The sequence below is a fragment of the Klebsiella sp. CN_Kp091 genome, from assembly GCF_040065095.1.
GTDB lineage: Bacteria > Pseudomonadota > Gammaproteobacteria > Enterobacterales > Enterobacteriaceae > Klebsiella > Klebsiella aerogenes.
Window position 1 is genome coordinate 1 of sequence record NZ_JBEAIO010000043.1, and the last position, 57671, is coordinate 57671.

Annotated in this window: 51 protein-coding genes and 1 riboswitch (1 of these 52 running past the window's edge); of the genes, 31 read left to right on the forward strand and 20 right to left on the reverse strand. The window is 55.6% G+C overall.

Translation table 11 applies throughout. The annotated features are described in order from the left end of the window. Positions 1-362: 362 nt before the first annotated feature. The 4 genes from metA (at position 363) to aceK (ending at position 6375) form a co-directional block, all read left to right on the forward strand. Positions 363-1292 carry a homoserine O-succinyltransferase gene (gene metA / locus ABLV17_RS17655; protein WP_015368802.1) on the forward strand — a complete coding sequence of 310 codons (930 nt, stop codon included), beginning with the start codon at positions 363-365 and terminating at the stop codon, positions 1290-1292. Positions 1293-1552: 260 nt separating this feature from the next. Beyond that, positions 1553-3154, forward strand: a complete 1602-nt coding sequence (aceB, locus tag ABLV17_RS17660) for a malate synthase A (protein ID WP_087859663.1) — start codon at positions 1553-1555, stop codon at positions 3152-3154. Between the two features lie 31 nt (positions 3155-3185). After that, positions 3186-4490, forward strand: coding sequence for an isocitrate lyase (aceA, locus tag ABLV17_RS17665; protein ID WP_015368800.1), 1305 nt, complete (start codon positions 3186-3188; stop codon positions 4488-4490). Between the two features lie 100 nt (positions 4491-4590). Then, positions 4591-6375, forward strand: a complete 1785-nt coding sequence (gene aceK / locus ABLV17_RS17670) for a bifunctional isocitrate dehydrogenase kinase/phosphatase (RefSeq protein ID WP_308958239.1) — start codon at positions 4591-4593, stop codon at positions 6373-6375. Between the two features lie 51 nt (positions 6376-6426). Here the strand turns inward: aceK and iclR are convergent, their stop codons facing one another. Further along, entirely contained in the window at positions 6427-7257 is an 831-nt protein-coding gene (iclR, locus tag ABLV17_RS17675) for a glyoxylate bypass operon transcriptional repressor IclR (RefSeq protein WP_020079887.1), read from the reverse strand. A 195-nt stretch (positions 7258-7452) separates the two neighbouring features. Between iclR and metH the strand changes: the two genes are divergently transcribed. Next, a complete protein-coding gene (gene metH / locus ABLV17_RS17680; RefSeq protein WP_348854522.1) occupies positions 7453-11136 on the forward strand; it encodes a methionine synthase in 3684 nt (1227 codons plus the stop codon). A gap of 294 nt (positions 11137-11430) precedes the next feature. Further along, a complete protein-coding gene (locus tag ABLV17_RS17685; RefSeq protein ID WP_308958241.1) occupies positions 11431-13062 on the forward strand; it encodes a Na/Pi cotransporter family protein in 1632 nt (543 codons plus the stop codon). Between the two features lie 69 nt (positions 13063-13131). Here the strand turns inward: ABLV17_RS17685 and pepE are convergent, their stop codons facing one another. Continuing rightward, on the reverse strand, positions 13132-13821 hold the full coding sequence (gene pepE / locus ABLV17_RS17690; RefSeq protein ID WP_308958242.1) for a dipeptidase PepE: 690 nt from the start codon (positions 13819-13821) through the stop codon (positions 13132-13134). A gap of 145 nt (positions 13822-13966) precedes the next feature. Here pepE and ABLV17_RS17695 point away from each other — a divergent pair, with 145 nt between their 5' ends. Together ABLV17_RS17695 and rluF are read left to right on the forward strand one after the other, a co-directional pair. Beyond that, positions 13967-14212, forward strand: coding sequence for a YmjA family protein (locus ABLV17_RS17695; protein ID WP_020079884.1), 246 nt, complete (start codon positions 13967-13969; stop codon positions 14210-14212). Between the two features lie 61 nt (positions 14213-14273). After that, positions 14274-15149, forward strand: coding sequence for a 23S rRNA pseudouridine(2604) synthase RluF (gene rluF / locus ABLV17_RS17700; RefSeq protein WP_213317898.1), 876 nt, complete (start codon positions 14274-14276; stop codon positions 15147-15149). Here rluF and ABLV17_RS17705 read toward each other — a convergent pair. The 3 genes from ABLV17_RS17705 to rtcR form a co-directional block, all read right to left on the reverse strand. Next, positions 15146-15418, reverse strand: coding sequence for a DUF3811 domain-containing protein (locus ABLV17_RS17705; RefSeq protein WP_045379134.1), 273 nt, complete (start codon positions 15416-15418; stop codon positions 15146-15148). The two genes, rluF and ABLV17_RS17705, sit on opposite strands and share 4 nt — an antisense overlap. A 126-nt stretch (positions 15419-15544) precedes the next feature. Then, the gene (panS, locus tag ABLV17_RS17710; protein ID WP_048229785.1) at positions 15545-16474 is read right to left on the reverse strand and encodes a ketopantoate/pantoate/pantothenate transporter PanS; all 930 of its coding nucleotides are present in this window, start codon (positions 16472-16474) and stop codon (positions 15545-15547) included. A 125-nt stretch (positions 16475-16599) separates the two neighbouring features. Continuing rightward, positions 16600-18171, reverse strand: coding sequence for an RNA repair transcriptional activator RtcR (rtcR, locus tag ABLV17_RS17715; protein ID WP_213317899.1), 1572 nt, complete (start codon positions 18169-18171; stop codon positions 16600-16602). Positions 18172-18589: 418 nt separating this feature from the next. Here rtcR and ABLV17_RS17720 point away from each other — a divergent pair, with 418 nt between their 5' ends. Genes ABLV17_RS17720 through ABLV17_RS17730 form a run of 3 tightly spaced genes read left to right on the forward strand, consistent with a single transcriptional unit; the run spans position 18590 to position 21743 of the window. Then, positions 18590-19732, forward strand: a complete 1143-nt coding sequence (locus ABLV17_RS17720) for a slipin family protein (protein ID WP_213317900.1) — start codon at positions 18590-18592, stop codon at positions 19730-19732. Further along, positions 19722-20948, forward strand: coding sequence for an RtcB family protein (locus ABLV17_RS17725; protein WP_213317901.1), 1227 nt, complete (start codon positions 19722-19724; stop codon positions 20946-20948). The genes ABLV17_RS17720 and ABLV17_RS17725 overlap by 11 nt, the downstream gene beginning before the upstream one ends. 6 nt (positions 20949-20954) lie before the next feature. After that, positions 20955-21743: a nucleotidyltransferase domain-containing protein gene (locus ABLV17_RS17730; protein ID WP_308958244.1), complete on the forward strand. Its 789-nt coding sequence runs from the start codon at positions 20955-20957 to the stop codon at positions 21741-21743. A gap of 57 nt (positions 21744-21800) precedes the next feature. Here the strand turns inward: ABLV17_RS17730 and lysC are convergent, their stop codons facing one another. Next, positions 21801-23150, reverse strand: coding sequence for a lysine-sensitive aspartokinase 3 (lysC, locus tag ABLV17_RS17735; protein ID WP_087858850.1), 1350 nt, complete (start codon positions 23148-23150; stop codon positions 21801-21803). A gap of 183 nt (positions 23151-23333) precedes the next feature. Beyond that, a riboswitch (Lysine riboswitch) is annotated at positions 23334-23567 on the reverse strand. Positions 23568-23907: 340 nt separating this feature from the next. On the opposite strand from lysC, the gene pgi reads away from it, so the two are divergent. Continuing rightward, entirely contained in the window at positions 23908-25557 is a 1650-nt protein-coding gene (gene pgi / locus ABLV17_RS17740; RefSeq protein WP_020079879.1) for a glucose-6-phosphate isomerase, read from the forward strand. Positions 25558-25606: 49 nt separating this feature from the next. Here the strand turns inward: pgi and ABLV17_RS17745 are convergent, their stop codons facing one another. The 5 genes from ABLV17_RS17745 to ABLV17_RS17765 form a co-directional block, all read right to left on the reverse strand. Then, positions 25607-26086 (reverse strand): acyltransferase, encoded by a 480-nt coding sequence (locus ABLV17_RS17745; protein WP_087858849.1) that lies wholly within the window; start codon positions 26084-26086, stop codon positions 25607-25609. Between the two features lie 108 nt (positions 26087-26194). Then, on the reverse strand, positions 26195-26575 hold the full coding sequence (locus ABLV17_RS17750; RefSeq protein WP_271032797.1) for a RidA family protein: 381 nt from the start codon (positions 26573-26575) through the stop codon (positions 26195-26197). Positions 26576-26595: 20 nt separating this feature from the next. Then, entirely contained in the window at positions 26596-26916 is a 321-nt protein-coding gene (locus ABLV17_RS17755) for an AzlD domain-containing protein (RefSeq protein ID WP_015368778.1), read from the reverse strand. Continuing rightward, positions 26909-27649: an AzlC family ABC transporter permease gene (locus ABLV17_RS17760; protein ID WP_308958245.1), complete on the reverse strand. Its 741-nt coding sequence runs from the start codon at positions 27647-27649 to the stop codon at positions 26909-26911. The genes ABLV17_RS17755 and ABLV17_RS17760 overlap by 8 nt, the downstream gene beginning before the upstream one ends. Positions 27650-27732: 83 nt before the next feature. Then, positions 27733-29010, reverse strand: a complete 1278-nt coding sequence (locus tag ABLV17_RS17765) for an L-serine ammonia-lyase, iron-sulfur-dependent, subunit alpha (RefSeq protein ID WP_213794919.1) — start codon at positions 29008-29010, stop codon at positions 27733-27735. A 364-nt stretch (positions 29011-29374) separates the two neighbouring features. Between ABLV17_RS17765 and psiE the strand changes: the two genes are divergently transcribed. Next, positions 29375-29785, forward strand: a complete 411-nt coding sequence (gene psiE, locus ABLV17_RS17770) for a phosphate-starvation-inducible protein PsiE (protein WP_015368775.1) — start codon at positions 29375-29377, stop codon at positions 29783-29785. Positions 29786-29978: 193 nt separating this feature from the next. Here psiE and malG read toward each other — a convergent pair whose 3' ends face one another. From malG to malE, 3 genes are all read right to left on the reverse strand, one after another. Further along, positions 29979-30869 (reverse strand): maltose ABC transporter permease MalG, encoded by an 891-nt coding sequence (gene malG / locus ABLV17_RS17775; protein WP_015368774.1) that lies wholly within the window; start codon positions 30867-30869, stop codon positions 29979-29981. A 14-nt stretch (positions 30870-30883) separates the two neighbouring features. Continuing rightward, entirely contained in the window at positions 30884-32428 is a 1545-nt protein-coding gene (gene malF / locus ABLV17_RS17780) for a maltose ABC transporter permease MalF (protein WP_113374990.1), read from the reverse strand. A gap of 129 nt (positions 32429-32557) precedes the next feature. Continuing rightward, a complete protein-coding gene (malE, locus tag ABLV17_RS17785; protein ID WP_087858845.1) occupies positions 32558-33748 on the reverse strand; it encodes a maltose/maltodextrin ABC transporter substrate-binding protein MalE in 1191 nt (396 codons plus the stop codon). 370 nt (positions 33749-34118) lie between these two features. Between malE and malK the strand changes: the two genes are divergently transcribed. From malK to ubiA, 5 genes are all read left to right on the forward strand, one after another. After that, the gene (gene malK, locus ABLV17_RS17790; RefSeq protein ID WP_047046460.1) at positions 34119-35228 is read left to right on the forward strand and encodes a maltose/maltodextrin ABC transporter ATP-binding protein MalK; all 1110 of its coding nucleotides are present in this window, start codon (positions 34119-34121) and stop codon (positions 35226-35228) included. Between the two features lie 99 nt (positions 35229-35327). After that, complete coding sequence (locus ABLV17_RS17795) at positions 35328-36626, forward strand: maltoporin (protein ID WP_015368769.1); 1299 nt, start codon at positions 35328-35330, stop codon at positions 36624-36626. Between the two features lie 106 nt (positions 36627-36732). Beyond that, entirely contained in the window at positions 36733-37680 is a 948-nt protein-coding gene (gene malM / locus ABLV17_RS17800; protein WP_047066997.1) for a maltose operon protein MalM, read from the forward strand. A gap of 188 nt (positions 37681-37868) precedes the next feature. Then, positions 37869-38366 (forward strand): chorismate lyase, encoded by a 498-nt coding sequence (gene ubiC, locus ABLV17_RS17805; protein WP_087858843.1) that lies wholly within the window; start codon positions 37869-37871, stop codon positions 38364-38366. A 12-nt stretch (positions 38367-38378) separates the two neighbouring features. Further along, the gene (gene ubiA, locus ABLV17_RS17810; RefSeq protein WP_045396790.1) at positions 38379-39248 is read left to right on the forward strand and encodes a 4-hydroxybenzoate octaprenyltransferase; all 870 of its coding nucleotides are present in this window, start codon (positions 38379-38381) and stop codon (positions 39246-39248) included. A gap of 51 nt (positions 39249-39299) precedes the next feature. Here ubiA and plsB read toward each other — a convergent pair whose 3' ends face one another. After that, positions 39300-41723, reverse strand: a complete 2424-nt coding sequence (gene plsB / locus ABLV17_RS17815; protein WP_308958246.1) for a glycerol-3-phosphate 1-O-acyltransferase PlsB — start codon at positions 41721-41723, stop codon at positions 39300-39302. Positions 41724-41853: 130 nt separating this feature from the next. On the opposite strand from plsB, the gene ABLV17_RS17820 reads away from it, so the two are divergent. From ABLV17_RS17820 to ABLV17_RS17835, 4 genes are all read left to right on the forward strand, one after another. Further along, the gene (locus tag ABLV17_RS17820; RefSeq protein WP_113374994.1) at positions 41854-42222 is read left to right on the forward strand and encodes a diacylglycerol kinase; all 369 of its coding nucleotides are present in this window, start codon (positions 41854-41856) and stop codon (positions 42220-42222) included. Positions 42223-42344: 122 nt separating this feature from the next. After that, on the forward strand, positions 42345-42953 hold the full coding sequence (lexA, locus tag ABLV17_RS17825; RefSeq protein WP_015704040.1) for a transcriptional repressor LexA: 609 nt from the start codon (positions 42345-42347) through the stop codon (positions 42951-42953). Between the two features lie 70 nt (positions 42954-43023). Further along, positions 43024-44349: an MATE family efflux transporter DinF gene (dinF, locus tag ABLV17_RS17830; RefSeq protein WP_113374995.1), complete on the forward strand. Its 1326-nt coding sequence runs from the start codon at positions 43024-43026 to the stop codon at positions 44347-44349. A 175-nt stretch (positions 44350-44524) separates the two neighbouring features. Further along, entirely contained in the window at positions 44525-44734 is a 210-nt protein-coding gene (locus ABLV17_RS17835) for a CsbD family protein (RefSeq protein ID WP_015704042.1), read from the forward strand. Between the two features lie 80 nt (positions 44735-44814). Here the strand turns inward: ABLV17_RS17835 and zur are convergent, their stop codons facing one another. After that, a complete protein-coding gene (zur, locus tag ABLV17_RS17840) occupies positions 44815-45330 on the reverse strand; it encodes a zinc uptake transcriptional repressor Zur (protein ID WP_045379090.1) in 516 nt (171 codons plus the stop codon). A gap of 114 nt (positions 45331-45444) precedes the next feature. On the opposite strand from zur, the gene ABLV17_RS17845 reads away from it, so the two are divergent. From ABLV17_RS17845 to pspG, 3 genes are all read left to right on the forward strand, one after another. Then, positions 45445-45933 carry a cupin domain-containing protein gene (locus tag ABLV17_RS17845; protein WP_015368759.1) on the forward strand — a complete coding sequence of 163 codons (489 nt, stop codon included), beginning with the start codon at positions 45445-45447 and terminating at the stop codon, positions 45931-45933. A gap of 102 nt (positions 45934-46035) precedes the next feature. Beyond that, a complete protein-coding gene (gene dusA / locus ABLV17_RS17850; RefSeq protein WP_308958247.1) occupies positions 46036-47034 on the forward strand; it encodes a tRNA dihydrouridine(20/20a) synthase DusA in 999 nt (332 codons plus the stop codon). Between the two features lie 141 nt (positions 47035-47175). Continuing rightward, complete coding sequence (gene pspG, locus ABLV17_RS17855; RefSeq protein WP_045396775.1) at positions 47176-47418, forward strand: envelope stress response protein PspG; 243 nt, start codon at positions 47176-47178, stop codon at positions 47416-47418. A 193-nt stretch (positions 47419-47611) separates the two neighbouring features. Here pspG and ABLV17_RS17860 read toward each other — a convergent pair whose 3' ends face one another. Further along, positions 47612-48595, reverse strand: coding sequence for a quinone oxidoreductase (locus ABLV17_RS17860; protein WP_348854524.1), 984 nt, complete (start codon positions 48593-48595; stop codon positions 47612-47614). Positions 48596-49027: 432 nt separating this feature from the next. On the opposite strand from ABLV17_RS17860, the gene dnaB reads away from it, so the two are divergent. The 6 genes from dnaB to ABLV17_RS17890 all read left to right on the forward strand — a co-directional run bounded on the left by dnaB (position 49028) and on the right by ABLV17_RS17890 (position 54802). Beyond that, a complete protein-coding gene (dnaB, locus tag ABLV17_RS17865) occupies positions 49028-50443 on the forward strand; it encodes a replicative DNA helicase (RefSeq protein WP_015368755.1) in 1416 nt (471 codons plus the stop codon). Between the two features lie 31 nt (positions 50444-50474). Continuing rightward, entirely contained in the window at positions 50475-51554 is a 1080-nt protein-coding gene (gene alr, locus ABLV17_RS17870) for an alanine racemase (protein ID WP_271032795.1), read from the forward strand. Positions 51555-51738: 184 nt separating this feature from the next. Then, the gene (gene tyrB, locus ABLV17_RS17875) at positions 51739-52932 is read left to right on the forward strand and encodes an aromatic amino acid transaminase (protein WP_087858836.1); all 1194 of its coding nucleotides are present in this window, start codon (positions 51739-51741) and stop codon (positions 52930-52932) included. A gap of 240 nt (positions 52933-53172) precedes the next feature. Next, on the forward strand, positions 53173-53886 hold the full coding sequence (aphA, locus tag ABLV17_RS17880) for an acid phosphatase AphA (protein WP_015368752.1): 714 nt from the start codon (positions 53173-53175) through the stop codon (positions 53884-53886). 142 nt (positions 53887-54028) lie between these two features. After that, the gene (locus ABLV17_RS17885) at positions 54029-54445 is read left to right on the forward strand and encodes a secondary thiamine-phosphate synthase enzyme YjbQ (protein WP_113374999.1); all 417 of its coding nucleotides are present in this window, start codon (positions 54029-54031) and stop codon (positions 54443-54445) included. A 3-nt stretch (positions 54446-54448) separates the two neighbouring features. After that, complete coding sequence (locus ABLV17_RS17890) at positions 54449-54802, forward strand: MmcQ/YjbR family DNA-binding protein (RefSeq protein WP_087858835.1); 354 nt, start codon at positions 54449-54451, stop codon at positions 54800-54802. A gap of 1 nt (position 54803) precedes the next feature. Here ABLV17_RS17890 and ABLV17_RS17895 read toward each other — a convergent pair whose 3' ends face one another. The 3 genes from ABLV17_RS17895 to uvrA form a co-directional block, all read right to left on the reverse strand. Further along, positions 54804-55121, reverse strand: coding sequence for a hypothetical protein (locus tag ABLV17_RS17895; RefSeq protein ID WP_213317913.1), 318 nt, complete (start codon positions 55119-55121; stop codon positions 54804-54806). After that, positions 55121-55528: a hypothetical protein gene (locus ABLV17_RS17900; RefSeq protein ID WP_271032792.1), complete on the reverse strand. Its 408-nt coding sequence runs from the start codon at positions 55526-55528 to the stop codon at positions 55121-55123. The genes ABLV17_RS17895 and ABLV17_RS17900 overlap by 1 nt, the downstream gene beginning before the upstream one ends. Positions 55529-55670: 142 nt before the next feature. Next, on the reverse strand, positions 55671-57671 hold the 3' portion of the coding sequence (uvrA, locus tag ABLV17_RS17905) for an excinuclease ABC subunit UvrA (protein WP_308958489.1). It continues 825 nt past the right edge of the window; 2001 of the gene's 2826 nt are visible here — the last part of the coding sequence; its start codon lies off the right edge, out of view; the stop codon is at positions 55671-55673.

Sequence of the window (57671 nt, forward strand, 5' to 3'; positions counted from 1 at the left end):
CCGATGGTAGTGTGGGGTCTCCCCATGTGAGAGTAGGGAACTGCCAGGCATCAAACAAGAAGAACCCCGTACCGAAAGGTGCGGGGTTCTTTGCTGTGTGTGCGTCTATCTCCCCGGTGGCGCTGCGCTTACCGGGGCTACAGACCGCGTAGCCCGGAAAAGGTGCGCAGCACTGCCCCCGGGGAAAGCGACCATATCAATACTTCCCCGGCCTGCACTGCCTGCGTGAGATCCAACCTTTTAAATCCTCCTTGAAACTTTCTCACCTTCCACTTGCAGACTCGACATTTTGCTTATTCCTGGTTATTGTCAGCTATCTGGATGTCTAAACGTTTATACGTATGTAATGGGGTGATACAGCTATGCCAATTCGGGTGCAGGACGAGCTACCGGCCGTCAATTTCTTGCGCGATGAAAACGTCTTCGTGATGACGACATCGCGTGCCACCACTCAGGAAATCCGCCCGCTGAAGGTGTTAATTCTCAATCTAATGCCAAAGAAGATCGAGACGGAGAATCAGTTCCTGCGGCTGCTGTCGAACTCGCCGCTACAGGTCGATATCCAACTGCTACGCATCGATGCGCGTGAGTCGCGTAATACGCCGACGGAGCATCTGAATAACTTTTACTGTAATTTCGAAGATATTCGCGAGCAGAACTTCGATGGTCTTATTGTTACCGGCGCGCCGTTGGGGCTGGTTGAATTTAACGATGTCGCCTACTGGCCACAGATCAAACAGGTACTGGAGTGGGCTAAGGATCACGTCACGTCAACACTATTTGTCTGTTGGGCGGTACAGGCGGCGCTGAATATTCTTTATGGTATCCCCAAGCAAACTCGTACCGAAAAGATCTCTGGCGTTTATGAACACCATATTTTGCACCCGCATGCGCTGCTGACTCGCGGGTTTGATGACACCTTCCTTGCGCCTCATTCGCGCTATGCCGACTTCCCGGCCGGGCTGATTCGTGATTACACCGACCTCGACATTCTTGCTGAAACCGAAGATGGCGATGCCTATCTTTTCGCCAGCAAAGATAAACGTATCGCTTTTGTTACCGGTCACCCTGAATACGATCCGCATACCCTGGCAAGTGAATACTTCCGCGATCTGGAGGCTGGTTTAGCGCCACAGCTTCCGGACAACTACTTCCCGAATAACGATCCAAACAATAAACCGCGGGCGACCTGGCGCAGCCATGGCAATCTCCTGTTTGCTAACTGGCTTAACTATTACGTCTACCAAATCACACCATACGATCTGCGTCATATGAATCCAACGCTGGATTAATCTACCAGCGCGTACGATCCTAAAGCGTTTCAGCATCTCGCCTCAGGCACCTTAGGGTGCCTTTTTTATTTCCGAAAATCACTTCCCCTTCTATTCAAACTTTAATTTCTTTGTTATCAAAGTGTTGAATTGATTTTAAATTAAAAATGGAAATTGTTTTTGATTTTGAAAAATTCTTGAGTAGTCTTAATTGTGCTGAGCGAAAAGCAGACAACGATCTTTCGCTCGCGCTACCAGGATCAACCAAGAGGAGCTGCACAATGACGCACCAGGCGACAATGACCGATGAACTGGCCTTCAGCCAGCCTTATGGCGAGCAGGAGAAGCAAATTCTGACTGCGGAAGCGGTGGAGTTCCTGACGGAACTGGTGAGCCGTTTTATGCCTGAGCGTAATCAGCTGTTGGCGGCACGCGTCCTGCAACAGCAGGCCATTGATGGTGGTAATCTTCCTGATTTTATTTCGGAAACGGCTTCCATTCGTAATGGTGACTGGAAGATACGCGGTATTCCGGCCGATTTGCAGGACCGCCGCGTAGAAATCACCGGTCCGGTTGAACGCAAGATGGTAATTAACGCCCTGAATGCTAACGTTAAAGTCTTTATGGCTGATTTCGAAGACTCGCTGGCGCCGGATTGGCACAAAGTGATTGATGGCCAAATCAATCTGCGCGATGCGGTCAATGGCACCATCAGCTACACCAACGAAGCGGGGAAAATTTATCAGTTGCAGCCCGATCCCGCGGTACTGGTCTGCCGCGTTCGCGGCCTGCATCTGCCGGAGAAGCACGTTACCTGGCGTGGTGAGGCGATTCCCGGCAGTTTGTTCGATTTTGCGCTCTATTTCTTCCACAACTATCAGGCGCTGCTGGCGAAAGGGAGCGGCCCCTATTTCTATCTGCCGAAAACCCAGTCCTGGCAAGAGGCGGCATGGTGGAGCAAAGTCTTCAGTTTCACCGAGGATCGTTTTGAGCTGCCGCGGGGCACCATTAAGGCCACGTTGCTGATTGAGACGCTGCCGGCAGTATTCCAGATGGATGAAATCCTGCATGCGCTGCGCGACCATATTGTTGGCCTGAACTGCGGGCGCTGGGACTATATCTTCAGTTATATCAAGACGCTGAAAAATCACCCCGACCGTGTCCTGCCGGATCGCCAGGTGGTGACGATGGATAAACCTTTCCTGAGCGCCTATTCACGCCTGCTGATTAAGACTTGCCATAAGCGCGGCGCCTTCGCGATGGGCGGTATGGCGGCGTTTATCCCGAGCAAAGACGCCGAGCGCAATCGTCAGGTGCTGAATAAAGTCACCGCCGATAAAGAGCTGGAGGCTAACAATGGCCACGATGGCACCTGGATTGCGCATCCGGGACTGGCGGATACGGCGATGAACGTCTTTAACCGCGTACTGGGTGAACATCCTAACCAGCTGTTTGTTACCCGCAATGACGACGCGCCGATTACCGCCGAGCAGCTGCTGGCTCCCTGCGAGGGTGAGCGTACTGAAGCCGGCATGCGCGCCAATATCCGCGTAGCGGTGCAGTACATTGAGGCCTGGATCTCCGGCAACGGTTGCGTACCGATTTACGGCCTGATGGAAGATGCGGCGACGGCTGAGATTTCGCGTACCTCTATCTGGCAGTGGATCCATCACCAGAAAACCCTGAATGACGGCACACCGGTTACCAAGGCGCTGTTCCGCCAGTGGCTGGCTGAAGAGCTGATGGTGATTCAGGAAGAGTTGGGGGAACACCGCTTCAGCCACGGTCGCTTTGACGATGCGGCGCGGCTGATGGAGCAAATCACCACTTCCGACGAACTGATCGACTTCCTGACTCTGCCAGGTTACCGCCTGTTGGCGTAATTCACCCCATCACAATATGGAGCATCTGCACATGAAAACCCGTACCCAACAAATCGAAGAATTAAACAAAGAGTGGACGAACCCGCGCTGGGAAGGCATTACCCGCCCATATAGCGCGGAAGAGGTGGTGAAGTTACGCGGCTCGGTGAACCCGGAGTGCACGCTGGCGCAGCTTGGCGCGGCGAAAATGTGGCGTCTGCTGCATGGTGAAGCGAAAAAGGGTTATATCAATAGCCTTGGCGCGTTAACCGGCGGCCAGGCGCTGCAGCAGGCGAAGGCGGGCATTGAAGCCATCTACTTGTCTGGCTGGCAGGTCGCCGCCGACGCCAACCTGGCCTCCAGTATGTACCCGGATCAATCGTTGTACCCGGCTAACTCGGTGCCGTCGGTAGTTGATCGGATCAACAACACCTTCCGTCGTGCCGATCAGATCCAGTGGGCGGCGGGGATTGAGCCGAACGATCCGCGTTTTATCGACTATTTCCTGCCGATCGTCGCCGATGCGGAGGCCGGTTTTGGCGGCGTGCTGAACGCCTTTGAGCTGATGAAATCGATGATTGCGGCCGGTGCAGCGGCCGTGCATTTCGAAGATCAGCTGGCGTCGGTGAAGAAGTGCGGACATATGGGCGGCAAGGTGCTGGTGCCGACGCAAGAAGCGATTCAGAAGCTGGTCGCCGCACGCCTGGCGGCGGATGTGATGGGCGTGCCGACGCTGCTTATCGCCCGTACCGACGCCGATGCCGCTGACCTGATTACCTCGGATTGCGATCCTTACGATCGCGAGTTTATCTCCGGCGATCGCACCAGCGAAGGTTTTTATCGCACCCATGCCGGAATCGAACAGGCAATCAGCCGCGGCCTGGCCTACGCGCCTTACGCTGACCTGGTATGGTGTGAAACCTCCAAACCGGACATTGAACAGGCACGCCGTTTCGCCGAGGCGATCCACGCCCGCTTCCCGGGCAAGCTGCTGGCCTATAACTGCTCGCCATCGTTTAACTGGAAGAAAAATCTCGACGATAAAACCATCGCCAGCTTCCAGCAGCAGCTGTCGGATATGGGCTATAAATTCCAGTTCATTACCCTGGCGGGTATTCACAGCATGTGGTTCAACATGTTCGACCTGGCTCACGCCTACGCGCAGGGCGAAGGCATGCGTCACTATGTCGAAAAGGTTCAGCAGCCGGAGTTTGCCGCCGGGCCGGAAGGCTACACCTTCGTCTCGCATCAGCAGGAAGTGGGCACCGGGTACTTCGACAAAGTGACCACCATTATCCAGGGGGGGACCTCGTCGGTAACGGCGCTGACCGGCTCGACCGAAGAATCACAGTTTTAAGCAATGCCCGGTGGCGCTGCGCTTACCGGGCCTACAAAGGTGTAGGCCGGATAAGCTAACGCGCCATCCGGCATGATGTTGTGCCGGATGGGGGAAAGCGATGACGCGTGGCCTGGAACTACTGATTGCCCAAACCATTTTACAGGGATTCGACGCCCAGTACGGGCGTTTTCTGGAAGTCACTTCCGGCGCACAGCAGCGCTTCGAACAAGCGGACTGGCACGCCGTGCAGCAGGCGATGAAGCAGCGTATCCACCTCTACGATCACCACGTGGGTCTGGTGGTAGAACAGCTGCGCTGCATTACCGAAGGGAAAAGTACCGACGTCGATTTTCTTCTGCGGGTGAAACAGCAGTACACCCAACTGTTGCCGGATTACCCTCGCTTTGAAATTGCGGAGAGCTTTTTCAACTCGGTCTACTGCCGACTGTTTGACCACCGCTCGCTGACCCCCGAGCGGCTCTTTATTTTTAGCTCCCAGCCGGAACGTCGTTTTCGCACGATTTCGCGACCGCTGGCGAAGGACTTTTATCCCGAACGCGGCTGGGAATACCTGATGCATAACCTGCTTGCCGATTTGCCGCTGCGCCTGCCGTGGCAAAACAAAGGGCGTGATATCGGTTATATCGTCAGTCATTTACGCGAAGCTCTCGGTGGCGAGTTGCTGTCGCAGTCGCATCTGCAGGTGGCGAATGAGCTTTTTTATCGTAATAAAGCCGCCTGGCTGGTGGGTAAACTGATGACGCCGATGGCGACGCTGCCGTTCCTGCTGCCGATACATCGTAGCGATGACGGGCAGCTGTTTGTTGATGCCTGTCTGACGACTCACGCCGAGGCGAGTATCGTCTTTGGTTTCGCCCGCTCCTATTTCATGGTCTACGCGCCGCTGCCCGCGGCGCTGGTTGAATGGCTGCGCGAGATTCTGCCGGGAAAAACTACCGCCGAGCTGTATATGGCGATTGGCTGTCAGAAGCATGCTAAAACGGAAAGTTATCGCGAGTACCTGCACTATGTTACCCGCAGTGATGAGCAATTTATCGAAGCGCCTGGCATCCGTGGGATGGTGATGTTGGTCTTTACCCTGCCGGGATTCGACCGGGTATTTAAGGTGATTAAAGACCGCTTTGCGCCGCAAAAAGAGATGACCGCCGCCCACGTTCGTGCCTGCTATCAGCTGGTCAAAGAACACGACCGCGTCGGGCGAATGGCGGATACTCAGGAATTTGAAAACTTTGTGCTCGATAAGCGACAAATTGCGCCCGAACTGATGGCGCTGTTGCAGGCGGAAGCGGGGAATAAGTTGACCGACCTCGGCGATCGCATTGCCATCAGTCATCTTTATATTGAACGACGGATGGTGCCGCTCAATATCTGGCTGGAGCAGGTGGAAGGCCAGGCGCTGCGCGACGCGGTAGAAGAGTACGGTAATGCCATTCGCCAACTGGCGGCCGCCAATATCTTCCCCGGCGACATGCTGTTCAAAAACTTCGGCGTCACGCGCCACGGACGGGTGGTATTCTACGATTACGATGAAATTTGCTATATGACCGAGGTGAATTTCCGCGATATTCCGCCGCCGCGCTATCCGGAAGATGAGCTGGCCAGTGAACCCTGGTATAGCGTGTCCCCAGGCGATGTCTTCCCGGAAGAGTTTCGCCACTGGCTGTGCGCCGATCCACGGATCGGACCATTACTGGAGGAAATGCACGCGGATTTGCTGCGTGCCGATTACTGGCGCGAATTACAGACGCGAATTAAAAACGGGCACGTGGAAGATGTTTACGCTTATCGGCGTAAGCAGCGTTTTAGCGTGCGCTATGGCGCCGACAGTAGGCCGGATAAGGCGTTTACGCCGCCATCCGGCAAGGTGCGCCGATCTGCCTGATGGCGCTACGCTTATCAGGCCTAATAAAAATGCCCCTTTGGGGCATTTTTATTATTTAACCCCGCCGTATGCCAACGTGACTTCCTTGGCGGCCTTAATGACAAGCGCGCCAAGCTCGGTCACCCGATCATCGGTCATGCGTGAAATCGGCCCGGAGATGGAGATTGCGGCGAACGGCTCGCGGTGTTCGTCGTAAATGCAGGAAGCGATACAGCGCAGCCCCAGCGCATGTTCTTCATCGTCAAATGAATAGCCGCGTTTACGCGTCTGGGCCAAATCCTCTTTCAAATGTACCGGAGAAACCAGGGTGGCGTGGGTGTAAGCATGCAGCCCTTTCCGATGTAGCAGCGTGGTGACCTCTTCTTCGCTCAACTGCGACAGAAACGCTTTTCCGGCGCCTGACGCGTGCATCGGCAATTTGCCGCCAATCGGCGCCGACATGCGCATCAGCTGCGTACATTGCACCTGGTCGATGATAATCGCCTGATGATCGCTTTTATCCAGTACCGCCAGGTTGACCGTTTCGCCGGAATCTTCCATCAGCTGGCGCAGAATAGGATGGACGATGGCCAGCAGATTGCGGCTTTGCAGGAAGCTGCTGCCGACGACAAACGCATGCGCGCCAATCGCCCAGTGCCCCAGCTCGCCGACCTGGCGCACAAAACCGAGCTGCTGCATGGTGGTAAGCAGACGATGGGTGGTGGAGTTAGGTAGCCCCGCCTGCTGCGCCAGTTCGGTGAGCGCGACGCTGCTATGCGATTCAGAAATCCATTCAAGCAGTTTCAGACCGCGGGTAAGCGACTGCACTTGCCCGCCAGCCTGAGCTGCAGGGGCGGCAGCGGCGGGTTTTCTGCCGCGTTTGGCGGGAACCGGGGTAGCCATGATGAACTCCTTTTTTCTGTATCGTGGAAATGATTTTCGTTTTATTTGGCGATAATGCAATCACAACCAGACTGATCGGAGGAGTGAAGTTGAACTTGTCTCATGTTGCTGCAGGTTTCCTTTTCCGGCAGGTTGGTTTATGCCAGTATGGTTTGTTGGCTTTTTGGTCTGAGTTGAGCGCTGTCGGGAGTCTGTGTGAGTAACAAAGTAGAACAATTACATCAGCAGTTAAGAGAACGCATTCTGGTTCTGGACGGGGGCATGGGCACCATGATCCAGGGCTATCGTCTGAGTGAGCAGGATTTCCGCGGCGAACGCTTTGCCGATTGGCCGTGCGACCTGAAAGGCAATAACGACCTGCTGGTGCTCAGCAAGCCTGAGGTCATCCGCGAGATCCACGACGCCTATTTCGCCGCCGGCGCGGACATTATCGAGACCAACACCTTCAACTCGACAACCATCGCGATGGCGGATTACCAGATGGAATCCCTGTCGGCAGAAATCAACTTTGCCGCCGCGAAGTTGGCTCGCGCCAGCGCCGATGCATGGACCGCGCGTACGCCGGAAAAACCGCGCTATGTGGCGGGGGTGCTCGGGCCGACCAACCGCACCGCTTCTATTTCTCCGGACGTCAACGATCCGGCATTTCGGAATATTACGTTCGATCAGCTGGTGGCCGCCTATCGTGAATCCACCAAAGCGCTGGTGGAAGGCGGCTCGGATCTCATTCTGATTGAAACGGTCTTTGACACCCTGAACGCCAAAGCGGCGATTTTCGCGGTCAAAGAAGAATTTGAGGCGCTTGGCGTCGAGCTGCCGATTATGATTTCCGGCACTATCACCGATGCCTCCGGACGTACACTGTCCGGGCAGACGACCGAAGCGTTCTATAATTCGCTGCGCCACGCCGATGCCCTGACCTTCGGCCTGAACTGCGCGCTGGGGCCAGATGAGCTGCGCCAGTACGTGCAGGAGCTTTCGCGGATCGCCGAATGCTACGTTACCGCGCACCCGAACGCCGGCCTGCCGAACGCCTTCGGCGAATATGATTTGGATGCCGACACCATGGCGGCGCAAATTCGCGAATGGGCGCAGGCAGGTTTCCTTAATATTGTCGGCGGCTGCTGCGGCACCACCCCGGAACATATCGCCGCCATGAGCCGGGCGGTAGAGGGCTTGCCGCCGCGCCAGCTGCCTGAACTCCCGGTTGCCTGCCGTCTGTCTGGCCTGGAGCCGCTGAACATCGGCGACGATAGCCTGTTCGTCAACGTGGGTGAGCGGACCAACGTCACCGGCTCCGCTAAATTTAAGCGCTTAATCAAAGAAGAGAAATACAGCGAAGCGCTGGACGTGGCGCGTCAGCAGGTGGAAAGCGGCGCGCAGATTATCGATATCAATATGGATGAGGGGATGCTCGATGCCGAAGCGGCGATGGTGCGTTTCCTCAACCTGATAGCGGGTGAACCGGATATTGCCCGTGTGCCGATTATGATCGACTCCTCCAAGTGGGAAGTCATCGAAAAAGGGCTCAAGTGCATTCAGGGCAAGGGCATCGTTAACTCGATCTCGATGAAAGAGGGCGTCGAACTCTTTATTCATCACGCTAAGCTGGTTCGCCGCTACGGCGCGGCAATGGTGGTCATGGCCTTTGATGAAGTAGGCCAGGCCGATACCCGCGAGCGCAAAATCGAAATTTGCCGTCGCGCCTACAAAATCCTCACCGAAGAGGTCGGCTTCCCGCCGGAAGATATTATCTTCGACCCCAACATTTTTGCCGTCGCCACCGGTATTGAAGAGCACAACAACTACGCTCAGGACTTTATCGGCGCCTGCGAAGACATTAAACGCGAGCTGCCGCATGCGCTGATTTCCGGCGGCGTCTCCAACGTGTCGTTCTCGTTCCGCGGTAACGATCCGGTACGTGAAGCGATCCACGCCGTATTCCTCTACTACGCTATCCGCAACGGTATGGATATGGGCATCGTCAATGCTGGCCAACTGGCGATATACGACGATCTGCCTGGCGAGCTGCGCGACGCGGTTGAAGATGTGATTCTTAACCGCCGCGATGACAGCACCGAAAGATTGCTTGAGCTGGCGGAAAAATATCGCGGCAGCAAAGCGGACGATAGCGCGAACGCTCAGCAGGCGGAATGGCGCAGCTGGGACGTGAAAAAGCGTCTTGAATACTCGCTGGTCAAAGGCATTACCGAATTTATCGAGCAGGATACTGAAGAGGCGCGCCAGCAGGCCGAACGGCCGATTGAGGTGATTGAAGGGCCGCTGATGGATGGCATGAACGTGGTCGGCGACCTGTTCGGTGAAGGCAAAATGTTCCTGCCGCAGGTGGTAAAATCCGCGCGGGTGATGAAACAGGCGGTGGCCTACCTCGAACCTTACATCGAAGCCAGCAAAGAACAGGGCTCCAGCAACGGTAAGATGGTGATCGCCACCGTGAAAGGCGATGTGCACGATATTGGTAAAAACATCGTCGGTGTAGTGCTGCAGTGCAACAACTACGAAATTATCGATCTCGGCGTGATGGTGCCGGCAGAGAAAATCCTGCGTACCGCGCGCGAAGAAAACGCCGATCTGATTGGCCTCTCCGGGCTTATCACGCCGTCGCTGGACGAAATGGTCAACGTGGCGAAAGAGATGGAGCGTCAGGGCTTCACCATCCCGCTGCTGATTGGCGGGGCGACGACCTCGAAAGCCCATACCGCGGTGAAAATCGAACAGAACTACAGTGGCCCGACGGTCTACGTGCAGAACGCCTCGCGTACCGTAGGGGTGGTCTCAGCCCTGCTGTCGGCAACCCAGCGCGATGATTTTGTCGCCCGTACGCGTAAAGAGTATGAAACGGTGCGTATTCAGCACGGGCGTAAAAAGCCGCGCACGCCGCCTGTGACTCTGCAGGCGGCGCGGGAAAACGATCTGGCGTTTGACTGGGAGAGCTACACTCCGCCGGTAGCCCATCGTCTGGGCGTGCAGGAGGTGGAAGCCAGCATCGAAACGCTGCGTAACTACATCGACTGGACGCCGTTCTTTATGACCTGGTCGCTGGCGGGTAAATATCCGCGTATCCTGGAAGATGAAGTGGTGGGTGAAGAGGCGCAACGCCTGTTTAAAGACGCCAACGATTTGCTGGATAAACTCAGCGCCGAAAAAACGCTCAACCCGCGCGGCGTGGTCGGGTTGTTCCCGGCCAACCGCGTTGGCGACGACGTGGAAATCTATCGTGATGAAACCCGCACCCACGTGCTGACGGTCAGCCATCACCTGCGCCAGCAAACCGAAAAAGTCGGCTTCGCGAACTACTGCCTCGCCGATTTTGTCGCACCGAAGCTGAGCGGTAAAGCGGACTATATCGGGGCTTTCGCGGTGACCGGCGGGCTGGAAGAAGACGCGCTGGCGGAAGCCTATGAAGCGCAGCACGACGACTATAACAAGATCATGGTCAAAGCCATCGCCGACCGCCTGGCGGAAGCCTTCGCCGAGTATCTGCATGAGAAGGTGCGTAAGGTTTACTGGGGCTATGCGGCCAATGAGAACCTCAGCAATGAAGAGCTGATCCGCGAAAACTACCAGGGGATCCGCCCGGCGCCCGGTTACCCGGCCTGCCCGGAACACACCGAGAAAGCGACCATCTGGGAACTGTTGGATGTGGAAGCGCGTACCGGCATGAAGCTCACCGAGTCCTTCGCCATGTGGCCTGGCGCATCGGTTTCCGGCTGGTACTTTAGCCATCCGGACAGTAAGTACTTCGCTGTGGCGCAGATCCAGCGCGACCAGGTGGAAGATTACGCCCTGCGTAAAGGGATGACGGCGGCGGAAGTTGAGCGTTGGCTCGCCCCTAACCTCGGTTATGATGCCGACTAACGAAATATGTTTCGTTACAACAAACAGGGCGCTCTTTGAGCGCCTTGAGGTTGATGACAAGCCTCATGCAACCGTTGGACTTACCGATTGCGCCAGATAAAAAACATGGAAAATCAATTTATTGATTTTCGGCTGATAACCACAAAGAAGGAAAAACCACGTTTTTTCCTTCTTTGCCAGCAGTCAGACAGGGCGCTCTTTGAGCGCCTTGTCTCTTTATTGAAGTTAACCCCTTATACTGAAGGGAGGTTTAAACCTCAGGAACACTTATAACGATAAGGAGAAGCTGATTCTGTGTTAACGCTGCTACACCTACTTTCCGCCGTAGCCCTACTGGTGTGGGGGACCCATATTGTGCGTACTGGCGTGATGCGCGTCTTTGGCGCACGCCTGCGTACCGTGCTCAGCAGTAGCGTGGAGAAAAAACCGCTCGCCTTTTGTGCGGGGATTGGCGTCACCGCGCTGGTGCAGAGCAGTAACGCCACCACCATGCTGGTGACGTCGTTTGTGGCCCAGGATCTGGTCGCGCTGGCGCCAGCGCTGGTCATGGTGCTGGGTGCGGATGTGGGGACGGCGCTGATGGCGAGGGTACTGACCTTCGACCTCTCCTGGCTATCGCCGCTGCTGATATTTATCGGCGTTATTTTCTTCCTCGGCCGTAAACAAACCCGCGCGGGTCAGCTTGGGCGGGTCGGTATCGGTCTTGGGCTTATCCTACTGGCGCTGGAGCTCATCGTCCAGGCGGTGCATCCGATTACCCAGGCCAACGGCGTTCAGGTGATTTTCGCCTCGCTGACCGGCGATATCATGCTGGATGCGCTGATTGGCGCCGTGTTCGCCATTATCAGTTACTCCAGCCTGGCGGCCGTGCTGCTGACCGCAACGTTAACCGGCACCGGTGTGATCTCTTTCCCGGTGGCGCTATGTCTGGTCATCGGCGCTAACCTTGGCTCAGGCCTGCTGGCGATGCTTAACAACAGCGGCGCCAACGCGGCGGCGCGGCGGGTGGCGCTTGGCAGCCTGCTGTTCAAGCTGGTGGGGAGCTTGATAATTTTGCCATTTGTGCACGTACTGGCAGATGTCATGCACAAATTGCCGCTGGAAGAGTCGGAGCTGGTCATCTACTTCCACGTCTTCTACAACCTGATTCGCTGCGTGGCGATGGTGCCATTCGCCGGGCCGATGGCGAACCTGTGTAAACGCCTGATCCTCGATGAGCCGGAGCTGGATAACCATCTCAAGCCGAAGCATCTGGATCCCTCGGCGCTGGATACGCCGGCGCTGGCGTTGGCCAATGCCGCCCGTGAGACCCTGCGTATCGGCGACGCCATGGAGCAGATGCTGGAAAGCCTGCGCAAGGTGATGCACGGCGAGCCGCGCGAAGAGAAAGAGCTGCGACGGATGGCGGACGATATCAACGTTCTGTATACGGCGATTAAGCTTTATCTGGCGCGGATGCCGAAGGACGAGCTGGCGGAAGAGGAATCTCGCCGCTGGGCGGAAATTATCGAGATGTCGCTCAACCTGGAGCAGGCGTCTGACATCGTCGAGCGAATGGGCAGCGAAATCGCCGATAAATCTCTGGCGGCGCGGCGCGCATTTTCCGTCGAGGGGCTAAAAGAGTTGGATGCGTTATACGAGCTACTGCTCAGTAACCTGCAGCTGGCAATGTCGGTCTTCTTTTCCGGCGACGTGCCGAGCGCCCGTCGGTTGCGCCGCAGTAAGCACCGTTTTCGTATTCTTAACCGCCGTTACTCGCACGCGCACGTTGACCGCCTGCATCAGCAAAACGTGCAGAGTATCGAAACCAGTACGTTGCATCTGGCGCTGTTGGGCGATATGAAGCGTCTGAACTCGCTGTTCTGCGCTGTTGCTTATAGCGTGATGGAGCAGCCGGATGAAGACGACGAGCGGGATGATTATTAGCTGAATGTACGCTGGGTAACCCGGATAAGGCGCAACGCGCCGCTATCCGGGTAATGTTCGCCAACCAGCCTAGAAACGGTGGCCCGTAGCCAGGGTTACCGCTTCTTCTCCCGCTTTGAACAACAGCGTCGGGTTCGGGCCGCCGAGCGTGGCGTGTCCGTCGCTGACCTGAATCCAGTTCCCCTCCGGCAGGCCAATCACCGTTAATTCCGGCGCCACGACCAGCAATTCGCGAATACGTTGCTCACGGGTCTCACCCTGATGCCCGGTCGGCAGAGCGTTGGTGAAGTGTGGATTAATCTGCAGCGGGAACAGCCCTAACGCGTCAAACCCCTGAGGATCGACAATTGGCATATCGTTGGTGGTGCGAATGGTCGGGCAGGCGAGGTTAGAACCCGCGCTCCAGCCGATATACAACGCCCCGCGTTTGACGACATCGACAATCGGCGCCAGCAGCCCGCGGCTGCGACACTCTTTCAGAAGCTGGAAGGTGTTTCCGCCGCCGACGATGACCATCTCGGTACTTTCAATGGCGGCGATAGGGTCGGCGACGCTGTGGATACCGGTCACGCTGACGCCCATCGGCGCCATGACTGCGGCGGCTTTGGCGGTGTAATCATCCCAGCTTTGCGTCACCCCGGCGAAGGGAATAAATACCGCCGAACGGCGGCCTTTGACCTGGCCGGCAATCAGCGGCAGCGCATGTTCCATCCAGGCTTTGCCCGGCAGCGTAGAGTTACTCAGTAACAGCAGTTCCATCTTTTCATCCTGTGTAAGCATGTCATTTGACGCAGATTCTATCATTGGCCCGGCCTTGAGGCGCTGATATGGCTCACGGTGCAGGCAAGCTGAATGTTATTATCGGGGCCGAAAGCGCAGATGCTAACCACCCCGGAGACGACCTATGAACAATGAAATACCGCTGAAATATTATGACATCGTGGATGAGTACTCGACGGAGTGCGCGGAAGCGGTAAAAGAGTCCGAGCGCGATTGTCTGGCGCATTACTTCCAACTGCTGATTACGCGCTTAATGAATAATGAGGAGATCAGCGAGGAAGCGCAGCAGGAGATGGCCCGTGAAGCAGGCATTGCCGAACAGCGTATCGACGATATCGCCAATTTCCTCAATCAATGGGGTAATGAATAACGTCATCCCTGTTTTTTATCGCCAGTAAGGTGAGGTATATTTCGCTGTCAAAGGAGAAACTATGCTGACCGACTCATCTACTCGATTAAATAAATACATCAGCGAAAGCGGGATTTGCTCGCGTCGCGAAGCGGACCGCTTTATTGAACAAGGCAACGTCTTTATCAACGGTAAGCGCGCCGCCATTGGCGATCAGGTGAAGCCGGGCGATGTGGTGAAAGTCAACGGTCAGCTGATTGAGCCGCGAGAAGCCGATGATTTGGTGCTGATTGCGCTGAATAAGCCAGTGGGTATCGTCAGCACTACCGAAGATGGCGAGCGCGATAATATTGTCGACTTCGTGAACCACAGTAAACGTGTGTTCCCGATTGGCCGTCTCGATAAAGACTCCCAGGGGTTAATTTTCCTGACCAACCACGGCGATCTGGTGAACAAAATCCTGCGCGCCGGCAACGACCACGAAAAAGAGTATCTGGTCACCGTCGATAAGCCGGTTACCGATGAGTTTATTCGTGGCATGGGCGCGGGGGTGCCGATTCTTGGTACCGTGACCAAGAAATGTAAGGTCAAGAAAGAAGCGCCGTTCGTGTTCCGCATTACGCTGGTTCAGGGGTTAAACCGTCAGATCCGCCGCATGTGCGAGCATTTCGGCTATGAAGTCACGAAGTTGGAGCGGACGCGTATTATGAACGTTAGCCTGACGGGTATTCCGCTGGGTGAGTGGCGCGATTTAACCGATGATGAGCTGATCGACCTGTTCAAGCTGATTGAAAACTCCTCTTCCGAAGCGAAGCCAAAAGCTAAACCGAAGGCCAAAGCGGCGACCGCCGGGATCAAGCGCCCGGTGGTGAAGATGGAAAAAACCAACGATAAAGGCCGCCCGGCCTCGAACGGTAAACGTTTCGCTCAGCCGGGACGTAAAAAGAAAGGCCGCTAACGCCTGCCGCGGGTCGGCGTATTCGCCGACCACGAAAATGTCGCTTCTTTGTCTACTTTGTAAGCCTGCTGTTTTTTCGCCTGGCGGGCTTTCTTCGCTTCCGCTTCGCGCTGCGCCATCAGCTTATCGATATATTCCTTTTTTACGCTGTTCGTTTCCGCATTGCTCAGCGGGCGGCCGTGCGCGATACGCGCGCGGTCCAGCAGCGTTTTCAATTCGCGCTGTTCGCGCTCGGTCATCTCTTTTTGTGTAATGCGGGGGAGTGCCATGGTGGTGCCCTCAATCAGACCAGAGAACCCAGTGTACGGCAATAGGTGAATTACCGATAGCTTACCCTTGCGAGAATGCAAAGGAAGGGAAGACACGTCCGGGCATATGGCCCGGACGTATACCGATTAGCGCTGGTTGCCTTTTTTGGTCGTCGGCTTACCGGACCAGTAACCCGCCAGCAGCGAGCCGGAAAGGTTATGCCATACCGAGAACAGCGCGCCGGGCAGGGCGGCCAGCGGGCCGAAGTAAATTTTCCCGAGAGCCGCGGCGAGGCCGGAGTTCTGCATACCCACTTCGATAGCCAGGGTGCGGCAGGTGGATTCATCAAAACCGAACAGGCGCCCGCCCCAGTAGCCGCCGAGCAGGCCAATAGCGTTATGCAAGATAACCGCCACGATAACCACCAGCCCTACCGAAGCGATATGCGATGCGGAGCCGGCGACCACGGCGCTGATAATCGCCAGAATGCACAGCATGGAGAAGGCGGGAAGGAACGGCTCCACCGCCTTTACCACTTTTGGCAACAGGTGATGAACAATCAGACCGAGGCCGATTGGGATCACCACGATTTGCAGGATGCTTAGCAGCATGCCCATCACATCGACCTGAATGTGCGCATCAACGTACAGGCGCGTCAGAAGCGGCGTGGCGACCACGCCAACTAGCGTAGAAACGGAAGAGATAGTTACCGACAGCGCGACATCACCTTTCGCCAGATAGATCATGACGTTGGAAGCGGTTCCGCTGGCGACGCTGCCGACCAGCACCATCCCGGCGGAGAGCTCTGGCGGCATGTGGAACAGCAGCGCCAGTATCCAGGCGGCGAGCGGCATCACCAGGTAATGCAGAAAAATTCCCGCTGCGACCGGCGCCGGTCGTGACAGCACGCGCTTAAAATCGTCCAGCTTCAAATGGACGCCCATGCCGAACATAATCAGCATCAGCAGCGTGGTGACCCACGGGCCGATAGGGGTAAAAGTGGTTGGCGTGTAATAAGCCAATACGGAGAGCAGCAGCGCCCATAACGGGAACAGCCGCGTAAGCGTGGCGAGCATAGTGTATTCCTTGCGACAGTGTTTGTTGTGTTGGTGTTGTTATAAAAAAGCCGGGTTCGAGCCCGGCTATAGGTATTTTTTATCGCGCAAAAGAATATTATTCAAACAAATTATGCTCATGATGATTAGCCCAGGCTTTCCCAACTGAGGCCAAAGCGGGCGAGGTACTTGCGTAATCGGTCGGCATCATTCGGATTGGCCTTTTTCAGCCGGGAGACCGCAAACAACTCACGACCGGCTTCAGATAGCGAAGCGCTGCGGCGGCAAACCTCCAGCACCGTTTCCAACTGACGGCGATCGAACAGATCGATCTCGTCGATGACGGCGGGAAGAGGATCGTTGATCTGCCAGCTTTCGCTCAGTCGCGAAATTTCCTCATCGACCACATCCAGCGTAATTCGGCCCTGTTCGGCGAGGGTCGCCATGCGGGTCACCGAGGCGCCAAGCTCGCGAAAATTTCCGCGCCACTGGGCCCGCGGCGAACTGGCGAAAGCCAAATAGCGCACGCGCGCGTCTTTATCAAAACGTATTTGCTGCTGTCTGGCGCTGGAGAAACGTTGCAATTCGTACTCAATATTGGGCGCAATATCTTCTCTACGCTGCGCCAGACCGGGTAGCGCAAAGCTCCACATGTTGATACGCGCGTATAAATCCTCACGAAAGCGGCCATCGGCGACCCACTGGCGCATGTCGCGGTGGGTACCAGCAATCAGTTGAAAATCACTGTGCACTTCTTTGTCGGAGCCAAACGGGAAAAAGCTTTTTTCTTCAATCGCTTTTAGCAACATCGCCTGTTCATCGAGGCCCAGTTCGGCAATTTCATCGAGAAACAACACGCCGCCATCGGCCTCGCGTAGCAGGCCGCTACGCGCCGCTTGCGCGCCAGTAAAAGCGCCTTTGACGTGGCCGAATAGCGTCGACATGGCGTTATCGCCACGCAGCGTGGCGCAGTTAATGGCGACAAACTTACCCGCCACCAGGTGGCGTGACTGGCGTAGCTGGAAAATGCGTTTCGCGAGAAAGGATTTGCCCGCGCCGGTAGGCCCGGTGAGTAGAATCGGATCGGTTGAACGCAGAGAAACCCGCTCAATGCGATCGATAAGCTTATTGAAGGTGGCGTTGCGGGTTTCAATCCCGTCCTTAAGAAATGAAACGGACTGCTGTTGTTCACGCTGAAAACGGCTGGTTAGAGTGGCATAGCGGCTTAAATCCAGATCGATAACCGAGGCGGTACCGGCCGCGATTTGCTCGTCGGTGGCGCCTTTTGGCGCCGGCCCGGTCTGCAGCAAACTGGCGGGCAGATAGCGCGCCTCGGTCAACAGGAACCAGCAGATCTGCGCCACGTGCGTTCCGGTGGTGATATGCACCAGATACTCTTCATTGTCGGTATCGAACGGATAGCGGGTCGCAAAATCAAGAAAGGCGGCATACACCTCTTCGAAATCCCAGGGATTGGCGATGGCTACAGCATGCGGATGTACTTCGGTTTGTGGCGAGACCAACGCCACATCTTCGGCGAGCTGCTGCGCCATGCCGATGTCACGAGGCTGATGCAGTAGTTCCAGCCGATCAATGGGCATTTCAGCTTGTTGGCACAACCCAACGGTTGGCCGCCATTTGCGAAAACGGTTGGCGCGCTTGCCACGTTTATCGAGCACCGTCCCCAGTACGCCAATAACCACCCGACGTTTTCTCATGATTTATCCCACAAGATAAAATTAGATACTTAAGGATAAAAATATATCTTGCCGTAGGCAATCTGAATAGATGCTTAATAAATAAAAGTCATTAATTTTCATTTGGTTAAAAAATTATTTTGTTGTTTTACGTTTTTGGCACGCTTCTGGCAATAACTCTATTGTCAACGCGCTGAAATGCAGGGGGTTAAACCCCGCCGGCGCTGTAGAAACGGCGCAGTCCGTTTTTCTGCCGCGTTCCGTCAGCAACTGACACCCATTGTTATGAGCAAAAAATCAAAATAATAAATCGGGGAACTGCGAGTTTGGCGGTCCCCAAAACAGGTTGCCGATAATAACGCCGGGCGCCAGGCAAAAGGGAGTTCCCCTGCCGCTTCGCCTTTGCATCCGCGCCTGCTCCATTTTTAAGGAACGAATAATGGCTAAGAAAATAACGATACGAAAAGGTCAATTAGGTCTGCTGGCGAAAGCGGGCGACTACTATCAGGTACTGGAAGCCGGCGAGCATCGCTTACCGTGGTTTTCCACGCCGGAAGTGCTGATTGTCACCACCGACGGCAGCGAAGTACCGCAGGCGTTGGCCGACTATATGCGCCGCTTCCAGCCTGAATGGATCGGCCGTTACTGTCTGGCGGCTGATATGGCGGAAGAGGAAGCCGGCGCGCTGTATATCGATGGCGTACTGCAGGAGATCATCCCGCCAGCGACGCGCCGCCTGTACTGGCAATATGATAATGCGCTGAAGCTGGTACGCATGGATACCCGCGCGGTGCTGGTACCCGCCGAGGTGATGAACGCGGTACTGCAACCTCGGCGCAGCGGCGCGGTAAAAGGGCGTGAGTCGATACTGACGGTACAGGTTCCTGCCTGGCATGTTGGGGTGTTGAAAATTGACGGCGAGCTGCAGAACGCTCTACCACCCGGTTTGACTGCCTACTGGAAGATTAACCATCTGGTGGAAGCCGAAGTGGTGGATACTCGTCTGCAGGTGCTGGAGGTCAGCGGTCAGGAGATCCTGACCAAAGACAAAGTTAATTTACGTCTGAATCTGGCGGCGAACTGGCGTTATCAAGACGTGCTGACGGCATTTTGCCAGTTAACTAAACCGCTGGATCATCTGTATCGTGAACTGCAGTTCGCGCTGCGCGAAGCGGTCGGTACACGTACGCTGGATGAGCTTTTAGAAAATAAACAGATGATTGATGAAGTGGTGAGCGCGCAGGTGAAAGAGCGTATGGCGCCATTCGGCATCGAGATTGCCTCGTTGGGAGTAAAAGATATCGTCCTGCCAGGCGACATGAAGGCCATTTTGTCGCAGTTGGTGGAAGCGGAGAAATCGGCCCAGGCCAACGTTATCCGCCGCCGGGAAGAGACGGCGGCAACCCGTTCTTTATTGAACACCGCCAAAGTAATGGAAAACAATCCGGTCGCCCTGCGCTTAAAAGAGCTTGAAACGCTCGAACGCGTCGCGGAGCGAATCGATAAAATTTCCGTATTTGGCGGGCTGGACCAGGTATTACATGGACTTATCAACATTAATGGAGTGAACCATGGCGCATAACGATTATCACCTGCTGACGGCGGAAAATAGCGCGCCGATCAAAATGTGGACCCGCGGCGTGCCGGTAGAGCCGGAAGCGCGCGTCCAGTTGCTGAATACGGCAAAAATGCCGTTTGTCTTTAAACATCTGGCGGTGATGCCGGACGTGCATCTCGGGAAAGGCTCGACCATTGGCAGCGTGATCCCGACAAAAGGGGCAATCATTCCGGCGGCCGTCGGCGTGGATATTGGCTGCGGTATGATTGCGGTGCGTACTTCGCTTATTGCCAGCGATCTGCCGGATAACCTGGGTGGGTTGCGCAGCGCGATTGAGCAGGCGGTACCGCACGGGAGAACTAACACGCGCTCCCGCCGTGATAAAGGCGCCTGGGAGACGCCGCCGCAGGAAGTCGATCAGCAGTGGTCGTTACTGGCACCGCGCTTTAAGCGCCTGACGGACAAATATCCGCAGTTGTTGAAAACCAATAATCATCAGCATCTCGGGACATTGGGTACCGGCAATCACTTTATTGAAGTGTGCCTGGATGAACAGCAGCGGGTATGGGTGATGCTGCATAGCGGTTCGCGCGGCGTCGGCAATGCTATCGGCAACCTGTTTATTACCCTGGCGCAGAACGATATGCAGCAGCATATTGCTAACCTGCCGGACAGAAATCTGGCCTACTTTCAGGAAGGTAGCCCTCACTACGAGGATTACATCGAGGCGGTGGAATGGGCGCAGGATTTCGCCAGGCATAATCGCGAGGTAATGATGGCGCGGGTACTGGCGGCGCTATCGGCCATTGTGACGAAACCGTTTATGACCCAGCAGGAGGCCGTCAATTGCCACCATAACTATGTGCAGAAAGAGCGGCACTTTGGCGAAGAGGTTCTGGTCACGCGTAAAGGCGCGGTATCGGCACAGAAGGGGCAGATGGGCATCATTCCCGGCTCAATGGGGGCAAAGAGCTTCATTGTGCGCGGATTGGGTAATGAAGAGAGTTTCTGCTCATGTAGCCACGGCGCAGGACGCGTGATGAGCCGAACGGCGGCGAAAAAGCAGTTCACCGTCGCAGACCAGATCCGCACCACCGCCCATGTCGAATGCCGAAAAGATAGTGAGGTGATCGACGAAATTCCGCTGGCTTATAAAGACATTGAGGCGGTGATGGCCGCGCAATCGTCGCTGGTGGAGGTGGTACATACCCTGCGTCAGGTCGTCTGTGTCAAAGGATAAAAAATAATGAGTGAAAATAGCGTCGATGCCGCGATGCGCCAGCGCGTGCGGCGGCAGTTAGCCGACATAGAACAACGCTACCAGGTCAGAGTGCTGTATGCCTGCGAATCGGGTAGCCGTGGCTGGGGTTTTGCCTCGCCGGATAGCGATTATGATGTTCGCTTTTTATATGTTCATCAACCCGAATGGTATTTACGCGTGGAAGCGCAGCGCGATGTTATCGAACTGCCGATTGATAATGAGCTGGATGTCTGCGGCTGGGAGTGGCGCAAAGCGCTGGGGCTATTGAAAGCGGCGAACCCTACGCTTATAGAGTGGCTGGATTCACCGGTGATGTATCAGCAGGATGCGTCGACAGTGGCGGCGTTAAAAGCGCTAGTGCCGCAGTGGTTTTCACCGCTGCGCGCTCGTTGGCACTACTATTCAATGGCGCGGAAGAACTTTCGCGGTTACCTGCAAGGTGAGCAGGTACGGTTGAAAAAATACTTCTATGTACTGCGCCCGCTGTTGGCAGTGCGCTGGGTTGAAGCCGGTAAAGGCGTGCCGCCGATGCGTTTTAGCGAGCTACTGGCGGGCAGTGAACTGGAACCCGCCCTGCGTAATGAAATTGATGAGCTGCTGGTTCGCAAACAACGTGCCGGCGAAGCTGAGTACGGCATGCGACGCCCGCTTTTGCATGCCTTTATTCAACATGAGCTGGCGTGCGGCGAGATAGCGCCGGAGCTGCCGGATAGCCGAACGGGGCGCGTTGAGCAACTCGATCGCTTGCTGATGAACACGGTACTGGCGCCATAAAAAAGGCCCGGCTTCTGACGAAACCGGGCCTTTTGATAACGGGCTTTCCCGTCGCGATTATTCAAACAAATTATGATGCAGCTTCTGCACCACTTTCTCCGCGTCGTCGCCAGGCACCAGGAAGCACAGGTTGTGGCTGGATGCGCCGTAACAGATCATGCGGATATTGAATGGTTCCAGTACGCCAAACACCTCTTTACCGACGCCGCAGGCTTTCGATAGCTCGTTGCCGATCAGGGCGACCAGCGCCAGATTTTCTTCCACTTCGACGCGGCACAGCGAAGAGAGCTCGGTCAGCAGCGCCTGGGTGAGCAGAGTGTCGCCAGCGGAGGTTGAACCGGTGGTGTCCATGGTCAGCGCAATACTCACTTCCGAGGTGGTGATCAGATCGACGGAAATATTATGCCGCGCCAGAATACCGAACACTTCTGCAAGGAAGCCGCGGGAGTGCAGCATATGCAGGCTGTGCAGGGTCAGCAGCGTTTGACGACGACGCAGCGCCAGCGCGCGGAACAGCGGTGGATTTTCGGTTTTATGACAGACCATCGTGCCGCCGGCTTTAGGTTCTTTGCTGGAGCCGACGAATACCGGGATATCGCTACGTACGGCCGGCAGCAGGGTGGCCGGATGCAATACCTTGGCCCCGAACGTGGCCATCTCCGCGGCTTCAGCGAAAGCGATCACATCGATGCGTTTCGCCGCTGGCGCGACGCGCGGATCGGTTGTGTAGATCCCAGGGACATCGGTCCAGATATCGACACGGCTGGCGTTTAAGGCTTCGCCGAGCAGCGCGGCGGTGTAGTCGCTGCCGCCGCGGCCAAGGGTGGTGGTGCGGCCTTTGGCTTCACTGCCGATAAAGCCCTGGGTAATCACCAGGCCTTCTTCCAGCCGTGGCGTGAGTTGTTGCTGCGTCAGTTCCGCCAGCGCGGCGATATCTGGTTCGGCGCGGCCGAAACGATCGTTGGTGCGCATCACTTTACGTACGTCGAACCACTGCGCCGCAATACCACGCTCGCGTAGGATCTCAACGAACAGTAAGGTGGACATCAGTTCGCCGTGGCTCACCAGTTCATCGGTCAAGGCTTCCGAGCTGGCCAGCGAGGCGGCTTCCGCCAAGGTAGTAATGTTTTCCAGCAGACGCTCGATCTCTTCGCGAATAACGTTGGGATAACGTAAACGCTCCAGAATATTGAACTGGATTTGGCGCATTTCATCGAGCTTAGCGAAACGTTCGGTGGGTTCCAGCCCTGCCGCTAAAGCAACTAAGATATTGGTAACGCCAGCCGATGCGGATAACACCACTACGCGGGTATTCGCATCCAGCAGCGCGACGTCGACGCTACGATTCATCGCGTCGAAATCGGCCACGCTGGTGCCGCCGAACTTAGCAACAACTAAATCTGTCATAACAACCTCGTGTCAGGGGGCCTGACTTATTAAAACGATTCCTGAACAACCGCTCCTGGTTCGGGCTGGAAATAACCGGAGCGCTACAAAATGTCTTAATAAGCCAGGCCAAATTAACTCAGCCATGGCACAAGGGAAGAGCGAAAAGTAGGGTGGGCGCAGAGCGATAAACAAACTACGATGTCACCCAGAAGTGCTCCACCTTGTAGACCCGTTCGCCGATGACGCGCATCGGTTCGCGAGTATGAAACGCCCGACTGCGAACGCTTCTGGTGACAACCCAGGGGATTCAGCCCCTGTGGCCGGCGACAGACTTAACCAGATGCCTGTGCGCCTCGGCGTTGCTCCCCCTCACGTATTTTCCCCGGACTGGTTCCTCCAATACGGTTACCTGGGCAACGCACCTCTTCTGGCAATTACTGACGTCTTTCACTATGCCTGGGGAGAGACTGGTCATTATACCCCCCAACGATACTCTTCGCTGTAGCGTGAAATGCGCGAGCAATACATACCTACGGTTCCGTAGGCAGTTCAGCTATATAAAGGCTTCCGGACGGGTATGTCAACGACAGGGTTATGCGGATTTTTCATGCATCGGCGGATAACAGAAAAAAGCCTAATGATCGCTATAATATGGGAGCTCTTTACCCTATTTCTGACCCCCGTCAACGGCATAACACAAAAATCATCACAATTTTCCGCCGCTGAGGCTACAATCGACCGAAGTCACATTTTTCAAATCAGAAGAGTATTGCTAATGAAAAATATCAACCCAACGCAGACCGCTGCATGGCAGGCATTACAGAAACACTTCGATGAAATGAAAGACGTCACTATCAGCGAGCTTTTCGCCAAAGATAGCGATCGTTTCTCTAAATTCTCCGCTACTTTTGACGATCTGATGCTGGTGGACTTCTCCAAGAACCGCATCACTGAAGAGACGCTGTCTAAGCTGCAGGATCTGGCGAAAGAGACCGATCTGGCCGGCGCTATCAAGTCGATGTTCTCCGGCGAAAAAATTAACCGTACCGAAGACCGCGCGGTACTGCACGTCGCGCTGCGCAACCGCAGCAATACGCCGATTGTGGTTGATGGCAAAGATGTCATGCCGGAAGTCAACGCGGTGCTGGAGAAGATGAAAGCCTTCTCAGAAGCGATTATCTCCGGTAGCTGGAAAGGCTACACCGGTAAACCGATCACCGACGTGGTGAACATCGGTATCGGCGGTTCAGACCTCGGCCCGTTCATGGTGACCGAAGCGCTGCGCCCGTATAAAAACCATCTCAATATGCACTTCGTTTCTAACGTTGACGGCACTCATATCGCCGAAGTGCTGAAAGCGGTGAATCCGGAAACCACGCTGTTCCTGGTGGCTTCTAAAACCTTCACCACTCAGGAAACCATGACCAACGCCCACAGCGCGCGTGACTGGTTCCTGGCGACCGCGGGCGACGAGAAACACGTGGCGAAACACTTCGCGGCGCTCTCCACCAACGGTAAAGCGGTTGGCGAGTTCGGTATCGATACGGCTAACATGTTTGAGTTCTGGGACTGGGTTGGCGGTCGTTACTCCCTGTGGTCCGCCATCGGTCTGTCTATCATTCTGTCCGTCGGCTTCGACAACTTCGTTCAGCTGCTGTCCGGCGCCCACGCCATGGACAAACACTTCTCCACCACCCCGGCTGAGAAAAACCTGCCGGTACTGCTGGCGCTGATTGGCATCTGGTACAACAATTTCTTCGGCGCCGAAACCGAAGCGATTCTGCCGTACGATCAGTACATGCACCGCTTTGCCGCTTACTTCCAGCAGGGCAACATGGAATCCAACGGTAAGTACGTTGACCGTAACGGCAACGTTGTGGATTACCAGACTGGCCCAATCATCTGGGGCGAGCCGGGGACTAACGGCCAGCACGCGTTCTATCAGCTGATCCACCAGGGCACCAAAATGGTACCGTGCGATTTCATCGCCCCGGCTATCACCCATAACCCGCTGTCTGACCACCATCAGAAACTGCTGTCTAACTTCTTCGCCCAGACCGAAGCGCTGGCCTTTGGTAAATCCCGCGAAGTGGTTGAGCAGGAATATCGCGATCAGGGTAAAGACCCGGCTCAGCTTGAGCACGTGGTGCCGTTCAAAGTGTTCGAAGGCAACCGTCCGACCAACTCCATCCTGCTGCGTGAGATCACCCCGTTCAGCCTGGGCGCATTGATTGCGCTGTATGAGCACAAAATCTTCACCCAGGGCGCGATCCTCAACATCTTCACCTTCGATCAGTGGGGCGTTGAGCTGGGTAAACAGCTGGCTAACCGCATCCTGCCGGAACTGAAAGATGGCGCGGACGTTAGCAGCCACGACAGCTCTACCAACGGTCTGATTAACCGCTATAAAGCCTGGCGCGCATAAGCGCTGCGCAATTAAGCCTGAATGCCGACCCGCGGGTCGGCATTTTTATTTATAGCCGCCGCAGCAGCCTCGCCGGGTTGCCCGCCCAAACGCCTTTCTCGGTGATGGATTTTGTCACCACGCTCCCGGCGCCGATGACCACGCCATCGCAGATACTCACCGCCAGAATGGTGGCGCCGCTGCCGATAGACACGTCATTGCCGATTTCAATGCGCCCCCAACTGTCGCGGTCGGCATTCGGTTTGCCATCGCGGAACATGTCGTTGGCGAACATCACGCCGTGGCCGATAAAACAACGTTGGCCGATGGTGACGTACTCGCAGATAAAACTGTGGGACTGGATTTTGCTGTCCGCGCCGATGCGCGTATGCCCCTGAATCTCGACGAACGGCCCGACGAAGACGTTATCGCCGAGCTGGCAATCATAGAGGTTGGCGGGCTGGTATATGACCACGTTTTCGCCGCAGATGACGTTGCGAACGCCGGTATCGCGAAGCGTAAAAGGGGGAATATTTGGCTCATTCGACATGCTGCATTCCTCGTTCGGATCTCATCGTATAGTGCCTGCAAAATGAGCAATGAGGAACGGCGAAAAACGGTGGGGAAGGAGGCTGGAGGTTTCCCCCCAGCCGGGTGATTAACGAGCGGAGGCGATGGCTTCGATTTCGACGCCGGCGTCTTTCGGCAGCCTTGAGACCTCCACGCAGGAACGCGCCGGGAAGGCGGCCTGATGCTCGGTAAAGAAGGCCTCATAAGCGGCGTTGATGGCGGCAAAATCCTGCAGGTCTTTGACAAACACCGTGGTTTTAACAATCTGCCCCACCGTGAGTCCGGCAGCTTCAACGATGGCTTTCACATTTTCCAGCGATTGCCGCGCCTGTTCGGCGATATCGCTGGGCATGGTGCCGTCCAGCGGATTAATCGGTAGCTGACCGGAGGTGATGGTCATCGAGCCGAGATTGACGCCCTGCACGTACGGGCCGATAGCGGCAGGCGCGTCAGCGGTGGTAATAATCATACGGGTTATCCTTCAAACGGTTACATAAAGTAATTCAACAACACCAGCGAGCCGACGCCGCTCACCACCACCCACACCAGGCCTAAACGGAAGCTGGCGAGCGTGCAGATAATGGCGGCGATCACCTTCGGATTCTTTAAGTCGAACTCCATGCTGGAATTCACGCTAAGGATCTGAATGGTGATAATGGCCGGCAGGACGGTGACCGGGACGAAGCGCAGCGTTTTCGTCACCCGTTCGGACATCTGGATTTTTCCGGCCAGGCCGATAAACGAAAATCGGATCAGGAAGGTCACGGCGGCCATACCCAAAGTCAGGGCGATAAAGTAGCTATTATTCATGTTCCAGCGCCTCCACGAGCGGCATGTCGGATTCGGCAATCGCTGCCTGTTTACGTTCTTCAGCCAGGTCGACGCACAGCCCGGCGAGCACGCCAAGTACTGAGGCGACGACAATACCCAGGGAGTAGGGCAGGATGACCAACAGCACGCCGGAGACGGCGGCCACCACGGCGGCGACGGTACAGGCCTGGCTTTTTATTTGCGGCACCACGATGGCGATAAAGGCGGCGACCATGGCGAAATCCAGACCATACTTTTCAATATTCGGGAAGGAAGCGCCGACCAGCGCGCCGAGGAAATCGGCCAGTACCCAAATCGCCCAGAAGGTGATCATCGCCGAGCCATAAAACAGATATTTATCCTGCTTATTGCCCTCTATCTCTTTGACGGTGGTGGCGTACACTTCGTCGGTCAGCGCGTAGGACATAAAGCATTTTTTAAAGAAGGATGCTTCACGGACGGTACCGGAAATAGAGGCACTGTACAGTACATGACGTAGGTTAATTATTAATGTGGTGAATATAATAACCCCGAGCGTAGCGCCGGTTTTAAGCATATTTAATGCCAGCATTTGCGCCGAACCGGCAATAACAATCGCCGACCACGCCGTACTCTGCCAGACGCTCATGCCGGCGCTGACGCTTAATGCGCCGACAATAAATGAAAATGGAAAGTCGCCGATGCACAGCGGCATAATGGCGCTGGCGCCACGGAAGATGACTTTTTTATTCATCTGCTATACCTGCTAATTTATAAATAATAATGTGGGTATGGTAGGTTAATCAGGGCCTGAATGTTCAGGCCCGTTAAATATTATTATTTAGCGACCATAATGCTAATAATTTCTTTATCGGTGAGGGTCATTGGTTTAATCACCAGGCGGCACAGGTTATTAATAGTCTGCTCGACATCGGCGCAGACAATACCATCATTGGCGCCAGCGCAGCTATTTTGCATCGCCATCAGTACCGCCTTAAACGCGCTGGATACCACGGACGAGACTTTCATCGCACAGCTATTAGAGGCGCCATCACAAATCATGCCGGTAATATCACTGACCATATTAATAATCGCGGTGTTAATGGTGTTGATATCGCGGGTAAACAGCCAGGCCATCCCGGCAGCTGCGCCCATGGCGGCGGTTGAGGCCGCGCATAGCGCAGATAAGCGCGTATAACGAGAATGAATTGAGATGGCGGTGAGATGAGATAGAGACAAAGCGCGCGCCAGGGTCTCTTCATCGACGCCGAGATGCTCTGCAACCACCACTACCGGCATGGTTGCCGTAATGCCCTGATTGCCCGAACCGAAGTTAGACATTGCGACCACCGGCGCGCCGCCCATGCGGGCATCTGAAGCGGCGACGGTGTTGATGATCACCTTGCTTAACAGATCGTTGCTCATCAGGCCGTTTTTCACGGCGTCAGAAAAGGTACCGTTAATGTTCAGGCCATATTTTTTGGTTTTGCCTTCTGCCGCCAGCGCGGAGTTTAAGCGCGCGGCTTCAAGAATAAAGCGAATATCATTAAAGTCGGCGCTATTAATAAATTCGTAAGCCTGCTGTAGCGAAAAATTGGGCAGCGTTTCGTGCCGGGCGCGCGCATTCTGTTTTTCGCTTAGTGGCTGCGGCTGGCCATTAATATAAAGCTCGACCACGTTGGTGTGGGTTCCTTTCACCACGACGCGGCAGGTATTCTCGTGATCTGAGAGAGTTAGATCCAGATGAATAAAGTCCGGGGTCTCTTCGACGGCAATATCAACGGCATGATTGGCGATCAGTTTCTGCGCCATTTCGACGTGTAGCGGGGTGATATCTTCCAGCGTTTTTAATCCCTTTTGCGGGTTGCCGCCAAATGCGCCAATTGCGGCGGCCAGCGCTACACCGCAAACGGTGGTGCCGGGAATAGTGACGCCCATCGCGTTTTTATAGAGATTGGCGGAAATAAAACCGCTAATGTTAGTACAAGGGTTTTCTAAATATTGTGCGGCGTAGGCGGCAGCGAAGGAAATAGCGACAGGTTCAGTACAACCTAAAGCCGGGGCAACTTCTTGTTTGAGCCATTTTACGTACAGGGAAGCGTTATCGGAGTTCATAATGATTTAATGTCCAAAATTAAATTTTATTCAACTGCGATAATGCTAAGACAAAGGATGAGAAAAATCTTACCCTAATAGCCATATAAATAATGCGGATTAGAGAAAAATTTTATCTTGTGGCAGGTTTTAAGATATAACTGTTTCAAATGGTAAATGTTTTAAATTTCAGTTGGTTATTTGGTTTTGTCCTAAGCGTAACGGATGATTTGGTTAACTTGCTCACAGCGTTGCGGGAAGTAAAATTTTCTCTTAGTTGCATTTACCGCGTTGAAGGACCGATGCTGCTCGCAAAGCGAAGTAGATCTGGATCACACTTTTGCGCTATACAGATCAACAACGTTCATGCATTTGAGGTGTCACTATGCCGTCGGTATATCGTCCGCTGGTTAATTTTGTTGCGAAGGCCATGCAGGCCGTGCTGAACCTGGCGCTGCTGTGTCTGGGAATCATTCTGGTGGTGTTCCTGGGAAAGGAGACCCTGCATCTGGCGCACGTGCTGTTTACGCCGGAGCCGGTGAGTAAGTACAAGCTGGTTGAAGGGCTGGTGGTCTATTTTCTCTACTTCGAGTTTATCGCGCTGATTGTGAAATACTTTGAGTCCGGTTTTCACTTCCCGCTGCGTTATTTCGTCTATATCGGTATTACCGCGATTGTGCGGCTTATTATCGTCGACCATGAGTCGCCGATGGCGGTGCTGATTTACTCTGCGGCGATCCTTATCCTGGTGATTACCCTGTGGTTGTGTAATTCCAACCGTCTGAAACGGGAATAAAAAAAGCGGCCTCCAGGGCCGCTTGACCGACAATCACAAATGAAATTTATGTAGGGTCCAGTAGAGGATTGCAGTGGCATTTGCCCTACTTTTTCAGGGAGAGGTGGGCTGCCGTACCCGGTTGGGGTCGCGTACCACATCCCACCCTCTCTGAAATTTGGGGCGATAAAACAAGGGACTAACATGATGAAACTTAACCTTTCACCCCGCCCGCCGTCAGGCCGTTAACCAACCAGCGCTGAGCCAGCAGGAAGACGACGGTAATCGGAATCGCCGACAGTACTGCCGCGGCGGCGAAGTCACCCCACAGGTAGTTCTGCGGATTGAGATACTGCTGCATCCCGACAGCCAGGGTATAGCTGTTTACATCGCGTAGCAGCAACGAGGCCACCGGCACTTCGGTAATCGCGGCGATGAACGACAGAATAAACACGACCGCCAGAATCGGTACCGACAGCGGCAGCAGCACCAGGCGGAAAGCCTGCCATGGAGTGGCGCCATCCAACGCGGCCGCTTCTTCCAGTGAGCCATCGATAGTTTCGAAGTAGCCCTTAATCGTCCAGACGTGCAGCGCGATACCGCCCATATAGGCGAAGATCACCCCGCCGTGAGTGTTGAGGCCGACGAAAGGCAGATATTGACCGAGGCGGTCGAACAACGCATACAGCGCCACCAGCGACAGCACCGCCGGGAACATCTGGAAAATCAGCATCCCTTTGAGCAGCGTCGCTTTACCCGGGAAGCGCATACGGGCGAAAGCGTAAGCGCAGGTGGTGGAGAGGGCGACGATGCCGATCGCGGTAATCCCGGCGACCTTAATTGAGTTCCACAGCCACAGCAGTACCGGGAACGGCGGCGGCGTTACCCGGCCATCGGCGTGTTCGACGCTGAAGCCTAATGCCAGACGCCAGTGCTCCCATGAGATGGTATCCGGGATCAGACTGCCGGTCGCGAAGTTGCCTTCGCGCAGCGAGATAGCGATAACCATCAGCAGCGGAAACATAATCGCGGCGATAAAAATCAGTAGCAGGAGATGCGTGGTAAATAAACGTAGCTTCTGCGATTTGGGTTGGACCATAGCCATTGTCGTTATCTCCCTTAATCAAACTTCATGCGCGTGGCTTTCAGATTCACAATCGCTAACGCCCCAACCAGCAGGAAGATAAGCGTGGCGATAGCCGCCGCCAGGCCGAAGTCCTGACCGCCGCCGCCTTCAAAGGCGATACGATAGGTGTAGCTCACCAGCAGGTCGGTATAACCGGCTGGCGTGGTGGTGCCGAGACGGTCCGGGCCACCGTTGGTTAACAGTTGAATCAGCACGAAGTTGTTAAAGTTAAAGGCGAAGCTGGCAATCATCAGCGGCGTGAGCGGTTTGATCAGCAGCGGTAGCGTAATTTTAAAGAAGTTCTGGAACGGGCCCGCGCCATCCATCGCCGACGCCTCGTACAGATCGTCCGGAATCGCCTTCAGCAGCCCCATGCACAGAATCATCATGTACGGGTAGCCCAGCCAGGTATTGACGATGATGATCATCGTGCGTGCGGTGGTTGGGTCGCTAAACCAGGCTGGTTTAATGCCGAACAGCGCGCTCAGCATCATGTTGATTTCACCAAAGCTCTGGTTAAACAGCCCTTTGAAAATCAGTATTGAGATAAATGACGGCACTGCATACGGCAGAATCAACAACACGCGGTAAATCGCTTTGCCCTTCAACGCTTCCCACTGCACCAGGCAGGCCAGCACCATTCCCACGGCGACGGTCAAAATCACCGTCAGCACCGAGAACACCACGGTCCAGACGAAAATGGCGAAGAACGGTTTCTGGATCCCTTCATCCTGGAAAACGCGGGTGAAGTTATCCCAGCCGATGGTAACGGTATAACCCGGGCTCAGCTTCTCATTGCCCCAGCTGCCATCGGCATTGATGGATTGATAAAAGCCGATGTCGGCGTTAGGGCGATATTTTACGCCGCTTTGGTTGTTAGTGAGCGTGCCGTCGTTGGCCAGCGCGTACAGCGGTTGGGTACCGGAGAACTGGCGCAGTGAACTCATAATCACTTTGCTTTCATCCGGCAGCACGGCGGTCAGTTGGTTCAGCGCGGCGCGGTTCTGGGTGATTACGCGTAAATTCGCGCGTTCGCCTTGCGGCAGGACATCGGCTTCTTTTAACGCCAGCTTCTGCTCGCCGCCAAATTTAAAGGCTTCGGAGAGATAATTTTTACCGCTTTCACCGTCCGTCAGCGCCAGCTGCCACTCATCGCCCGCCGGGTAGAGTGAGAAGTTATAGGCTTTGCCGGCCTGGAAAGAACGGTCCATCAGTACCTGCTGGGCGCGTTCGAAGGTGAGCTGGTTGGTGCTGCTGTAGTTAGTGAAGGCGATGGCAATGGTACAGATCAGCGGAAACAGAACAAACAGCCCCATCCCGGCGAGACCCGGATAAACATAGCGCCAGGCGTAAGCCTTGCGATTAGAAAAAATATACAGGCCAACCGAGCTTAAAATCAGCGTCATGATGGCGAACAGGTACTCCCCCTGGGCGTACATTAAAACAACAAGGTAACCCACCAGCAGGCACAGCAAACCAATCACAGACCATGTGAGTTGCGGGCTTTGCCACCAGTGTTTCTTTTTAACGGCATCCATGGGGATCATCCTCTACAACGTTAAATATCTGTCGACAAAAGTGCCTGATGGGGCTGCGCTTATCAGACCTACTGGGTGCGTAGGCCGGATAAGGCATTTATACCGCCATCCGGCACGTGTGCGACGGTATTACTTGGTGATACGGCCCTGTGCATCCTTCAGTGCGGCATCGACGGTCTGACGGCCGCTTGCGGCGTTGATAACCGCGGTACGGACGGCATACCAGAATGCAGACATCTGCGGAATGTTCGGCATGATTTCGCCTTTCTGCGCGTTAGCCATGGTGGCGGCGATACGCGGGTCTTTTTCCAGCTTCTCCTGGAAGGATTTCAGCGCCACGGCGCCCAGCGGTTTATCGTTGTTCACCGATTCCAGGCCCTGATCGGTCATCAGGTAGTTTTCAAGAAACTCTTTCGCCAGTTCTTTATTCGGGCTGGCGGCGTTAATCCCGGCGCTCAGTACGCCAACGAATGGTTTAGACGGTTTGCCTTTGAAGGTCGGCAGCAGAGTAACGCCGTAGTTAACCTTACCTTTGTCGATGTTCGACCACGCCCACGGACCGTTGATGGTCATCGCGGTTTCGCCTTTGTTGAACGCCGCTTCCGCGATGGAGTAGTCGGTGTCGGCATTCATGTGTTTATTCTTGATGAGGTCGACCAGGAAGGTCAGACCGGCTTTTGCCCCGGCGCTATCGACGCCGACGTTTTTCACGTCGTATTTGCCGTTTTCAAACTTAAACGCGTATCCGCCATCGGCGGCAATCAGCGGCCAGGTGAAGTACGGTTCTTGCAGGTTGAACATCAGCGCGCTCTTACCTTTCGCCTTCAGCTCTTTATCCAGCGCAGGGATCTCTTCCCAGGTTTTCGGCGGGTTCGGGACCAGGTCTTTGTTATAAATCAGCGACAGGGCTTCCACTGCCACCGGGTAAGCGATCAGTTTGCCGTTGTAGCGTACGGCATCCCAGGTGAACGGATAGAGTTTGTCCTGGAACGCTTTATCCGGGGTGATTTCCGCCAGCAGACCGGACTGCGCGTAGCCGCCAAAACGGTCATGCGCCCAGAAGATGATATCCGGGCCGTCGCCGGTCGCCGCAACCTGCGGAAACTTCTCTTCCAGCTTATCCGGATGTTCTACGGAAACTTTAATGCCGGTATCTTTTTCGAACTTTTTACCCACTTCAGCGAGGCCGTTATAGCCTTTATCGCCGTTAATCCAGATAACCAGCTTACCTTCTTCAATTTTTGCGAGGGCAGAGGCGGAAAACATCATCGTCGTCAATGCAGACAGCGCGAGGATGCGAGCGCCAGTTTTGATTTTCATATACCCGTCCTATTTGGTGATGTGCTCGTGGATACACTTGAGTGGTTTAACGCTGATGAGTTTCCTTTTTTAACAACCTCTTTCCATCCTCCCTATGTCTACGCCCCGCCCGCCGTTTATGTGATCCGTATTGCAGAAATGCCGGTAATGGGCCCTGGAGCACATAAAAAAGCCACCGTTTTTGTCGCTTCGATCACGAAATGACCTTTTGCCGGGAACTTCCGGCGGCGAGAGGCAATTTCTCATCCTCCCGTCTCCTCCCCCATCAAAAACCCGGGGGGTGGAGGATTTGCCAACGTAATGAATGCCGCATAGTCAGCCCATCTTGAATGTGTCTTTAAGTGACAGGTTGTAACGAAGGGAGAAGGGCATGGCGAGCGTACAGCTACGAAATGTAACGAAAGCCTGGGGCGACGTGGTGGTATCTAAAGATATCAATCTCGAGATCCAGGATGGGGAGTTCGTCGTGTTTGTAGGACCGTCGGGCTGCGGCAAATCCACCCTGCTGCGTATGATTGCCGGACTGGAAACGGTCACCAGCGGCGATCTGTTTATTGGCGATACCCGAATGAACGATGTGCCGCCCGCCGAGCGCGGCATCGGCATGGTATTCCAGTCTTATGCGCTCTATCCCCACCTTTCCGTTGCCGAAAATATGTCTTTTGGCCTGAAACTGGCCGGGGCGAAAAAAGAGATGATTAACCAGCGCGTGACCCAGGTCGCAGAGGTGTTGCAGCTGGCGCACCTGCTGGAGCGTAAGCCGAAAGCGCTCTCCGGCGGCCAGCGTCAGCGCGTGGCCATCGGCCGTACCCTGGTCGCCGAGCCGCGGGTTTTTCTGCTTGATGAGCCCCTGTCCAACCTCGATGCCGCGCTGCGCGTGCAGATGCGTATCGAAATCTCCCGTCTGCATAAGCGCCTTGGTCGCACGATGATTTACGTCACCCACGATCAGGTGGAAGCCATGACCCTGGCCGACAAAATCGTCGTGCTGGATGCCGGCCGCGTCGCGCAGGTCGGGAAACCGCTGGAACTCTATCACTATCCGGCAGACCGCTTCGTCGCGGGCTTTATTGGCTCGCCGAAGATGAACTTCCTGCCGGTCAAAGTCACCGCGACCGCCATCGAACAGGTACAGGTCGAACTACCGAACCGCCAGCAGGTCTGGCTGCCGGTAGACAGCGCTCACGTTCAGGTCGGCGCCAATATGTCTTTGGGTATTCGCCCTGAACACCTGCTGCCGAGCGACATCGCTGATGTCACCCTCGAGGGCGAAGTGCAGGTGGTCGAACAGCTTGGTCACGAAACGCAAATTCATATCCAGATCCCCGCCATCCGTCAGAACCTGGTGTACCGCCAGAATGACGTGGTGTTGGTAGAAGAGGGAGCCACATTCGCCATCGGTTTGCCGCCGGAGCGCTGCCATTTATTCCGTGAGGATGGCACCGCTTGTCGTCGGCTGCATAAAGAGCCGGGCGTATAAGGTTCCCCATTAAAAGAAGACGCGAACCCAGCGCGCAGCCAACCATGCGGCGGCCGACGGGGAAGTGTTCAAAGAAAAGCAATGATCTCAGGAGATAGAATGATGATTACTCTGCGCAAACTTCCACTGGCGGTAGCCGTTGCGGCGGGCGTGATGTCTGCCCAGGCGCTGGCTGTCGATTTCCACGGTTACGCCCGTTCCGGTATTGGCTGGACCGGCAGCGGCGGCGAACAGCAGTGCTTCCAGGCCACCGGCGCTCAAAGTAAATACCGTCTCGGTAACGAATGTGAAACTTACGCTGAACTGAAACTGGGCCAGGAAGTGTGGAAAGAGGGCGATAAGAGCTTCTACTTCGATACCAACGTTGCCTACTCGGTATCGCAGCAGAACGACTGGGAATCTACCAGCCCGGCCTTCCGTGAAGTTAACGTGCAGGGTAAAAACCTGATCGACTGGCTGCCGGGATCAACCCTGTGGGCCGGTAAGCGCTTCTATCAGCGTCATGACGTTCACATGATCGACTTCTACTACTGGGATATTTCCGGTCCAGGCGCCGGTATCGAAAACATCGATCTGGGCTTCGGTAAACTCTCTCTGGCCGCCACCCGTTCTTCTGAATCCGGCGGCTCGGCAACCTATGCTGACCGCGATCCGCTGACTGGCGAACGCGTTTACGATCATCTGGTACCGAACGACGTCTTCGACGTGCGCTTAGCGCAGATGGAAACCAACCCAGGCGGTACCCTGGAGCTGGGCGTGGACTATGGCCACACCAACGTGCCGGATGACTACTACCTGCAGCCGGATGCATCGAAAGATGGCTGGATGTTCACCGCTGAACACACCCAGAGCATCCTGAAAGGCTACAACAAATTTGTTCTGCAGTACGCGACCGACGCCATGACCTCCAACGGTAAAGGCGTACCGCAGGGCGGCAGCATCAATAACGATGGTTCCATGTGGCGTGTGCTTGACCACGGCGCGGTCTCTCTGGCGGACGATTGGGACATGATGTACGTCGCCATGTACCAGGACGTCAACCTGGACAACAACAACGGTACCAAATGGTGGACCGTCGGCGTACGTCCTATGTACAAATGGACGCCGATCATGAGCACCCTGTTGGAAGTCGGCTACGACAACGTCAAATCGCAGAAAACCGGCGACAGCAACAACCAGTACAAAATCACCCTGGCGCAACAGTGGCAGGCGGGCGACAGCATCTGGTCCCGTCCGGCAATTCGTCTGTTCGCCACCTACGCGAAGTGGGATGAGAAGTGGGGTTACACCGATAGCGGTGTTGCCATGCGCGATACCTCTGGTACCGGCATCAACACTTCCAGCCGCGGCGACAACGATGAGTGGACCTTCGGCGCCCAGATGGAAATCTGGTGGTAATGCAATCCGCATCATGATGAGTAAAGAGGGGCGGCAGCCCCTCTGTTTTCGGCCCAGCGCGCTATTGCCTGGCTAACGCTCGGCCATAGGAATTGAGGTGATAACAATGAATATGAAGAAAAGTCTCGTTGCCCTCTGCCTGTCCGCCGGCCTGCTGGCCAGCGTACCCGCAGTCAGTTTTGCTGATGTCAATTTCGTGCCGCAGAATACCTCTGCCGCGCCGTCAATCCCGGCTTCCTCGCTGCAGCAGTTGACCTGGACGCCGGTCGATCAATCGAAAACCCAAACCTCCAAAGTGGCGATCGCAGGACAAACGTTGAATGTCCCCGGTATCGCCGGGCCGGTGGTGGCCTATAGCGTACCGGCCAATATCGGCGAGTTAACCCTGACGCTGACCAGCGAAGTCGACAAACAGACCAGCGTCTACGCGCCAAACGTGCTGATCCTCGATCAGAGCATGACGCCGTCCGCCTTCTTCCCGAGCAGCTATTTTACCTATCTGGAGCCGGGCGTAATGAGCGCCGACCGCCTGGAAGGAGTAATGCGCCTGACGCCGGCGCTGGGACAGCAGAAAATTTATGTGCTGGTGTTTACCACTCCTCAGGATCTGCAGCAGACCACTAAATTAATCGACCCGGCGAAAGCCTACGCGAAAGGCACCGGTAACGCGGTGCCGGACATTCCGGATCCGATCGCTAAACATACCACTGACGGCACCTTGAGCCTGAAGGTGAAAACGTCTTCGAGTTCCAGCGTGCTGGTGGGCCCGCTGTTTGGATCTTCCGGCCCTGGCCCGGTGACCGTCGGCAATACCGCGGCGCCGGTCTATAACGCCCCGGCCGCTGCGCCTGTTGTCGCGCCGGCTGCTGCCGCCCCAGCGGCGAAAAGCGAACCGATGCTTGACGATACCGAAACCTACTTCAACAACGGTATCAAGAAAGCGGTGAAACAAGGCGATATCGACAAAGCCCTGAAATTGATGAACGAAGCTGAGCGCCTCGGCTCGAAATCTGCTCGTTCCACCTTTATCAGCAGTGTAAAAGGCAAGGGGTGACCGTCTCCCCACAATGCTGATGTTTAGGCACAGCCTTTAGGTGCGTCCGCCTGGACGCACTTTTTTTTATCGCGCAGCGGCAACTGTTGCATGCCTGTTGCGCGGATGATCGTATATTGACGTTTGCCCGCCCTCAAAACGCTATTCTGCGATACAATGCCTGCACGTTTTGTACCGGAGAATCAGGCATGCCACATCCTGCGCTTACGCAACTGCGTGCGCTGCGCTATTTTGCCGCCATACCCGAGCTGGACGCGCCGCTGCGCGACTGGCTGTTGCTGGAAGACTCAATGACCAAACGCTTTGAGCAACAAGGGAAAAAGGTCACCGTGACCATGATTAACGAAGGTTTCGTCGGGCGCGACGCGCTGGCTGGCGAAGAATCCCTGCTGCCGGAAGAAGCGCGTTATTGGCTCCGGGAGATCATTCTTTGCGCCGATGGCGAACCCTGGCTTGCCGGTCGTACCCTCGTGCCGGAATCGACGCTATGCGGCCCGGAATTAGCCCTGCAGCAGCTGGGGCAGACGCCGCTGGGCCGGTATCTGTTTACATCGTCGACGTTAACCCGTGATTTTATTGAGATTGGTCGTAGTGCACAGCTGTGGGGGCGACGTTCCCGTCTCCGGCTGAGCGGCAAACCGCTGCTGCTGACAGAGCTTTTTCTGCCTGCATCGCCATTGTATTAAGAGGAAGAGAAAATGGAGTGGAGTCTGACGCAGAATAAGCTGTTGGCGTTTCACCGCCTGATGCGTACTGACAAACCAATCGGCGCGCTATTGCTGCTGTGGCCGACGCTGTGGGCGTTATGGGTGGCTTCACCCGGGGTGCCGCCGTTGTGGATTCTGGCGGTGTTTGTCGCTGGCGTCTGGTTGATGCGCGCCGCCGGCTGCGTGGTGAATGACTATGCCGACCGTAAATTTGATGGTCACGTTAAGCGTACGGCTCGTCGCCCGCTACCAAGTGGCGAGGTCACGGAAAAAGAAGCGCGGATATTATTCGCGGTGCTGGTAGGGCTCTCCTTCCTGCTGGTGCTGACGCTCAATACCATGACCATCCTGCTGTCGGTCGCGGCGCTGGCGCTAGCCTGGGTTTATCCTTTTATGAAGCGCTATACCCATCTGCCGCAGGTGGTGCTGGGCGCAGCCTTTGGCTGGTCGATCCCGATGGCTTTCTCGGCGGTGAGTGAAGCGCTGCCGCTCAGCTGCTGGCTGATGTTCCTCGCCAATATTTTGTGGGCGGTAGCCTACGATACCCAGTATGCGATGGTCGATCGCGACGATGATGTCAAAATTGGCATTAAGTCGACGGCGATTTTGTTCGGTGAAAACGATCGTTTGATTATCGGTATTCTGCAGGTCGCCGTGCTGGTATTGATGGGCGCGGTGGGCTGGCTGAATGGGCTGAACTGGGAATTCTACTGGTCGCTGTTTATCGCGGCGGGATTGTTTGTCTGGCAGCAGAAGCTTATCTTCAAGCGCGAACGCGATAACTGCTTCAAAGCGTTTATGAATAATAACTACGTTGGGCTGGTGCTGTTTCTCGGTCTGGCGATGAGTTATCTGCAGTAAATCCTTCTTTCCCCGACTCGCGTCGCGAGCCGGGGAACAGAAGCCGCAATGTTATGCGTCGTCCTGAGCGGCGCTTTCAATCGTCAAACGTACATCCGACGTAATCAAATCCGCCAGCATCTGGTAGACCTTCAGGGTCTCTGCCGGCTCGGCATCGCCGGTATCGCTGATGTAGCCTTCGTCACGCAGGGTCAGCACCAGAGTACTGAACACCGCCTTATCGAAGAACTCCGGCGCGTTGATACCGTGAAGTACCGACAGACGCTGCGCCATGGTGCGGCTTTCTTTCTCAAGCGTACTGCGGTTGATGGACGGGTTGGCGCTCAACAGCCAGAAGGTGATCGCGTAGCGCTGTAACGTCTCGCGCGCGCCGGCGGCCAACAGCTGCAGGGAACGAGAGTGCGCCGGGTTGACGCTCATCTCATCGCCATTCAGCACCACCAGGCCCTGACGCTGCATCTCTGCCATCAGCGCATCGATAACGCCCGCCAGTTCTGCTTTTTCCCAGCGCAGGAACAGCTCGGCTTTCAGGAACGGATAGAACATCTCGACATGACGCAGCACTTCGCTACGGGTGATGCGGCGATGTTGGGTCACGATAGCGGCCAGCAGCGACGGCATCACCAGCATATGGGCGATGTTGTTGCGATAGTAGGTCATCAGCACCGCCTGCTCGCGCGGCAGGATGATGATATCGCCGATGGTGTCTTTCTCGACTTCGAACTTGTTCATCTGCAGCGCGTGGTCGATAAGCTCGCCGGCGGAAGCCGTCGGCGCGGTCGAATCGGTGGAGTACGGCACGTTACGCAGCAGGTCGAGGTAGCAATCCAACTGCTGGGTCAGCTGCTCACGGGTCAAAGAACGCTGACGCGACGCCAGAAGCGCCGTACAGCACAGGTTCATGGCGTTGGCCGCCCCGGCATTGTTGATGCGCACCATCAGATCGGCGGCGATATTATTCACCGTCGGCGTCAGCCAGGAAGGGCGCACGGCTTCGATAGGATCGATGGCTTCGCGCCATTCCGGCACGTGCTGATTGAGGTAGGTCATCAGCGGCAGCGGTTCGCCGAAGTTAACGTAGCCCTGGCCGAGATTACGCAGCTTGCTGAGGCCGCGCACCATCTGCGGCAGGCTCTCTTTTTCTTTTGTCGCGCCGCGCAGCTCTTTGGCGTAGGTACCGACTTCCATCACGTGCTCGTAGCCGATATAAATCGGCACCAGGGTGATGGGGCGGCTACCGCCGCGCAGCATTGCCTGGATAGTCATCGACAGGGTGCCGGTTTTCGGATCCAGCAGACGGCCGGTACGGGAACGCCCGCCTTCGACGAAGTATTCCACCGAATAGCCACGGCTGAACAGCTCGCCAAGATATTCGCGGAATACCGTGGAGTAGAGCTTGTTGCCCTTAAAGGTACGGCGAATAAAGAAAGCGCCCAGGCGGCGGAAAATCGGCCCGGCCGGCCAGAAGTTGAGGTTTATGCCGGCGGCGATATGCGGCGGCACCAGCCCCTGATGATAAAGCACATAAGAGAGCAGCAGGTAGTCCATGTGGCTACGGTGACAGGGCACATAAACAATCTCATGGCCGTCATGCGCCAGCTGGCGTACGCGCTCGGCGTTATGCACGTTAATCCCCTGATACAGACGGTTCCAGGTAAAGCCCAGAATACGGTCAGTCAGGCGGATCATTTCATAAGAGAAGTTAGCGGCAATCTCTTCCATCAGCGCGATGGCGTTCTGCTGGGCCTTCTCGTGAGAAATCTTCTTGCTGCGCGCTTCATCTTCTACCGCGCGGGCGATAGCTTTCGATGCCAGCAGCTTGTTGAACAGATCCTGGCGGGCAGGGAGGCGCGGGCCGACGGCGGCCAGACGTTGACGGGCGAAGTGCATACGCGCCACGCGGGCCAGCTTCTGGGCGATGATTTTATCGGTCCCGTGCTCATCCGCCATGCGACGCAGAGAGACAGAAGGCGAGAAACGCACGAAGCTATCGCGGCCAAGCCAGGAGACGGCGAAGAATTTCTGAATACCGTTAAGCATCCGCAGCGGCGGATTCTCTTCGCCTTTTTCACGACCCGGCGCGCGGCCGAACATTACCGACACCGGTACCATTTGCACGTCGAGGTCGGGATGATTACGGTGCAGATCCAGGTAGTCGTGGAACAGCTTAATGGACTCTTCTTTCGGCGTGTAGTAGGTAAACACGCGCGGACCGCCGTGGATGAAAACGTAGCGCGGCAGCAGCGTGCCGTCGATTTCCAGCGGTTCAAAAGGGTCGGGTAAATCATGCGCCAGGCACTGGGCGCGCAGGGTCAGCAGGTCCGCCTTGGAGTTATAAGGCAAGACGTACATTATCGGACGCGAGGTATCGAGCCCTAATTCCTGAGCAGGTTCTGCCGGAATAGACTTGCTTTTTACCAGCACCCGTAATGGTAAATTCAGTAATTTATAGTAAATTCGTTGCCAGCCGGACATAAACGATGTGAAGCCTCTGGTTAATCATGCAAATGCGCGGCAAGAATAACAGAAAGCGTACAAAATTTCCGTTGTCACACGGCAAACACGTACACTCAGCGACGTCATTTACATTAAAAGGTTCTTTTTGATGGCCAATAATACCACTGGGTTAACCAGAATCATTAAAGCAGCAGGTTATTCCTGGAAAGGTTTCCGCGCGGCGTGGATGAACGAAGCCGCTTTCCGCCAGGAAGGCGTCGCCGCTATTGTGGCCGTGGCGATAGCCTGCTGGCTGGATGTCGATGTCATTACGCGAGTCCTGCTCATTGGCTCGGTCCTGTTAGTGATGATAGTCGAAATTCTAAACAGCGCGATTGAAGCGGTGGTTGACCGAATCGGGCCTGAGCATCATGAGCTTTCCGGGCGCGCCAAGGATATGGGCTCGGCGGCGGTACTGCTGGCGATAATCATCGCGTTGATCACCTGGACTATGCTTTTGTGGTCGCATTACCGCTAAGTCTTGTCGGCAACGCTCGCAAAACGCAAAGAATCTCCTGATTTTTATATGATATGTGGTTCCAAAATCACCATTAGCTGTATATACTCACAGCATAACTGTATATACACCCAGGGGGCGGAATGAAAGCGTTAACGACCAGGCAGCAAGAGGTGTTTGATCTCATCCGGGATCACATCAGCCAAACGGGCATGCCGCCGACGCGTGCGGAAATTGCTCAGCGCTTGGGGTTCCGTTCCCCGAACGCGGCGGAAGAACACCTCAAAGCGCTGGCGCGTAAAGGCGCGATTGAAATCGTCTCCGGCGCTTCACGCGGCATTCGTCTGCTGACGGAAGAAGAACATGGCCTGCCGCTGATTGGCCGCGTCGCCGCGGGCGAGCCGCTGCTGGCGCAGCAGCATATTGAAGGTCACTACCAGGTTGATCCGGCGATGTTTAAACCGAATGCCGACTTCCTGCTGCGCGTTAGCGGGATGTCGATGAAAGACATCGGTATCCTCGACGGCGATCTGCTGGCGGTGCATAAAACTCAGGACGTGCGTAACGGCCAGGTCGTCGTCGCGCGTATCGATGAAGAAGTCACCGTAAAACGTCTGAAAAAGCAGGGCAACGTCGTTGAACTGCTGCCGGAAAACAGCGAGTTTTCCCCAATCGTCGTCGATCTGCGCCAGCAGAGCTTCACCATTGAAGGTCTGGCCGTCGGCGTGATCCGTAACGGTGAGTGGCTGTAACTCCCGTCCTAACGCAGCGTCATCATGATGCATGACGCTGCGATGTTCCTCCTCTGTCTGGTCCCTCTTCATGCTGCTCAACGCCGCCGATAAAGCACTGTGGCGCCTCGCGCTACCGATGATTTTCTCTAACATTACCGTTCCGCTGCTTGGGCTGGTCGATACTGCCGTTGTCGGCCATCTCGATAGTCCCGTCTATCTTGGCGGCGTCGCCGTCGGCGCGACGGCGACCAGTTTCCTCTTTATGCTGCTGCTGTTCCTGCGAATGAGCACCACTGGCTTAACCGCTCAGGCCTATGGGGCCAAAGATCCGCAGCGGCTGGCGCGCGCGCTGGTACAACCGCTGATCCTGGCGCTGGCTGCCGGGCTGCTCATCGTTCTGTTCCGCATGCCGCTCATTGACCTCGCGCTGCATATCGTCGGCGGCAGCGAGGCGGTACTGGAACAGGCCAGGCGGTTCCTTGAAATCCGCTGGCTCAGCGCCCCGGCGTCGTTGGCCAACCTGGTGCTGTTGGGGTGGCTGCTTGGCGTGCAGTACGCCCGCGCCCCGGTGATCCTGCTGGTGGTCGGCAACTTGCTGAATATCGTGCTCGATCTGTGGCTGGTGATGGGGCTGCATATGAACGTGCAGGGGGCGGCATTGGCGACGGCGCTGTCGGAATACGCCACCTTTATCATCGGCCTGCTAATGGCGAAACGGGTGCTGGCGCTACGCGGCGTGACGTTTGCCATGTTGAAAGAGGCGTGGCGCGGCAATATGCGGCGCCTGCTGGCGCTTAACCGCGACATCATGCTGCGTTCGCTGCTGCTGCAGCTCTGCTTTGGCGCCATCACCGTCTTCGGCGCCCGTCTTGGCAGCGACGTGGTGGCGGTCAATGCGGTACTGATGACCATGCTGACCTTTACCGCTTACGCGCTGGACGGTTTTGCCTATGCCGTCGAAGCCCATTCCGGGCAGGCCTACGGCGCGCGTGACGGTAGCCAACTGCTGGAAGTCTGGCGCGCGGCCTGTCGGCAATCGGGAATGGTCGCGCTGGCGTTCGCGCTGATCTATAGCGTGGCGGGTGAGCATATCGTCGCGCTATTGACCTCTATCCCATCATTGCAGCAACTGGCAGACCGCTATCTGTTCTGGCAGATGATCCTGCCGGTGATTGGCGTCTGGTGTTATCTGCTGGATGGCATGTTTATTGGCGCGACGCGCGGCGCGGAGATGCGTAATAGCATGGCGGTAGCCGCCGCGGGGTTTGCGGTAACGTTGCTCTCTGTGCCCATGCTCGGCAACCACGGCCTATGGCTGGCGCTGGCGGTGTTCCTCGCGCTGCGCGGGCTTTCGCTGGCGCTCATCTGGCGCCGCCACTGGCAGCGTGGCACCTGGTTTAATTCACCCTCCTGAATGTAAGTATCCCGGCTGAGCGCAGCGCGAGCCGGGAAAATTCCCCCAGCGTTTTTAATCGGCATGATGGTTAAAAATTCCGAATAACGAATCGGCGTCAGCATTGTCATCTATAGTTATTACCATGTCCGGAACAAAACGGGCTGTTAACCCACCGAATCATGAGGACGTAATGATGAATAAAGACGAAATCAGCGGTAACTGGAAACAGTTGAAAGGTAAAGCCAAGGAACAGTGGGGTAAACTGACCGATGACGATATGACGGTCATTGAAGGGAAGCGCGATCAGCTAGTCGGTAAAATTCAGGAACGCTACGGCTATGCGAAAGATCAGGCCGAAAAAGAGGTGTCTGACTGGGAGCGTAAGAACGATACGCGCTGGTAGCGAATTCTGTTTTGACCCCCTGTTTATGCCTGTCTAACGGCATAGCGATATGCCGTAGCTTCCCGCTGACGTCGCCCGACTCAGCGGGCTTTCTTTTTAATCTGGATAGTATGATCGTGATGGCAGTGTTCGCGGGCGCTGCAGGCTTCGACTTCCACGCAGGCCGCGCACAACCCATGCGCTTCAATCACATTATGCCGTAGAGCAAAGCCCATTCTGGCCGCCAGCGTATGCATGATATCTTCTACGCCTTCCGCACACTCTTCTTTGACCACGCCGCAGCGATCGCAGATAAACATCGCCGAACTGTGGGTGGGCTGATCGAAAAGGTGGCACAGCACATAGCTGTTGGTCGATTCCACTTTGTGCACAAAACCTTGCTCCAGCAGAAACTCCAGCGCGCGATAGACCGTCGGCGGCTTCGCCTGCGGCTCTTTTTCTCGCAGCAGATCCAGCAGATCGTAGGCGCTAATCGCCCCTTGCTGCAGGCTCATCAGACGCAACACTTCCAGACGCTGCGGGGTCAGGCGTACGCCACGTTGCACGCAAAGCTTTTCAGCCTGCGCTAACATTTCTTGCGAAGTGGTGTTATCCATGAGCATCCTCTGGTTGCGTGATGTTGAAACTGTTACTTTATCACGAACCAGGTAAAACGCCGAGATCCTGCAAGCTTTGCTATACCTGATGTATCTCATTTTCGGGAGAAAACGATGAAACGACCTGATTGCATTCGACATTGGCGCGAACTGGAAGGTGCGGATGATTCCACCTACCCCGATAGTCACGAGCTTTTTTCTATTGGCGCGCCTCTTGCCCGCGGCCTGCGGCTAAATCGGCTGGGCATCCATCATGAACGCTTACCGCCGGGACGAAGAACCTCATATCCGCATGCGGAAAGCGATGAAGAAGAGTTTATCTATGTGCTGGAAGGTTTTCCGGAAGTCTGGATCAATGGCTATCTATGGAAGCTGGAGCCGGGCGATAGCGTTGGTTTTCCGGCGGGAACTGGCGTATGTCATACCTTCCTGAATAATACCGAGCAGGAGGTGCGACTGCTGGTCGTTGGCGAAGCGAATAAAAAGCACAACCGTATCTACTATCCGTTGAACCCGGGTTATGCCGCGACTCGCCAGGACCGCTGGGTAGATCATCCTCCGCAGTTCTTTGGCCCGCACGACGGTAAACCGCGTAAAATATAGGCCACATTTTCACCATGGTGCGTGGCGTTCGACGCTATGCGCCGTGGTTTGTGTTTGTGCTATAGTAGCGCCCCTTTTTACCCGGATGCTTATTTATTCGCCATGATGCCAGAATCCACGTCTACCGCTTTTACCGCCCACCGTTTTTCTATCGCGCCCATGCTCGATTGGACCGACAGACATTGCCGCTACTTCCTGCGTCTGCTGTCGCGCCATACTCTGCTGTACACCGAAATGGTCACCACCGGCGCGATAATTCACGGTAAAGGCGACTACCTGGCCTATAGCGAAGAAGAACATCCGGTAGCGCTGCAGTTGGGCGGTAGCGATCCTGCGGCGTTGGCGCAATGCGCGAAGCTCGCCGAGGCGCGCGGCTATGATGAGATTAACCTCAATGTAGGTTGCCCCTCTGATCGCGTGCAAAACGGGATGTTTGGCGCCTGTCTGATGGGCAATGCCGCGCTGGTGGCGGACTGCGTCAAAGCGATGCGCGACGTGGTGTCGATTCCGGTTACGGTAAAAACCCGTATCGGGATTGACGATCGGGATAGCTATGAATTCCTCTGCGATTTCATAGAGACCGTTTCCGGCAAAGGCGAGTGTGAAATGTTCATCATTCACGCGCGTAAAGCCTGGCTTTCCGGCCTGAGTCCGAAAGAGAACCGCGAAATCCCGCCGCTGGATTATCCGCGCGTCTGGCAACTGAAACGTGATTTTCCGCATCTGACGATGGCGATTAACGGCGGAATTAAATCTCTGGCAGAGGCTAAACAGCAGCTTGAGCATATGGACGGCGTGATGGTGGGGCGCGAAGCCTATCAAAACCCGGGCATTCTGGCTTCTGTGGATCGCGAGATTTTCGGCGTCGACGGCGCGGATGCCGATCCGGTGGCGGTGGTGCGCGCAATGTATCCCTATATCGAGCGAGAGCTCAGCAGCGGTACCTATCTTGGCCATATCACCCGCCATATGCTGGGATTGTTCCAGGGGATCCCCGGCGCGCGTCAGTGGCGCCGCTATCTCAGCGAAAACGCCCACAAAGCGGGCGCCGATATTAACGTGCTGGAGCACGCGCTGAAGCTGGTTGCCGATAAGCGTTAAACTTTTCGCTAAAAACTGGTCTATTTCGCCACGCCCTACAGCACTGCTGTGGGGCGTTTTGTTTTAATTCAATGAGTTATATCTGGCACGATTCTTGAAATAGCCAATCAGCTATCTGGTTATTTATTTCGGGAGAAGACCATGCTGGAACTCTTATTTGTTATTGGCTTTTTTGTCATGTTGCTGGTCACCGGCATCTCGCTGCTTGGCATTATTGCCGCGCTGGTCGTCGCCACCGCGCTGATGTTCTTTGGCGGCCTGTTCGCATTAATGTTTAAGCTGCTACCCTGGTTGCTGCTGGCGGTGGCCGTCGTATGGGTCATTCGGGCGATAAAATCGCCGACCACAACCCGCTATCGCCGCGAAGATCGCTGGCGCTACTAAGCCATCATTTTGGGGATTGAGCGGTGTGTCACAACCTGAGTAATTTTGCATAAAACAGCGTAGGCATTGCGTATTAAATCTGTCACTATTAGCGCGATAACGAATTCATCGCGCTGTACCCTACATACAGCCGAACAAAAAAAGTCAGGGCCTCCGTCAGGAGGCCCTAAACTTTTCCGGCGATCTCATCCCGTTACGGTAGCAGCAGGCTCGATCCCTCGGTCACCCGGCTTTCCAGGATTTCATGCGCGCGTCTGGCGTCACGCAGGGCGTATTTCTGATTATCCGCCACATCGACTTTGATCACGCCGCTGGCGATCAGCGAAAATAGCTCATTGCTGGCTTCCGTCAGCTCTTCCCGGCTGGTGATGTAGCCTTGCAGAGAAGGGCGGGTCACATACAGTGAGCCTTTCTGATTGAGGATACCCAAATTCACGCCGGTTACCGGGCCAGATGAATTGCCGAAGCTGACCATCAGACCACGCCGCTGAAGACAATCGAGCGAGGCTTCCCAGGTATCTTTACCCACGGAATCGTAAACCACGGCGACTTTTTTACCGCCGGTTAGCGCTTTGACGCGCTCGGCAATATTTTCTTCGCGATAGTTAATGGTTTCCCAGGCGCCGGCCTGCCGGGCGCGCTGCGCTTTTTGCTCGCTGCCGACGGTGCCGATAAGTTTCGCCCCAAGCGCTTTCGCCCACTGGCAGGCAATCAGCCCCACGCCGCCCGCCGCCGCGTGGAACAAGAAGGTTTCATTGGCTTTTATTTCATAGGTTTTGCGCAGCAGATACCAGACGGTCAGCCCTTTAAGAAACGAGGCGGCGGCCTGCTCAAAGGAAATCGCATTCGGCAAAATCGCCGCTTTATCGGCATGCACGTTATGCACCGAACTATAAGCGCCAAGCGCGGACTGGGCATACACCACCCGATCGCCAACGTTGATATGTTTAACGCCGCTGCCGATTTTAGTAACGATACCGGCGGCTTCAGTGCCCAAACCGCTCGGCAGCGAGGGCGGTGGATACAAGCCGCTGCGGATGTAGGTGTCGATATAGTTGATACCGATAGCTTTGTTTTCTACCTGGATTTCGTGCTCGGCAGGATCGTTAGGGGTAAACTCGACCGCATGCAGAACCTCGGGGCCTCCGTGCGCGGGAAATTCAATTCGTGTTGCCATGTTTGCTCCTGTGCTGTTCTGATGTTATTGAATAAGCTTAACAGTCCGCTGCACAGGTGAGGGATTTTATTGCCGCGGATTTGATGAGGCGTACAAGGATAGCTTGCGGCTGTTGTACGGGCGCAGGAGTGAAGGACATGGAGCGTTTATGCTGAATTATAATTTTGACTACATTATTACCTTGATGGTTATGACGTTAGTGGTAGCGGCAGCGATGGTGTGTTTGATGTTGTTGTCGTTAAAGTCCAATAATCACAGAAAATTTTTTATTTTTGTCTGTGTGGCGATGGTGCTATTGGTTACGATGGCTTTCCATTATGGATGATAGCGTTCATCCATCAATTCCTCTTTCCGAAAACAGCAGTTCTATTGCGGCAACACGTTTGCCGCTATACTGTCACGCTCAATTGCGTATCGGTGAATTCTTAAGTTATGGCAGGAAATAAACCCTTCAACAAACCACAGACAGAACCTCGCGAACGCGATCCGCAGCTCGCCGGGTTGAAAGTCCCGCCGCACTCGATTGAAGCGGAACAGTCGGTGTTGGGCGGTTTAATGCTGGATAACGAGCGCTGGGACGACGTCGCCGAAAGGGTGGTGTCGGAAGATTTCTATACCCGTCCGCATCGTCATATCTTTACCGAGATGGCGCGCCTGCAAGAGTCAGGCAGCCCGATTGACCTGATCACTCTCGCGGAGTCGCTGGAGCGTCAGGGGCAACTGGATAGCGTCGGCGGCTTCGCCTACCTGGCCGAGCTCTCCAAAAATACGCCAAGCGCGGCGAACATCAGCGCGTATGCCGACATCGTGCGCGAACGCGCGGTGGTGCGTGAAATGATTTCGGTGGCCAACGAGATCGCCGAAGCCGGTTTCGACCCCCAGGGGCGCACCAGCGAGGACCTGTTGGATCTGGCGGAATCCCGGGTATTTAAAATTGCCGAAAGCCGGGCCAATAAAGACGAAGGGCCGAAGAACATCGCCGATGTGCTCGATGCCACCGTCGCCCGTATTGAACAGCTGTTCCAACAGCCGCATGATGGCGTCACCGGGGTGAATACCGGCTATGACGACCTCAATAAAAAGACCGCCGGGTTACAGCCTTCGGATCTGATTATCGTCGCCGCGCGTCCATCGATGGGTAAGACGACATTTGCGATGAACCTCGTTGAAAACGCAGCGATGCTGCAAGATAAGCCAGTATTGATCTTCAGTCTGGAGATGCCATCCGAGCAGATCATGATGCGTTCTCTGGCCTCGCTATCGCGCGTCGATCAGACCCGTATCCGTACCGGCCAACTGGACGATGAAGACTGGGCGCGGATCTCCGGCACGATGGGTATCTTGCTGGAAAAACGTAATATCTATATCGATGACTCCTCCGGCCTGACGCCGACCGAAGTGCGTTCGCGCGCCCGCCGTATCGCCCGTGAGCACGGCGGTATCGGTCTTATCATGATCGACTACCTGCAGCTGATGCGCGTACCGTCGCTCTCCGACAACCGTACTCTGGAGATCGCCGAAATTTCCCGCTCGCTGAAGGCGCTGGCAAAAGAGCTGCAGGTGCCGGTGGTGGCGCTGTCGCAGTTGAACCGCTCTCTGGAACAGCGCGCCGATAAACGTCCGGTCAACTCCGACCTGCGTGAATCCGGCTCTATTGAACAGGATGCCGACTTAATCATGTTCATCTACCGTGATGAGGTTTATCACGAGAACAGCGATTTAAAAGGTATTGCTGAAATTATCATTGGTAAACAACGTAACGGCCCGATCGGTACGGTACGACTGACCTTTAACGGCCAGTGGTCGCGTTTCGATAATTATGCCGGCCCTCAGTATGACGATGAGTAAACCTCCGTCTGTCTTTTTTTAAGGAATTCAAATGCAAGCGGCAACTGTAGTTATCAACCGCCGCGCTCTGCGACACAACCTGCAACGCCTGCGTGAACTGGCTCCTGCCAGCAAACTGGTTGCGGTGGTGAAAGCGAACGCCTACGGACACGGCCTCCTTGAGACCGCGCGAACGCTGACCGACGCCGATGCCTTCGGCGTCGCCCGCCTGGAAGAGGCGCTGCGCCTGCGTGAAGGGGGCATTACCCAACCGATATTACTGCTGGAAGGCTTCTTTGAAGCGGCGGATCTGGCGCTGATTTCCGCGCAGCAACTGCATACCGTGGTACATAGCCCGGAACAGCTGGCGGCGCTCGAACAAGCGGAACTGGCCGAACCGGTTACCGTCTGGATGAAGCTGGATACCGGTATGCATCGTCTTGGCGTACTGCCGGAACAGGCCGAAGCGTTTTATCAGCGGCTAAGCCGGTGCAAAAATGTTCGCCAGCCGGTGAATATCGTCAGCCATTTCGCCCGTGCCGATGAGCCGGAATGCGGCGCGACCGAGCGTCAGCTGGATATTTTCACCACCTTTACCGAAGGGAAACCGGGGCTGCGTTCTATTGCCGCCTCGGGCGGGATCCTGCTGTGGCCGCAGTCGCATTTCGACTGGGCGCGGCCGGGCATCATTCTCTACGGCGTTTCTCCACTGGAGAACCACTCTACCGGTGAGGATTTCGGCTGTCTGCCGGTCATGTCGCTGACCTCCAGCCTGATTGCGGTGCGCGAGCATAAAGCCGGGGAGCCGGTGGGCTATGGCGGCACCTGGATTAGCGAGCGCGATACTCGCCTTGGGGTAGTGGCGATGGGTTATGGCGACGGTTATCCGCGCGCCGCGCCCTCCGGCACGCCGGTGCTGGTCAACGGCCGCGAAGTGCCGATTGTCGGTCGCGTGGCGATGGATATGATTTGCGTCGATCTCGGTCCTCAGGCGCAGGATAAATCCGGCGATCCGGTTGTGTTATGGGGAGAGGGGCTCCCCGTTGAGCGCATCGCGGAAATAACGAAAGTGAGTGCTTACGAACTTATCACCCGACTGACCTCCAGGCTGGCAATTCGTTACCTCGACTAACTACGGTCAGTGGCATATTTCCCCGATTACGCTACGCTTATCGGGGTAATGAGCAGGGGCGGCGCACGGCGTCGCCCATGTTTGCAGCGATCTTTGTCGATAACTTACCAACATCCCCTCGACCTTCCCCAACTTCCGGTTTATTGTGTAAATACCTGCTTTCGTAAACCTGGAGATACATCTCGTGTTTCAAAAAGTTGACGCCTACGCCGGCGACCCCATTCTCTCCTTGATGGAGCGTTTCAAAGAAGATCCGCGTAGTGACAAAGTGAACCTCAGCATCGGTTTGTACTACAACGAAGACGGCATTATTCCGCAACTACAGGCCGTGGCGGATGCCGAAGCACAACTCAATGCTCAGCCGCACGGCGCCTCGCTGTATCTGCCGATGGAAGGGCTCAATAGCTACCGCCACGCCATTGCGCCGCTGCTGTTTGGCGCCGACCATCCAGTGCTGAAACAAAATCGCGTAGCGTCAATTCAAACTCTGGGTGGCTCTGGCGCGCTGAAGGTTGGCGCCGACTTCCTCAAGCGCTACTTCCCGCAGTCTCGCGTATGGGTCAGCGATCCGACCTGGGAAAACCATATCGCTATATTTGAAGGGGCTGGGTTCGAAGTAAGTACTTACCCCTGGTTCGATGATGAGAGCAACGGCGTGCGTTTTGAAGCCTTCCTCGCCAGGCTGCAGACCCTGCCGGAGCGCGATATCGTGCTGCTGCATCCATGTTGCCACAACCCGACGGGCGCCGATCTGAGCAACGCGCAGTGGGATGAAGTCGTTAAGGTTTTGAAAGCACGTAACTTAATTCCTTTCCTCGATATCGCCTATCAGGGCTTTGGCGCCGGTATGGAAGACGATGCCTACGCTATCCGCGCGATTGCCAGCGCTGGCCTGCCGATGCTGGTCAGCAACTCGTTTTCCAAAATCTTCTCCCTGTATGGCGAACGCGTCGGCGGTCTGTCCATTGTCTGCGATGATGCGGAAACGGCAGGCCGCGTGCTGGGCCAGTTGAAAGCGACGGTGCGTCGTAATTACTCCAGTCCGCCGAATTTTGGCGCGCAGGTGGTCGCGGCAGTATTGAACGACGCGGCGCTGAAAGCCTCATGGCTGGCGGAAGTGGAAGCGATGCGTACCCGCATCCTGGCGATGCGCCAGACGCTGGTAGAGGCGTTGAAAGAGGCCGTTCCCGGCAAGAACTTTGACTACCTGCTGAAGCAGCGCGGTATGTTTAGTTACACCGGTTTAAGCGCGGCACAGGTGGATCGTCTACGCGAAGAGTTTGGCGTCTATCTGATTGCCAGCGGGCGGATGTGCGTGGCAGGACTTAACTCGCGTAACGTCCAGCGCGTGGCTCAGGCGTTTGCTGCTGTAATGTAAGTGCTCACTTACTAAATCTCCCTCGCCAGCGTTAAGGCGAGGGGGAATATACCCCGAAGTGTGATCATGCTCTTTTTATATGACATCTGAGCAGAAAATCCTTTCTATCTGTGTGGGCAGGCGTTAAGGTCTTGGTGCATTTATAAGCTCACTCATTATTAAAAATAACAACGAATTGAATTTGCAATCCTGAGTAACGCAGGTTCAGCCGCCCTGTGTACGACGGGTGAAGGGATAAATATGCGTAAGTTAACTTTGGCCATTAGCGCCACCTGTCTGTTGTTCGCTCTTAATAGCTCCGTTGTCGCGCGCGCTTCCACTCCGCAGCCCATTTGGGAAGGGACGAATGTCGCGAAACTTGCCGAACAGGCGCCGATACATTGGGTATCCGTAGCGCAAATCGAAAATAGCCTGCTTGGCCGCGCGCCGATGGCGGTGGGGTTCGATATCGATGATACCGTGCTGTTCTCCAGCCCTGGTTTCTGGCGTGGGCAGAAAACCTATTCTCCGGGCAGCGAAGCCTATCTGAAGAACCCCGAGTTCTGGGAAAAGATGAATAACGGCTGGGACGAGTTCAGTATGCCGAAAGAAGTGGGCCGCCAGCTGATTGCGATGCATATTAAGCGCGGCGACAGCATTTACTTCGTCACCGGCCGCAGCCAGACCAAAACTGAGACTGTCTCCAAAACCCTGCAGGATGATTTCCTCATCCCCGGCGCTAATATGAACCCGGTGATTTTTGCCGGCGATAAGCCAGGCCAGAACACCAAAACCCAGTGGTTACGGGAGAAGAATATCAAAGTCTTCTACGGTGACTCTGACAACGACATCTCGGCGGCCCGCGACGCCGATGCGCGCGGAATTCGCGTGCTGCGCGCGGCAAACTCCTCCTACAAACCGCTGCCGATGGCCGGCTCGCAAGGGGAAGAGGTGATTGTGAATTCAGAATATTAAGGCGTGCGGAACACGGCGCTTCTGAACATGAAAAAGGCAGCCGCAGGCTGTCTTTTTTTTGTACGAATTTCAGCGTTTGAGGTTTTACCTTTTCGCTTCTTGCTGCAAACTTAGAAGGATTCACACATTACAGGAGTCGTTTATGTGGCATCAGCAAACCCTGACATTAGGCCCGAAATCTCGTGGTTTCCATCTGGTGACCAATGAAATTATTGGTCAAATTCGCGAACTCTCGCATATCAAGGTTGGCCTGCTGCATCTGTTACTCCAGCATACTTCCGCTTCCCTGACGTTAAATGAGAACTGCGATCCCACGGTCCGTTTTGATATGGAACAGCATTTTCTCAACGCCGTACCAGACAACGCGCCGTATGAACACGATTATGAAGGTCCCGATGATATGCCCTCGCACATTAAATCATCGCTGCTGGGCGTTTCTCTGATGTTGCCGGTGCAAAACGGCAACGTCATATTAGGGACCTGGCAGGGGATCTGGCTGGGGGAGCATCGTATTCACGGCGGCTCGCGGCATATCGTCGCAACGCTTATGGGAGAATAAAAAATGACCATATCGGATCTACTACAGTACTGCATGGCGAAGCCGGGCGCGGAACAAAGCGTTCATAGCGACTGGAAAGCGACGCAAATCAAGGTCGCAGACGTGCTATTCGCCATGGTGAAAGAAGTGGAGGATAAGCGGCCGGCCGTTGCGCTTAAAGCGAGTCCCGAGCTTGCCGAACTGCTGCGCGAACAGCATCGCGATGTTCGCCCCAGCAGGCATCTGAATAAAGCTCACTGGAGCACGGTCTTCCTTGATGGCTCCCTGCCGGATTCGCAGATTTACTACCTGGTGGACGCCTCTTATCAGCAGGCGGTCGACCTGCTGCCGGAAGATAAGCGGCGGCAGTTAGCGTAGCTTATAGCCCGCCTGCCAGCGCCAGCAGCGCGATATCGAACAGCCTTAATAACGTCGACTGCAGCTGCGCCTGGCGTGCGATGCTCTGGTTGTTGGCGCGAATGCGGGCAATATCGCGCTGACCTTCCAGCAGTAGCCGTAGATCGTCTTCGGTCAGCCAGCCCTGAGCTTTTTGCTGTAATGCCTGCAGTAAAAAGATGGCGCTATCGCGTACTTCGCGCTGCTCATCGCCAAGTACTTTATTCAGTATTGGTATCCATTCGGCGCTATCAATTGCGCAAGCGGACAACAGCGCGCGAATTTCCATGGTTGTCGGCATTATTCCCTCCCTGTTCGCTGACATTCGCCAGCGATAGCCTGTTGATAAAGATAAAGGGTCTGCCGCGTTAAATATTGCGCTTCGGCAGGGGTAAAGGGCGCACCCCGCATCTGGCGATGGGCGTAAACGCGTAAATAGTTACCTTCAAGTAGCCTGAAGTTTTCCTGGCGCAGCGCGTCGCTTTGGGCGATCGCCTGCGCAAACTGCTGGCGAATCTGTTCATCTTCATCAGTCAATTGTTGATCGTCATCCGTGGCTGCGGTGGCGATGAACTGCAAATGCAACTGCTTGAGTGTGAGCAATTGCTGATAGGCCGTATCGCTGTAGCGGCCAACCCACGAGCAGGCGCTTAACGCACATAGCGCGGCGGCGATGATAAATAACGGAATGAGGCGTGGTACTCGCATAGTTTTCCCGGTATCGGTGGGCGATAGCGGCTATCAGACGCCAGAGTGAGGCGCCGGGCAAATCACGAAGTCTCAGCGTAAAAAAATGAGATGAAATGAGATGAAATGAGGCCTCTTCCACTGCGGGAAGAGGCCTGAGAGATTACTTCAGCAAGGGCTTCAGGAAGCGCGCCGTGTGCGAGGCTTCACATTCGGCAACGGTTTCCGGCGTGCCGGAAACGAGAATCTCTCCGCCGCCGCTACCGCCTTCCGGGCCGAGGTCGACAATCCAGTCGGCGGTTTTAATTACGTCGAGATTGTGCTCAATGACCACGATGGTATTGCCCTGATCGCGCAGCTGATGCAGCACGTCCAGCAGCTGCTGGATATCGGCGAAATGCAGACCGGTAGTCGGTTCATCAAGGATATACAGCGTCTGGCCGGTACCGCGCTTGGATAGTTCGCGCGCCAGCTTCACGCGCTGGGCTTCACCGCCGGAGAGCGTGGTTGCCGACTGGCCAAGACGAATATAGGTCAGGCCAACATCCATCAGGGTTTGCAGCTTACGCGCCAGCGCCGGAACGGCATCAAAGAACTCGCGCGCTTCTTCGATGGTCATATCCAGCACTTCGTGGATAGTTTTGCCTTTGTACTTAATTTCCAGCGTTTCGCGGTTATAGCGTTTGCCTTTGCACTGGTCGCACGGTACGTAGATATCCGGCAGGAAGTGCATCTCAACCTTGATCACCCCGTCGCCCTGACAGGCTTCGCAGCGGCCGCCGCGGACGTTAAAACTGAAGCGGCCCGGCGTATAGCCGCGTGAACGTGATTCCGGCACTCCGGCGAACAGTTCGCGCACCGGCGTGAACACGCCGGTATAGGTTGCAGGGTTTGAGCGCGGCGTGCGGCCAATCGGGCTCTGGTCGATATCGATGACTTTATCGAAGTGCTCCAGCCCCTGGACATCGCGATATGGCGCCGGTTCGGCAATCGTCGCGCCGTTCAACTGGCGCTGGGCGATGGGGAACAGGGTATCGTTAATCAGCGTTGATTTACCGGAACCGGAAACGCCGGTAATGCAGGTAAACAGGCCGACAGGCAGCGTCAGCGTCACATCCTTGAGGTTGTTGCCGCGCGCGCCAGTGAGCTTCAGCACTTTTTCCGGATCGGCGGCGACGCGCTGTTTCGGCACTTCGATTTTGCGTTTACCGCTCATGTACTGCCCGGTGAGGGATTCTGGTACCGCCATAATGGCGTCCAGCGGCCCTTCGGCCACCACCTGGCCGCCGTGCACGCCAGCGCCGGGGCCGATGTCGATAACATGGTCGGCGGCGCGAATGGCGTCTTCGTCATGTTCAACGACAATGACCGTGTTACCCAGGTTACGCAGGTGGATAAGCGTACCGAGCAGGCGTTCGTTATCACGCTGGTGCAGGCCAATAGAGGGCTCATCCAGCACGTACATCACGCCAACCAGCCCCGCGCCTATCTGGCTCGCCAGACGAATACGCTGCGCTTCACCGCCGGAGAGCGTCTCCGCCGAACGAGAGAGCGTCAGGTAGTTCAGACCGACGTTGACGAGGAACTTCAGGCGATCGCCAATCTCTTTCAGCACTTTCTCGGCGATTTGCGCCCGCTGGCCAGACAGCTTCAGGTTATTGAAGAAGTCCATCGCGTGGCCGATGCTCATATCGGAAATGGTTGGCAGCGGCGTGTTTTCCACAAATACATGGCGCGCTTCGCGACGCAGACGCGTGCCTTCGCAGCTGGCGCACGGACGGTTGCTGATGAATTTCGCCAGCTCTTCGCGCACCGCGCTGGATTCCGTCTCTTTGTAACGGCGCTCCATGTTGTGCAGCACGCCTTCGAACGGATGGCGGCGAACTGACGTGTCGCCGCGGTCGTTCATGTATTTGAATTCAATATTCTCTTTACCAGAACCGTACAACACGACTTTATGCACATTAGCGCTGAGGGTGCCCCATGGCGCTTCAACATCAAACTTATAGTGATCGGCCAGCGACTTCAGCATCTGGAAGTAGTAGAAGTTGCGGCGATCCCAGCCGCGGATGGCGCCGCCAGCCAGCGAGAGCTCCGGATTCTGAATCACTCGATCGGGATCGAAATACTGTTGAACGCCAAGGCCGTCGCAGGTTGGACAGGC

Bases quoted from the DNA above. Each gene is read 5' to 3' on its own strand.
- metA (WP_015368802.1), top strand. From the start codon at position 363: ATGCCAATTCGGGTGCAGGACGAGCTACCGGCCGTCAATTTCTTGCGC.
- aceB (WP_087859663.1), top strand. From the start codon at position 1,553: ATGACGCACCAGGCGACAATGACCGATGAACTGGCCTTCAGCCAGCCT.
- aceA (WP_015368800.1), top strand. From the start codon at position 3,186: ATGAAAACCCGTACCCAACAAATCGAAGAATTAAACAAAGAGTGGACG.
- aceK (WP_308958239.1), top strand. From the start codon at position 4,591: ATGACGCGTGGCCTGGAACTACTGATTGCCCAAACCATTTTACAGGGA.
- iclR (WP_020079887.1), bottom strand. From the start codon at position 7,257: ATGGCTACCCCGGTTCCCGCCAAACGCGGCAGAAAACCCGCCGCTGCC.
- pepE (WP_308958242.1), bottom strand. From the start codon at position 13,821: ATGGAACTGCTGTTACTGAGTAACTCTACGCTGCCGGGCAAAGCCTGG.
- ABLV17_RS17695 (WP_020079884.1), top strand. From the start codon at position 13,967: ATGAACAATGAAATACCGCTGAAATATTATGACATCGTGGATGAGTAC.
- rluF (WP_213317898.1), top strand. From the start codon at position 14,274: ATGCTGACCGACTCATCTACTCGATTAAATAAATACATCAGCGAAAGC.
- ABLV17_RS17705 (WP_045379134.1), bottom strand. From the start codon at position 15,418: ATGGCACTCCCCCGCATTACACAAAAAGAGATGACCGAGCGCGAACAG.
- panS (WP_048229785.1), bottom strand. From the start codon at position 16,474: ATGCTCGCCACGCTTACGCGGCTGTTCCCGTTATGGGCGCTGCTGCTC.
- rtcR (WP_213317899.1), bottom strand. From the start codon at position 18,171: ATGAGAAAACGTCGGGTGGTTATTGGCGTACTGGGGACGGTGCTCGAT.
- ABLV17_RS17720 (WP_213317900.1), top strand. From the start codon at position 18,590: ATGGCTAAGAAAATAACGATACGAAAAGGTCAATTAGGTCTGCTGGCG.
- ABLV17_RS17725 (WP_213317901.1), top strand. From the start codon at position 19,722: ATGGCGCATAACGATTATCACCTGCTGACGGCGGAAAATAGCGCGCCG.
- ABLV17_RS17730 (WP_308958244.1), top strand. From the start codon at position 20,955: ATGAGTGAAAATAGCGTCGATGCCGCGATGCGCCAGCGCGTGCGGCGG.
- lysC (WP_087858850.1), bottom strand. From the start codon at position 23,150: ATGACAGATTTAGTTGTTGCTAAGTTCGGCGGCACCAGCGTGGCCGAT.
- pgi (WP_020079879.1), top strand. From the start codon at position 23,908: ATGAAAAATATCAACCCAACGCAGACCGCTGCATGGCAGGCATTACAG.
- ABLV17_RS17745 (WP_087858849.1), bottom strand. From the start codon at position 26,086: ATGTCGAATGAGCCAAATATTCCCCCTTTTACGCTTCGCGATACCGGC.
- ABLV17_RS17750 (WP_271032797.1), bottom strand. From the start codon at position 26,575: ATGATTATTACCACCGCTGACGCGCCTGCCGCTATCGGCCCGTACGTG.
- ABLV17_RS17755 (WP_015368778.1), bottom strand. From the start codon at position 26,916: ATGAATAATAGCTACTTTATCGCCCTGACTTTGGGTATGGCCGCCGTG.
- ABLV17_RS17760 (WP_308958245.1), bottom strand. From the start codon at position 27,649: ATGAATAAAAAAGTCATCTTCCGTGGCGCCAGCGCCATTATGCCGCTG.
- ABLV17_RS17765 (WP_213794919.1), bottom strand. From the start codon at position 29,010: ATGAACTCCGATAACGCTTCCCTGTACGTAAAATGGCTCAAACAAGAA.
- psiE (WP_015368775.1), top strand. From the start codon at position 29,375: ATGCCGTCGGTATATCGTCCGCTGGTTAATTTTGTTGCGAAGGCCATG.
- malG (WP_015368774.1), bottom strand. From the start codon at position 30,869: ATGGCTATGGTCCAACCCAAATCGCAGAAGCTACGTTTATTTACCACG.
- malF (WP_113374990.1), bottom strand. From the start codon at position 32,428: ATGGATGCCGTTAAAAAGAAACACTGGTGGCAAAGCCCGCAACTCACA.
- malE (WP_087858845.1), bottom strand. From the start codon at position 33,748: ATGAAAATCAAAACTGGCGCTCGCATCCTCGCGCTGTCTGCATTGACG.
- malK (WP_047046460.1), top strand. From the start codon at position 34,119: ATGGCGAGCGTACAGCTACGAAATGTAACGAAAGCCTGGGGCGACGTG.
- ABLV17_RS17795 (WP_015368769.1), top strand. From the start codon at position 35,328: ATGATGATTACTCTGCGCAAACTTCCACTGGCGGTAGCCGTTGCGGCG.
- malM (WP_047066997.1), top strand. From the start codon at position 36,733: ATGAATATGAAGAAAAGTCTCGTTGCCCTCTGCCTGTCCGCCGGCCTG.
- ubiC (WP_087858843.1), top strand. From the start codon at position 37,869: ATGCCACATCCTGCGCTTACGCAACTGCGTGCGCTGCGCTATTTTGCC.
- ubiA (WP_045396790.1), top strand. From the start codon at position 38,379: ATGGAGTGGAGTCTGACGCAGAATAAGCTGTTGGCGTTTCACCGCCTG.
- plsB (WP_308958246.1), bottom strand. From the start codon at position 41,723: ATGTCCGGCTGGCAACGAATTTACTATAAATTACTGAATTTACCATTA.
- ABLV17_RS17820 (WP_113374994.1), top strand. From the start codon at position 41,854: ATGGCCAATAATACCACTGGGTTAACCAGAATCATTAAAGCAGCAGGT.
- lexA (WP_015704040.1), top strand. From the start codon at position 42,345: ATGAAAGCGTTAACGACCAGGCAGCAAGAGGTGTTTGATCTCATCCGG.
- dinF (WP_113374995.1), top strand. From the start codon at position 43,024: ATGCTGCTCAACGCCGCCGATAAAGCACTGTGGCGCCTCGCGCTACCG.
- ABLV17_RS17835 (WP_015704042.1), top strand. From the start codon at position 44,525: ATGAATAAAGACGAAATCAGCGGTAACTGGAAACAGTTGAAAGGTAAA.
- zur (WP_045379090.1), bottom strand. From the start codon at position 45,330: ATGGATAACACCACTTCGCAAGAAATGTTAGCGCAGGCTGAAAAGCTT.
- ABLV17_RS17845 (WP_015368759.1), top strand. From the start codon at position 45,445: ATGAAACGACCTGATTGCATTCGACATTGGCGCGAACTGGAAGGTGCG.
- dusA (WP_308958247.1), top strand. From the start codon at position 46,036: ATGATGCCAGAATCCACGTCTACCGCTTTTACCGCCCACCGTTTTTCT.
- pspG (WP_045396775.1), top strand. From the start codon at position 47,176: ATGCTGGAACTCTTATTTGTTATTGGCTTTTTTGTCATGTTGCTGGTC.
- ABLV17_RS17860 (WP_348854524.1), bottom strand. From the start codon at position 48,595: ATGGCAACACGAATTGAATTTCCCGCGCACGGAGGCCCCGAGGTTCTG.
- dnaB (WP_015368755.1), top strand. From the start codon at position 49,028: ATGGCAGGAAATAAACCCTTCAACAAACCACAGACAGAACCTCGCGAA.
- alr (WP_271032795.1), top strand. From the start codon at position 50,475: ATGCAAGCGGCAACTGTAGTTATCAACCGCCGCGCTCTGCGACACAAC.
- aphA (WP_015368752.1), top strand. From the start codon at position 53,173: ATGCGTAAGTTAACTTTGGCCATTAGCGCCACCTGTCTGTTGTTCGCT.
- ABLV17_RS17885 (WP_113374999.1), top strand. From the start codon at position 54,029: ATGTGGCATCAGCAAACCCTGACATTAGGCCCGAAATCTCGTGGTTTC.
- ABLV17_RS17890 (WP_087858835.1), top strand. From the start codon at position 54,449: ATGACCATATCGGATCTACTACAGTACTGCATGGCGAAGCCGGGCGCG.
- ABLV17_RS17895 (WP_213317913.1), bottom strand. From the start codon at position 55,121: ATGCCGACAACCATGGAAATTCGCGCGCTGTTGTCCGCTTGCGCAATT.
- ABLV17_RS17900 (WP_271032792.1), bottom strand. From the start codon at position 55,528: ATGCGAGTACCACGCCTCATTCCGTTATTTATCATCGCCGCCGCGCTA.